Genomic DNA, 51,856 nt, shown 5'->3' on the forward strand with positions numbered 1-51,856 from the left:
ACCCCACACCCTACCCCCACGAAAAACTTTTTGCCGCAAACCCTAATTACCCGGACTAGGAATAACGACTGGACTAGGAGAGGGAGAAGACTGGGCGACTGGTTGCGGTTTGGCTGCGGGTTGAGTTTGATACCATTTAAAGTGTTGGTAGGCCGTGCGCGATATTTGTTGAATCAGAGTCCTAGCGTTACTATCATTGTGGGGACGTTTGACCATCACTGCTCCTAGATAGCGTTTCCCGTTGGGCATATCAATAATCCCCGCATCCGCTAACATTGAGCCAATATCACCGGTTTTATGGGCAATATCGGCGGATTTCTCGATACCTTGGGGCAGCAGGGTGCGAGTGCGCGTTTCCTGCATAATATTCAATAGACGATCTCGGGAACGTAAACTAAGTAATTCCCCTTGATTAACTTTTCCTAAGATTGTCACCAAATCTCTCGGACTTGTGGTATTAGTTCCTTCCAAGTCTGGTAAAGGGTTATTAATTACCGTACTGGTCAAACCCCAAGCTTGAAAACGCTGATTAAGAGCCTTTTTGCCGCCCATGCGCTTAATTAACATATTAGTAGCGGTATTATCGCTAATTACGTTCATTTTAGTGGCGGTTTCTAGGGCAGTATAGGTTTTATTCAATCCTAGATACTGCATATCCCCAGACCCACTGGCCAGGACATCCTTAGTGGCCACAAGGGTTTCATCGAGACGAATTTTCCCCGCGTCCACATCCTCAAAAAAGGCCACCAGAATCGGGATTTTAATCGTACTAGCGGCAGCAAAAATAGTATCTCCGCGAAAATTAGCGTAAGCACCGTTATCAAGGTCAATAAATAATGCTCCCGTCTGTAATTTCGGATATTTGACCGCTAAAGCCTGTAATTTCTGGTTAAGGCTGCTGAGATTTTCGTTTAAGACTAAGGTGGTCGGTTTTGGGGTGACGAGTTTGAGAGTCGGGGAATTAGTAGCGGTGGGTTTTGGGTGTAGGGGTAATTTGCTCGGATCCACCACCGTTAAAACCGTACCAGCGATCGCACCTAAACCGACACCAAGGATAGAGAAGCGAAGAACCTGAAGGAGAAAAGAAGCGATTAGGTTGGGTTTACGCTGTTTTTTTGTCCTTTTAACCGGTACAGGCTTTTTGTTATTGTTTAAGTCCATGGGCCTAGGGGACTCCGGGCCAGATTGAACTTTACTAGGACGACGAGTTACTTGACGAGTCACGGTTTTCCTCAAGGGTATCCAGATTTATTATCGGTCGCTAGGAGAATTTTTTTTCTTGCCCTTGAGACTATCAAGACCGAGAAAAAGTTGCCCGATACTTTCAATATGACCGATAATACCCCGCAGCAGGGCTAATTCCTCCACCGTGGGCCGGGCCCGATGATAAAATTGCCGGAATTTCTCCATCCTAGCGGCGGCGGTGTGGGGGTAAAGATAGCCAATTTTGAGCAAAAAGCTCTCTAAGTGCTGATAATAGCCTTCTAGAGCCTCAAAAGTGGCATTAGGGAGCATTTCTAACGGGGGTTCGAGCCTATTTTCCGTCGCCATTTGGTACAGTTCGTAGGAGCAAACCGCCACCGCTTGGGCCAGATTAAGGGAGGAATATTGAGGATTAGCGGGAATACCGACAAAACGCTGGGCGTGGTTCAGTTCGCTGTTACTTAAACCCCGGTCTTCTGGCCCGAAAATTAGGGCCGATTCTAGGTTAGGGGTGAGTAACCAGGGTAAGGCGGTCCGGGGTGTTTCGAGGGGAGTATTCAGGTGACGGGGTTTCGAGGTGGTGGCAATGATGCGATGACAACCCTGCAAAGCTTCCAGAAGGGTGGCTACCTGTGAACAGTTTTCTAGGACTTCAATTCCGTGTACTGCCATGCGTCGCGCTTCTTCTGCAAGGATATCACAGGCGGGATTGACGATAATTAAGCGACTTAAGCCCATATTCCGCATAATTCTGGCAGTGGAACCCACATTTAAGGCTCCTGCAGGTTCAACTAAAATAATTCTCAGGCGATCGAGTGGGGAACTCGGATTATTTTCATCTACACTCATAGATAAGGCGCAGTTTTTGACTTTTTAATTTTAATCATGGCACGTCAGCTCTCGAAGTCCGATCTTCCCAGTAAAATTTGTCCCGTTTGCGGTTTATCCTTTACTTGGCGCAAAAAGTGGCAAAACTGTTGGCATGAGGTCAAATACTGTTCAGAACGCTGTCGTCGTCGCAAGTCCTCGGTGAATCAGTAAAAAGCCGAGAATTTTAACTATCAAATAGGCACTCTTGCAAAAGGCAATTTTTAGCTGAGGACTTAGATGGGTAATTAATTTTGCTTAGGTACTCTATTCGCTTTTAATTTTACGGTTAATTTAGTAAGCTGATATTTGGCTAAATTAACTTTTTCTTAAGAGAATCTCAATGCACATTGCCTGGTTAGGAAAAAAATCTCCTTTTTGCGGTAACGTTACCTATGGGCGAGAAGTGACTAATTCCCTGCTCGATCGAGATTATCAAGTCAGTTTTCTGCATTTTTCTTCCGAAAAACCCACCGTAAGCGATTGGCCCGACTTTTACGACGAAATCACCCTGCCACGTCTCTATAGTTCCCAAGTCTATACTATTCCCACCCTGAAATCGAGTCGGGTTCTACAGGATAAACTCAGGGAACTGAAACCCGATCTAGTTCATGCGTCCTTACCCCTGTCTCCCCTCGATTTTCTGCTACCGGAAATTTGTGAGTCTTTAGATTTGCCTCTGGTGGCGACTTTTCACCCGGCTTTTGATAGTAAAATTCGCAATCTCATCTCTAGTACCCAATTATTAACCTACCAACTACACGCCCCTTTTTTAGCTAATTACGATAAGGTAATTATTTTTTCCACCTCTCAACGGGATTTTTTAGTTAAATTGGGAGTTCCCGAAGAAAAATTAGCAATTATTCCCAATGGGGTTGATATTAATAAGTATTGTCCAGGACCATCGAATATTAAAGCGCAATATAATGCCGATTGTTTATTTATTTATCTCGGTCGGATCATGCCGGAGAAAAATGTAGAATCTTTATTGAAAGCTTGGAAAAAAACCAATTTAGGGGGTAGATGCAAACTGCTCATTGTTGGCGATGGTCCGTTGACTCCTTCCCTTAAACCTTTTTATGGGGAAGAAGATGGTATTATCTGGTTAGGTTTTATCGGCGATGAAAATAAACGAATTGAAATTCTGCGCGGGGTTGACGGCTTTATTTTACCCTCTTTAGTGGAAGGTTTATCGATTTCCCTTTTGGAAGCGATGGCCTGCGGTGTTGCTTGTCTGGCTACGGATGTGGGTGCCGATGGGGAAGTGTTAAAAGGTGCGGGAATAGTTCTAGATACTAGAGGACTAATTACCCAATTAAAAACTCTCTTGCCTGTATTACGAGATCATCCCGAATTAACCACAATTTTAGGTCAAAAAGCCCGTCAAAGAGTTTTAGACTCTTACACTCTTAGCAAAAATATCGATCGCTTACAGTTAGTTTATCAAGAAGTGTTAGCCCAAAAACATTCTTCTCTTAGCTACTTTCACTAAGGAATTTATATGACGATTGCCCGGACAATTTGCTTGGGATTTATGGCGGTAATTTTAGCGGGAACTTCCCTGTTAATGTTGCCTGTTTCTACCACTAGCGGCACTTGGAATGATCCAATTGTTGCCCTCTTTACCTCCACTTCTGCTGTCTGTGTCACGGGTTTAGCAGTGGTAGATACGGGTACTTATTTTTCTTTTTGGGGTCAATTATTTATCGCTTTATTAATTCAAGTGGGTGGACTGGGATATATGACCACTACCACTTTTTTAATGTTATTAATTGGGCGAAAATTTGACCTGAGACAGAAGTTAGCAATTCAAGAATCTTTTGATCGACCTTTCCTACAAGGTAGTCAAAGTTTAATGAAATCAGTGATTGCTACTACTTTAGTTTTTGAGTTAACAGCAACTTTTGTTATGTTAACTGTCTTCGCCCAAAAGTATGATTTTAGATATGCAGTGTGGTTATCTTTATTTCATAGTATTAGTGCTTGGAATAATGCGGGTTTTGGCTTGTTTAAAGATAACTTGATGTCCTATCATTCTTCAATTATTATTAACTTATCTATCACAGGACTGATCATTTTTGGAGGTATCGGTTATCAGGTAATTATCGAGTTTTACACTTGGTTTATTTACCGCTTTCAATATAAACGAAAAGGCTTTGTTTTTTCTCTTAACTATAAAGTTGCTATCAGCACAACTATATTTTTATTAGTGATAGGAACATTGGCTTTCCTATTTACTGAACAGGGAAATGGTGACACTTTGGCTAATTTATCACTGAAAGATAAATTGCTGGGTGCTTGGTTCCAATCGGTAACATCGAGAACAGCAGGATTTAATACCATTGATATTGGTAAAATTTCCGTAGAAGGTTTATTAATTACCATGGCTTTGATGTTTATAGGAGCCAGTCCTAGCGGTACAGGGGGAGGTATTAAAACCACAACTTTTAGGATTTTATATAACTGTACCCGCTCGGTTTTACGGGGACGTGAAGAAGTGACTCTTTATCAAAGACGCATTCCTATGCCGTTAATTTTAAAGTCAATGGCGGTGGTTTTTGGTTCAGTTATAGCGATTATTATCTCCACCCTAGCTATCTCATTTGTGGAGACAGATTTTAAAATGATTCAACTATTTTTCGAGGTAGTTTCTGCCTTTGGAACTGTCGGCTTATCTATGGGAATAACCGCCGCTTTATCACCGATTTCTAAGTTAATTATCGTTTTTATGATGTATCTTGGACGGGTAGGAGTTATACTTTTAATAGCGGCCATTATCGGCGATCCGAAACCAACAGTTATTAATTACCCCGAAGAAAACCTTTTAGTGGGATAATTAATATCAGTTATCAGTTATCAGTTTCTCTTGTCTCCTCACTCATTGACACTAGCATTTTAAATGCGTAACAGTTTAACTTCTTATGCAATCAATTAAATTTTTTAGTAGTATGCGTCCCCAAAATCGCCAATTTGCCGTCATCGGATTAGGCAGATTTGGGCGAGCCGTTTGTGAAACCCTACGCAAACAAGGTTATCAAGTGGTAGGGACAGATATTGACGAAGGATTAGTAGCACAAGCGTTATCTGATCGAATAGTAGATAATGCGATCGAACTTGATTCTACCAAACCTAACGCTCTGCGAGAAGCGGGAATTTTTGAAACCGATACGGTGATTGTCGCTATTGGTAAATACGTGGAAGAAAGTATCATTACTACTCTCAATTGTAAGGAAGCAGGGGTTAATTTTGTCGCCGCTAAAGCCTCCACAGAAATCCATGGAAAATTACTCAAAAAAGTTGGCGCAGATTTAGTAGTGTTTCCCGAATACGATGCCGGTTGTGAGTTAGCGCACCGTTTAACTAGACCATCAATTTTAGAACGATTTGATCTCGATCCCGAACATAGTATTGTCGAGTTAAAAGTCCCGGAGGCTTTTCACGGTAAAACCCTAGCAGAGTTAGAAATTCGTAATCGTTATGGTTTAAATATTGTCGCTGTCGGTAATGCGGAAAAATTCAAGATTAACCCCAATCCCCAAGAAAGATTACACAAGGATTTAGCCATGGTGGTAATTGGTTCTAACCGAGATATTCAGCGTTTACCGATGTAAATTTTAGTCAAATATTTGCTCTACTTAGTTTCTAATCATCTTTTTAGGTAGGAGAATTGTCAGAGCCTTTCTCTTGCCTTTTGCCTCTTGCCTTCAGAAACTGATAACTGATAACTGATAACTGATTAATTTCCTCGCCAAAAGATAATCGAATTATTGAGAGGTTGGATGGTGGTACCGGGATAATAGAAAGCGAGAATTTGTTCAGGAGACCAACCCAAACGGGCTAAATTATAGGAACCAAATTGACTTAATCCTACCCCGTGGCCGAAACCGCCACCAATAAAGTTATAACCCTGGATCTGTCGATTGGTATCGTAGATAGGATCGATGTAGAATAGGGTACTGCGAGGCGGTCCTAAGGCACTACGCACCTCATTTTTATGCAGTTCCAAAATCCCCTTATCGGTTTGAATAGTCATAGTCAGAATCCGACCGGAAGGAGAGCGTTTAGTCACTTCCATCCATTGGATTTTCTGGAAGTCGGCCAGGGGATGTTTTCGCCGTGTTAGATAGGTTTCTAGGTCTTGACTCAAATCAGCTAAAGAAGCTTGTTTTTGCCAGCGAAAAACCCGTCGGCCTGTCTCATTAAAACCATCTTTAAGATTAATAAACTGGCGAAAAGTTGTCTCATTAGCGAGGGATTGTTTCGACAGATCCCAGACTCGATTAGGGGAGTCCACCACTGCCCGGAGATAAGGTCTTTCTTCCCCATCCCACACATCACTAAAGAGGGCAGTTACCCCGCCGGTGGTGGAGGAATAAAGGGCATCCACTAACTCATTTTGGTAGGTTAAAACCAGGCCTTGGGTAGCTGCGATCGCTTGATCAGCCCGGGGATTAGTTCCCGTCAATCCATAATAAACTTGACAATGGGTATCGGCACAGAGTTCGTAATTATCGGCTTGAAAACGGCGGAGATTGCGGAGGGCGTAGGTACGGGCGATAATAGTTTGCGCTTGGGTGGCACTTTCTGGGGCATCATGACCGATTTCGTGGGGGACAACCCCACGCAGGTAGGTTTCAAGGGGAACGTTATTAACTAGGGTAAAAGTGCCGTAGGCGTTGGGCTGTAGGCGCATAGTCCCACCGTACAAACGTACCTGATCGGGGCTATGGCTGACTTGAATCAGGTTTTTTTGGCTCTCGATTTCCAATTCTTTGGGAAAATAGCGCACCCCGTTGATTTGGAAAGAAACTTGCGGCTTTTCTTTGAGTAAAACACTATTAATATAGGGTTGATTGTAGCCTTTGGCTTGCAAACTGGTCAGCAACCAATGTCGCACTAGGGGATTTTCATAAACTTCTCGCTTTGCCCAAACCTGCCAGCGTCCGGGTTGGGTGATTTCCACTTTAATGCCCATTTTTGCCCAATTTTTGGCGCTATTTTCGGCGGTTTCAAAGGTGGCGTGGTCGCTTAAAATGACTTTTTCTTGGAGGATGGGAGAAGCAAGGGGACGGGGAATAACTTCTAATTGTAGGCGATTGGTTTGCAGGGTTTGGGATTGGCCATCTTCTCCTACCACGCGCAGGGTGAGATTATCACCACTGGTACTGCTCAGGGTTAATTTTTCCTTGGCTTCATCGCCAAAACGTTGGACAATGCCCACTCTCAGAAGTACATCCTTGGCCATAGCGGCAGGAATTAGGGTTAAACTGAGCAAGATCGCCGCAGTTATGGAACCGATGCTAATTATTGGTTTTTTTTCCTTGATTTTTAGCATAAAGTCAAGTATCTGTTAATAAGTTTTCATAAAATTTGAGGATATTCAGAGATTATAGCAGCAAGCCGTTGGGGAAATGGGGAAATGGGGAAATGGGGAATTTCAGCTAAAACCCTAAAACCCCAATACTCAACAAAGCATCTAACTTCCCCCATCGCTGATAATGCGTAAACGTACCGTTTTTTGCCCACCCTCATCCAGTTCTACTTCGATCACTTCACTGGTTAAACTTTCTAAACAGGTTAACATCGATCGCAGATGGGGATTACTTGCTCCTGTATCCACATAGAGGCGATCGGACAAACTACCCAAACGTTTCCAAGTAGTATAAAGTTTAGCCACAGCCTGCTCTAATTGTGTGGCTTGTTTAACCAGATCCGCCGCCGTATTTAGACAATCGACGCGCAAAGCTTCTTCTAGAGCCATTTCAATATCTAAATTACCCCGTCGGAGAGTTTGTACTTGGGCCGCCGCGTCGAGATATTTAGCTAAACTGCGTGCTTCCGAGGTGATTAATTTTACCGTGTCCACATCGGGATTAGCGGCGATTTCTTGACGGAGAGTGTCGATATGAGTATCGGGTAACTTTTCTAATTCTTTCACTAGGGGAGCGAGATGACGCGCCGGTAAACTGCCATCGCTGGCTTTTTCCTTCACTTCATCGGGTAGTAAGTCTGAACTCATCGCCGTCCATTCATCGGCCAATTGTTTCACCTCCCGACGAGTAATTCTCTCCCCTTGTCGGGCTGCATCACTGACTAATTTTTGAATTTCGGGGGCGGATTTGGCCGTTTCTACGAAGGCCCGTTTACTAAAATTATTGATACTATCGGGATCCAGTTGTCCTTCTGCGAGGAGAGTATCGGCACTATTAGCCAATTGAATCAGAGCATAAGCTTGACTTTTAGTGATTTCTCGCTGTTTTAACCAGTTTAAAAAGCCTGTACCGCGACTATCACCGCCTTGCTTCTCCCGGTCGCGAATAGCTCGCAAAATTCGCCCCCGCCAGATTTCTGTTTGCAAATCAAAGCGATCGCAAACTTTCCAAAAAGAATCCAGTTGCTGCTGAAAGTCATGATCTTGGATAGTTTCATCTTCGGGATCCGGCAGTTGAAAGTTAAACTCTAGAGGCGTTTCAAAGGCATCAATGATCGCGGAGGTGTCGGAGGAGAACGTCGCAGCATCAACCATAGGATAGACTCGGCAGTTAATCAGGCATTTTATCTTAACTCGCTCAGGCAACCCCCGACAAGCCGATTAATCTTCAGGTAAAACCCCACACCCTGTTCCCACGAACAACTTTTTGCCGCAAACCCTAGTTAGGGGAAGCATTGGGGGGACTCGGACTGGTGACGGGTGCGGGAGGTGTCGTCCCGGTCGTGGGACTCGGACTGGTGACGGGTGCGGAAGGTGTCGTCCCTGGATTGGTATCGGTGACGGGTGCGGAAGGTGTCGTCCCGGTCGTGGGACTGGTGACGGGTGGGGGAGAAATCGATGGATTGGGAGCGGGATGACGACCCAAGAATTGCCAAGCGATCGCAGCCAGCAAACCGAGAACACCGATAGCGATCGCTGCCATCGGGGGTGAAACGCTAGTGAGCGCGGGGGGAAAAGTACGACTAGAAACCGAAGAAGATGCAGGGGAGGGAGTGGGTATTGCCGTTACCACTTCTTCTCCGGGGTCGGTGTCCCCGTTGTGATCAAAATCTTGGTCATTAAGATGGGGAATAATTCGTTCTTTGGCCTCAGCATAAACTAAAGGCCTGACAGTTTCAGCCGCAGGAACTACCCGACAATAAACTAGGGCGATGGTGGAGTTATCGTGACCGTTTTTCTGGTTAGCTAGTTGTAATAAACTTTCCCCCACGGCCGTCACGGTTTTCTCTCCTCGCAAAAGAGGCAGAATTTCACTGTCCCAGTATTGTTCTACCCGATCATAATCACTTAAACCATCGGAACAGAGGAGAAAAACACAATCTTGATCAACAATCAACCTCTGAACAGTGGGATGGAGATTAGTGGCGCTACTCATGCCCAAAGCTTGCACCAAAGCCCCGGCGTTGGGATACTGTATGGCATCACGATAGAGGAGATAGCCTAATTTCACTTCCCGAGAAGCGAGATCATCATCTACCGTCACTTGATGACAACCCTGGGGGGTAATCCAATAGATACGGGAATCCCCCACATGGGCAACGTACATTTCCTGAGCATGGCCAAAGGCCATAACTAGAGTCGTACCCATGCGCCGGCGGTCTTGTCTTGACTCCTGATCGTTGCGTTGACTGATCAGATCATTGGTGACACGAATCGCCTGTTCGAGGACAAGACTGTAACTATCGGGATAGACTTCCATATCAGTGGTGGGACTGGGATTAATTTCCCTAGGCAGGGTTTCGATCGCCAATTGAGAAGCGATTTCGCCCCCTTCCTGACCGCCGATGCCATCACAGACAATCGCCAGGGGATTTTGACCATTAGACAGGGTTATGGCCTGATTAGCTGGGGGATAACAGCCATCCTCGTTGTGTTCCCGCATCGGACCGGTATCGGTGCAGGTGAAAATCTCATAGCTGCGCTCTTGACCTGCACCGTAGTGCTGTAGGGCATAATCGAGAATAGCGATCAGGGATTCTGGGCGATCGAGATCACCGGATTCTAGTTCTTGGGTTAGGGATGCGAGAAAATCTTGAATATTAGCGGCTGCCGTCGGGATCAGACTGGACCAGAAGGCCCCTAAATCTTTGAAATTGGGAGCGGTAGCCTCGTCTTTGCTTAATTCTAGCAATTGCAGCAGCTGATTATTCACTCTCGTCAGAAAAGGGTTAAGCAGACTAGAAACCACAGCTTTTTTCTGGAGGGGATGCCAGAGTTTAGCCATTTGCCATAACCAGTGAATTTGCCTTAAATCGGAAGCTTGCGACCAAACCTCGGCCAGAGTGGGCAATAGTTGTGGATAAATTAATTCTCCGGTTTCATCGAGGGGAATAGTGCCGTATTCTAACAGCCAGATGTCCATTTCTAAGCGTTCGTCGGGACTGGGAATATAGCCATAGACTTGGGGAATATGGAGATGGAATGGTAACAATTTTAGGTAGAGGGAGAGCCAGCTAGGAGGTTCTTCCGGTGCTTGGGGTGCTTGCGCGGGTTTAGTATCAAGAACAATTTGTGGTTGTTTGACCAAATAACGATTATCAATTAGCTCACCAACACGATAATAGGTTCTCACCCAATCACCCATCATCCATAAATAGCGCTTAACTAAAGGAGTACCGCATTTTTCACAGAATCTATTAGTGAGAGCGTTCGAGGATAGACAAGTTAGGTTTTGACATTGGAGGGTTGTCAGGGAGTCCATGAAAACTGCTTACTCCTAAAGCGCGATTAGTATAGGTTACTAAAATAGCGTGTTTTTACCACGTTGACTGCCAGTGTATTGCAGTGTTTCCCAAATTTTAACCTTTGTCGCTTGATCGACAATAATTAGGGTTTGCGGCAAAAAGTTTTTCCTAGGGCCAGGGTGTGGGGTGTGGGGAGAATAAATAAAATAATCTCCTGTCTCCTGTCTCCTGAATCCTGTCTCCTGACGACCAGCTCCTAAAAGTTTCTAAATATTTTTCCACATCAGCAAAGAGCGAGTTTGAAAGCCGAGATTTTGGTAGAGATTGAGAGCATTGTCGTTATTGATGAAGACCTGTAAACCGATGCGGGTTTGTCCGCGACTTTTTGCCCAATCCTTAGCTCGATCGATTAGTGCGCTGGCGATACCTTGGCGACGATGCTGGGGATCGACGTAAATTAGGAAAATATGACCATAGCGATCGCCTGTCACCTGATCGACGGCGCTCCCCATCCAGAGACAAGCGATCGCCGTTTGTTGTCCTTCGACGATCCACAGAGGAGTATCAAGGCAAAAAAACTGTCTGACTGTATCAGCTAGATGGGAGAGGTTTTTTTGTTCGGGAAAAAATTCTTGATAGCTGCGGGTGAGAAAATTAATGAGTAGATAGCGATCGCCCATTTTGCCCAGTCGCAGCCGATAATCTTCGGGAAGGTTAGCCATGCCAAGGATAAGAGAAAATTATGCCCAGGGATGGCTCGATCGGAGCGGGTGCCGCTAAATCTGCCGGCAAAAAAATCCGGATGCCAGTGGCAACCAGAGCCACTAAAAACACTAAGATAGTCAGGAGCGGGGCGATATATTGTCGGAAAAAAGCCATAATTATTTGATCTCTAAACTGCTGTTTCTTCTATTTTAGGGATTGCCAGTTAGGATATCAGCAATTAAAAAAAATTCGCCCAAAAAAAGTGATCGGCATACCGATCACTACAAACCGACAACTAGACTATGACTAAACACCGATTAAATCTAACGAAGGTGCAAATAGGCCGCCTCTGCTTCTAATTGACGCACTAAAGCTTCATTTCCCTGCGCTCTAGCTACTTCCAGTCGGTGTTGCAAATTTCTGCGGAGTGTTTCTCTATGAGCGACGGTGGCCTGTGTTAGGACTTGCTGACGATTTTTGTTCATGATGGACAGACTTTTGAGCGACTTAACTTACCTTATATCTAAATCATAACATTCTCCTTGGAGAACTGTATCTTTAGCTACTGAATTTCCCATTAAGATTTATTAACGCTGTTGGCCAACCTAGGGACAAGTCAATGAAGGAACAGGCACTAATAACCCTTACTAGCGATTTTGGACTACAGGACGGTTATGTGGGCATTATCAAGGGAGTAATCGCAGGAATTGCCCCCCATGCTCGCACGATCGATCTGAATCATCAAATTTCGCCCCAAGACCTTTACGCTGGTCGTTTTATCCTCCTGAATGCCTATCAATATTTTCCCCAAGGCACTATTCATCTGGCAGTTATAGATCCGGGGGTGGGAAGCAAAAGACGCGGGGTAGGGATTCGTTTTGCTGGTGGTTATTTAGTCGGGCCAGATAATGGTTTATTTAGTGGCATTTTAAGCCAATCTCCCGCTATATCTGCCGTTAATCTCAATAATTCTTCCTATTGGCGCACCCCTAACCCTAGCACTACTTTTCACGGTCGTGATATTTTTGCTGCTGTGGCCGCTTATTTGGCCCAGGGAGTACCCCTAGAAATATTAGGTGAGATTATTGATCCCGATAGCTTGCAACAGTTAGCGATCGCTGTTCCGCAAATCGAGGAAGATAAAATGAGGGGACAAATCCAATATATTGACATTTTCGGCAATTTAATCAGTAATATTCCCGATTATCTCCTAGAAGGAAAAAATTGGTCAGTGCAGTTGGGTCCAAAAATTATCCCCACAAAAAACACCTACAGTGATGTTCCTTCGGGGGAAATAGTCGCTTTTATCGGTAGTCACGGGGGGTTAGAAATTGCCGTCAATAGTGGCAGCGCCCAAAAGCAATTACACTTAAATATTGGCGATGCGATCGAGGTTAGAATAGATAGAAGTCAGTGATCAAAACTGATAACTGACAACTGATAACTGATAACTGATATAGCCTTTTAATCAATTTTCATACTAATATCTAACCAAGTAGAACGGGTAACTGGGGCGCTAGTGGAAATATAATCTACTCCTGTTTCGGCCACGTTGCGAATGCGATCGAGGGTAATATTTCCCGATGCTTCTATTTTGGTTTTACTATTAAAATTGCGGATCATCTCCACAGCAGTTTGCATCATCTCTAAATCCATATTATCTAACATAATGATCTCTACCTGCTGCTGTAGGGCTTGATTCACTTCTTCTAATTGACTGGTTTCCACCTCAATTGTGAGAGGATAGGGCATATTTTGCCGTACACGAAGCACTGCTTCCTCAATGCTGCCGGCTGCTTGAATATGATTATCTTTAATCATAATTGCATCATCTAACCCCAAACGATGGTTAATAGCGCCACCGATACCGGAGGCATATTTTTCTAAAATTCGCAATCCGGGGGTAGTTTTGCGAGTATCCACCAATCTTGTCGATAAATCGGCAATTTTCTCCACATATTTGCGAGTTTCACTAGCAATCCCACTCAAGCGCATGGCAAGATTTAAAGCGACTCTTTCCCCGATTAACAGCGCATCGAAGGAACCCTCTATCTCGGCAATAACTTTAGATTTGGGGCAGAATTCCCCCTCGGCAACGGTGGGGGTAAAGTGAATAGTGGGGTTAAGCAGTTGAAAAACTCTTTCAGCTACGGGTAAACCGGCAATAACTCCCGCTTCCTTGGCAATCCAAGTGGCTTGACCGATTTTAGCATGACCGAAGAAAATTGCTTGGGTGGTGCGATCGCCTCTACCGAGATCTTCTCGTAACCAGTTTTCTAACAAGGGATCAAGAACTAATAGGGGCGGTAACATAGAATTTATCGAAACAATCGGGACGTATTTATTTTAATTCTAGGAAGGTTTGACCTGTTTGTAAACTTTCTTTAATCGAAACTTATCCCTTCATAGATTAACTCGATCGCACAGTGAAAATCGAGACTAGATAGAATAATTTCTTCCCCTTGACTATAAGCGCAGTAAAACCAAATTTTATCTTCACCGCGACGATAAACCTCAACACTGATCGATTCAGGATCGACTAAAACGTATTCTTGTAAACTAGGAATCTGACGATAATATTGTAACTTTTTAGTGCGATCATAGTTTCCTGTGCTAGGGGAAAGCACTTCAATAATCACTTGTGGATGTTGAATAAAATTACGAGATTGTCTATCCCTAAAATCGCAACTAATCACCAAATCGGGATAAAAATAACGACTATTATTAGCTTGGACTTTCGCATCAGATACATTGACTCGACAGCCTCGCGGACGGAGATGAAGTCTTAAAGCAGTGTAAAAATTCAAGGTAATATCATTATGGGGCAGACTACCCCCAGTCATGGCGATAATTTTCCCATCAATATATTCATGGCGCAATTCCTGTGTAGCTTCCCATTCTAGATACTCTTCCGGGGTCATTCTTTCTGGGTATTGAGGTTGAGCGATCATTTTTCTTTTTCCTTGTCAACTAACTAAATTAATATCCCATTTCCTTTTTATGTTATACCATTTTCTCAGCCGAAGATTGAAGAATAGTCATAATTAAGCGGCGACTGATTACCCTAATGATAAGATAGAGAGAGAAAGCATTATTATCGCGAGTCCCTAAGATGACGAAAACAGTTGCCGATATCATGACTCCCAATCCCATCACTGTCACCGCTAACACTTCTCTGTCTGAAGCAGTGAAGATTTTGGCCGAAAAGCGGTTTAGTGGTTTACCCGTGGTGGATGACAATATACGACTGATTGGGGTTATCTCCGAAACTGACCTTATGTGGCAGGAAACGGGAGTAGAAGCTCCTCCTTACATTATGCTCCTCGATAGCGTCATCTATCTACAAAATCCTAGCCGTCACGAGAAATTACTCCATAAAGCTCTCGGTCAAACCGTGGGGGAAGTAATGACCGATAAACCTATTAGTATCACGGCTGATCGCCCTTTGAAAGAAGCGGCCTCGTTAATGTATGATCGTCATGTGCGTCGTTTACCGGTGATTGAGGAAGAAACCCACAAAGTAATTGGTATTGTCACTCGCGGCGATATCATTCGCGATATGGCAAAATCGGAAGCATAATGGCTTTTCTAGGGCAACAATTAACTAAAAAGTCTTGAACAAATGAATCAATCTCAGGAAACGGTTACTTATTCCCTAGAAACTATCTTGATGCGGATTGAGGGAAAAATCGATTCGTTACAAAAAGATGTGAGGGATTTAAAGGTAGGACAAGCGGTGTTAACGGGAAAAGTTGAGGGAATAGAAAATCGACTAAACTCATTAGAAGGAAACCAAAAATATCAGGTTTGGACATTAATTGTCCTCTTAGCTGGGGTAATTGTGAAAAAATTTTTTTTCCCTCGATCCCCCCTTAATCCCCCCTTAATAAGGGGGGCTTCTGATAATTTTTAACGCCTACCTACTTAAATTCTTATTTCCCTGGCAATTTCTCGGCTCTTCTAGGTTCTGTGTGATAAGTTTAACTTACATAGTAGGATAGATCGATCTTTGTGTCCTTTGTGTCTTTGTGGTTCGTTTCACCCCCTTGCTAGGAGCAATGTATCTTAGAATACATTTTACCCACCAAATCCAAGAGAGCCATTTCTCTAACAACTATCAGGATGAAGCGCCGTCAATTTCTCACTACTACTGCCCTAACTGCTCTTAGTTTTTCCCTAATTCCTAGAAAAGTTTTTAGCAGTAATTTTCCTCTAATTAAACCGCCACATCTACAACCGGGGGACGGAGTGGGTATTATTAGTCCGGCGGGGGCAACTTTCAAAGAAGATGATTTGAACATAGTTATCGAGGCAGTTAAAGCCCTAAAATTAGTCCCAAAAGTTGGTCAACACGCTTTAAATCGTTATGGTTATTTAGCTGGTAAAGATAGGGAGCGAGCGTCGGATATAAATCAATTTTTTGCTGATGATAATATTGCCCTAATTTTACCAATTCGCGGCGGTTGGGGCAGCGCTCGTTTATTACCTTATCTCGACTACGATTTAATTCGTCGTCATCCGAAAATCATCTGTGGTTTTAGTGATATAACTTCCTTATTATTGGCTATTTATGCCAAAACTGGTTTAGTTACTTTCCATGCTCCCAATGGCTTTTCTAGTTGGCGCACCGCTCAAACTGAAAGCTTTCGACAGGTTTTATTTTCTGGGGAAAAGTTAACTTTTAGAAATCTTCCCGATCCCGATGATGCTAATCGTTTAATGCAGGTAAAAAACCGCATTCAAACTATTACTAAAGGTCAAGCAAAAGGTCAATTAATCGGTGGTAATTTAACCACTTTAGCCTCAATAGTTGGCTCTCCCTATCTACCAGATTTTACTGGTGCTATCCTATTTTTAGAAGATATTGGTGAAGATGTTTATGAAGTTGATCGACTATTCAATCAATTAAAATTAGCGGGAATTTTCGATAATTTAGCTGGATTTATCTTCGGTCAATGTAGCAATTGTAGTGCCAATAGTGAGTATGGTTCCTTAACTTTAGAAGAAGTAATCAGAGAATATATCCAACCCTTAAAAATTCCCGCTTGTCTAGGATTAACTATCGGACATTTAGAAATTATTGAAACTATCCCCATCGGTATTGCAGTAGAATTTGATGCTAATCGGGGAACAATCACTATGTTAGAATCGGCGGTTAGTAAACCCTAAAATAGGTGACTGTTGCTATTCGCTTTTTTAACTGATAAAGGAATATTTAGACCGGCGAATTCGGCTCCATCTTATTATTAGACTAAATCCTTGGCTCTTCTCGACTTTGTGTGATAAGTTTAACTTATATAGTAGCGATCGATCTTTGTGTCCTCTGTGTCTGGAGTGGTTCCTTCCACTCCCTCGCCCGCAAGACTGTATCTTAGAATACATTTTACCCACCAAACCTGGGAGAGCCCCTTTGAGTATAGGCTAGTTATCAGGAGAGGCACTCATGCAAGAGGCAAAAGCTTCAGAAGCTGATTACTGATTACTGAAAAAAGCTGATCACTGTCGTGGTTGTACGGGGAAACCTTGACGCTGCAACACTTCCGCCGCATCTTGGCCCGGTTGATAGTTGATACCGAGGGTAGAGGTGGCCGTATCTTCGATGATTTTGGGAGTGAGGAGAATAATCACCTCACTGCGACTATTAGTATTCTTCCGACTGCGGAATAAAGCCCCTAAAATGGGAATATCGCCTAAAATCGGCACTTTTGTCTCAGAACTTTGTTGTGTTTCTTGGATAATCCCAGAAAGAATTAAACTCTGTCCATCCCGGAGACGAATTAAACCCGATAATAAATCCCGGCTAATCAAAGGAGTCAATTGGTTCCTTGTATTCCCACCGCTATCAAATGGAATCGGGGGACCTGGTTGGGCAATTGTAGGCGCAACATTTAAACTGATGTAACCATTATCATCAATTTGATTCACATCGACGGTTAAGGTCAGTCCAGCATCACCAAACACAGGAGTTGTAGTTCTCTCATTGCCATTGCCATTGGTATCAATTGTTGTTGTAACACTGACCAACACTTTCTGAGTTAGCTTCACGGTGGCCTGTTGACCTTCCTGCACCACCAGCGAGGGATCGGTGAGAATCTTGGCATTTCCTGTCTGAATTGAGGCTTGCAGGGTCATCAGAAATTTTTGGGGATATTGAAATAGGGTCGGGGGTTTGTATTCATACTCTATTATTCCCGTCTCTGGGTCAATATTAACATCACTCAAACCGGGTTGGAAGGGGTTAACAGTGCGACCAAAACTGGGACGAGCATAGGGTGTTGTGCGACCTACAAAGTCATTCGGTCCCTGGTTAACACGGCCAAAGGAAGCGCCATTCTGAACATCAAAAAAAGGTGCTATTTCCAGATCCGCGTTTGTACTCCCCGATATGATATCTAAAATCGGCACAACAGGCTGTGCAAAAGCCCCCGGTCTGCCTACAGTCGAGCTAGTGGGTGGGTTCATATTACCAAAGTTCAGCACTGCCGCCCCTCCATCTTGAACGAAGAAACCATCGTTAAACCCGAAGGAAAAACTACTGCGAAATTCGTCCGTATTGAGCAGATTGACATCGATAACTTTGACGTTAACCACCACCTGACGGCGACGGGCATCCAGTTGGGTTAATAAGGAGGTGGCGATCTGGACTTGTCGGGGTTCCCCGATTAAATTGATAGAATTAAGGCGCTCGTCGGCGGCAATTCTTAAACCGGTTAAAAGTAGGGCGGCTTTTGAGCCTTCTGTGTTTTGGGGTTTCAGTGGCTCTAGGGTGGGAGGAACATCCCGGCGACCGACGACCCGTTGGGTGAGGGGATCGACGATATCCTCGGTTTGGGTAACTAAACGCTGGTATTCTGCCCCTTGGGTGGCGAGGAAAGTGGCGGCGGCGACGGCTTTAACTTGGTTGAGGCGCAGGGTGCGGCTAATCAGATTACGAGCGCCCTGGGGTAATTGCGCCCCGACAAAGATGGTCTTACCCTGACGGTTGGCCTGAAGTCCGGAAACTAACAACACGGCGTTAAAAATGTTTTCCACCGATTCGTTAGTAAATTCCAAGGAAACTGTCTGAGAAGTGGCGTTAGCTTCCCCCTGGGCGCTGGTGAAAACGACGTTATAACCGGCAATGTTAGCAAGGGTCATTAACACTTCTCTAGCGGAAGCTTCCCGCAGTAAAACACGAGGTACGGTGATATTGCGATCAAATTTGATCTTTTCGGCACTAGCATCGATATTAGAGATGGCAATATCTCCCACTGGTGGGGCGACGGCCCGGGGTAGGGTGGGAGCGCCGGGGGCTTGAGGTATGCCTTGAATGATAATTTCCGGATTGGGGACAAGGGGCGCACTTTGGGCAAGTAGTTTTTCACTGTCTAAAATGCGATCGCTGATTTCCTTTTCTACGGCCGCGCTGGAAGGGACAAGCTGATTTAGCGATTTTTGTAAAGTTTCTTGACTAAACTCTTGCGAAAATTCAATTTTTGATGTAGCAGATTTTAACTCTGAACCATGGAAGGAAATGGCGGTTTCGGCCAAGACGCTCAGGGGAGCCATCAATAAAAACGAGGCAATTGGGGGGATAAACAGAGCATAACGGGACGGATTCACTTTAACTTCACTCCTCAACGATTACGGGATTCAACGGACAAAAAACGCAATACTCACACCGGATTGAAGACTATTATTGGCGCGGACTGGCGGAGGGTTGACCTTCGGCGGGGGTTTGACCTTCAGGAGGTGGGGGTGGTGCTAACTTGGCTAATTCGGCGGCACTGAGAGGAATAATTACATTGAGAAGAAAAGTCGTGGTCACGGGTCGATCGCCTTGGGGAACGATAGTGGCCTTATTGTTGCCAGTACTAACTACTTTAAACGTCGATCCTTGCTTTTCCATCTGGGTATTGAGACTGTTGAGCAAAATGAGCGGCTGTAATCTTTCTAAATCCCGAATAACCTCTTGAGTGTTAACATAGTTTCCTTGAATCTTGACGTTAAAAGTTTGACGTTTGAGCTTATTATTAACCTCACTACCGAGGGAACCATCGGAGACTACCACCGGTTCTAGTCCTTGGGGTTGAAAACTAACCAGCTTAACATCGCCAGACTTAAAGATATTACTAACATCTAAGAGAATAGTGCTTAAGTCCCTTTCTCTAGCAAAAAGCGAGAGTATTTGCTGTTTCATAGCTTTTTGTTGTTGTAACTGACTCTCGATTTTTTGGAATTCTGAAAATTCGAGACGGCTTTTTTGTTGCTCTAGCAGTTGTTGTTTGTCGGCGGCATCGGTTTGCAGTTGCTGCAAGGTATCATAAGCGGGCATCACCCAGTTAAAAAGCAGATAGAGGGAGCCAAGTAAACCTAGCATAGCGGCAGCGATGCCACTATTACGGGGAGTAAAATTTATCCCGAAAGCGATAGGATACTCCTGAAATTCCTCTAATTTCAGCTTCTCAAATTCTTCGTTAAAGGTCATGGTTGAATGGCTCCTTGGCTTTTGAGAGTATTAATCCTAGTGATAACTCCGATCGCTCCATTCCTGACCAGATTGGGCAGTTGTTGAGTGGTGGGAGTATCACTTAATTGGGCGGTGATCACAAATTGAACCACTTGGGGGAAAGTAATATTAATATTTTTATACTGATTGTCCACCTCTACGGGTAAATCGGCCAGGGCAGCACTTTCGATCACCGTTTGCTTACCCTGCAAAAAAGGAGAAGCTTGTAGAGTTAAGAGATAATCATTGACTGCTTCGTAATTACTGGCAAAACCACTGATTTTTAAGCGCGTAGCCGAATTGGGTTGCCCTTGATTGGGGTTCGCGGGAACCTCCACCTGTTGCACACTATTTAACTGCACCCTAGGAGGAGTTTGTTGGCGAATTTCTTGGAGAATGGCTGACCAAGAACTAATCTGATTGAATACACCCACCAGAGCTTGATTTTCTGCTTCTACCGCCTTTAGTTCCCCTCTGATATCTTCTAGTTTTTTACTTTGGACTTGTACTTGACCTAATTCCCCGTCCAATTGCTGAATTTTGGCCTGAGCTTCGCCAGTTTTCCAACCGACGGCTAAACCGAGTAATCCCGTCAGTGCCAATAATCCGGCCCCAACTCCCACACCGATGAACAGGGGTATTTGTTTACTTCGGTCAATAACGGTGGAAACCTCGAAGTTAGAGGCTGTTTGGCTAAGATGGCGATCTTTAAGAAAATTAACGTCAAGACTATACATAATTTCTGTTTATACCGATACTTTTTTGCTAACATTGATTAAGCTAAGACGTATTTTAATCGCTTATTCTTGGATTAGCCGAATTTCCCCCAATCCCTTTACTGTTGCCTCTTGCCTCGTTTCAACAAGCAATTTGAATTAGGAACAGCTTAACATTTCTGTTAATGGGTTAACAATGCACGCTCAAAGAGTCTTTGAACGAGGGTGTATCTACCAGAGCAAGAAGGAAGAACCCCCGTACTCCCTTAGGATACCTGTCCATTTGTCGCCCATCAATTTCTGATTTAATTACTTTTTTTCCACCCAAATTATCGATTAATTCACCAGTCCGGCTACCTGTCTTTGACCTATAAGCTTCACAACAATTTATAACGGTTTTTTCGTACTCAAATGCCTTAGATCTTAAGAATATTTTAAACTGATACTGTGACCAAGTTAACATCTGTCTAACAGACTTTGATTGGATTTTTCTTCCAGACCTTAAGACCATTTCTGATACTTCAAATGTCGGCAATAAAATCCCATCGAAGTTTTCTACTAAGAATCTAGCTACTTTGTGATGTAGTTCATCAACTAGGTTTCTAATTCTTAATCTTAGTCGGTTACAGGTGTTATGATGGCATTTACAGGTTTTGGCTTTAACTTTAGTGGAACGAAAAATTAAGTCATCTAAATGATAGCACAAACGAAGACTTCTAATCACTTTAAAATGAGCGGTAATGTCTTCACTCATTGACAGTCTTGCCCCTTTAAGAGCCAGTTTCAGATCAGACCTATCCATAATATTATCTTAATACTAAAAGTTTTTCTAGTTAAGGAATCTAACCAAGTAAAAATGATTTTAATTGTCTCATATTTTTTCAGTGCAATTGAATTAGCAACGATAGATATACATTTCAGCCATATAAATAGTCAGTTAGTACACAAGCTAAAAGCAAGCTGTGATTGGGTTATAATTTTTGAAGATATCTATTGTCGATAATATCATCGGGTAATTTTGAGAGGGTGTTCGGTGAGCTCAGTCGAGCCGTTGGCCAGGGTTCTTTTTTTGACTTGATCTCCTTCTTGATAGGAATCTGGTCGAAGAACAGCGAGAGGGTAATTACGGTTAGGAACTTTTTCTATATACATGACCTCTATTCTAGCAAATGGAGAGAATTCTTGTCCATTAATAAATGTTACAAATTACATGGCTCCATCAAGAAAAGTTAATGGGTGTATCCATTGATGGATAAAGGTTTTCGGCTATTGTAGTAGATATGTATGGGGGAAGTTCAGTAATAAGTTTATGACCAATTGATCTCTAATAACCCCGGTGGTGGCGCAATCTCGATGCGTGCCGCTTTCAGATCCACCAGTGGAACAATTTCTTTGACAAAGGGAACCAGGGCCGTGGCTTTTGAGTCGGAGGAAGGGCTTTTTTTCTTAACAGAGGCGAGATTGGCTTCTAGTTGCACTGCTAAAATGTCATTACCCGCCCACAAAATATCTACTACAACCCCGATTTTTTCTCCTGTCAGGTGATGATAAACCTCCAAGTTTACTAGCTCACTAACATGATATTCATCCGCTTTTAGGCGAGGTTTTTCCAGTTTATTCGCCCATAATTTATATCCGCGCAAAGCTTGGGCCTGTTCCCGATTTTCAACCCCCTCTAACTTGATAACATAAACATTTTTGCCCGGTAGCTCACGTCCCCTGAGCAGCGTAATTTCTCGGATTTCTCCCCCTTGGGTCCCTTGTATTCCCCTAATACCTCGCTTCTGAAAACGTTCGGGAAAATCTGATACCGATAAAACTCGCAATTCTCCCTCCAGTCCCTGGGGTGCTACTATTGTCCCAATTTCTAGCCAATTTTCTTCCATTGTCTCGATATGTTTTGCTATAGCTTTCCCTAGTATATAGCCTTTTTTGTCTCGCTCCTAGATTTTTAAAGTCTTGGTAAGGTAAAATTTTTAGTTGACCTCTACTCCTGACCATTTTTTGACTTTTTACTGGTGGCTTTTGACTGAATTATGACTATTTGGCAAGCGGATTTTTATAAATCTTCATCTTCTTCCCCTCTTGAGACAGTCTGGCAATTGCTAATTTTCGATCCTCTCGGTCATCTTATTTATGAAAATTCCTGTCCCCAATCCCAAGCTAATAGCGACTGGTTAACCCAACAGTTAGAGCAAGCTTGTCAAGTCTCCCCCCCGGAAATTATCCAAGTTTTTCGCCCCCAATGCGCCAATTTATTTCTCCTCGCTGGTCAAAATTTACAGATCAAAATCGAGTTAACCCGTCACGTTAACGCTCTGAAAAAACAGCTAGAATTACGGCAAATCCCCATCAATATCGACTCTCCTCCACCGCAACCCCTACCAGACCAATTTTTAGGTCGAGAGTGGCGTTTTGCTCGTTTTCCCGCCGTTGATTTAGTTAACTTTTTTGGCGATCGCAGAATACCGATTCTTTCCCTACCAGAGGCCTTTTCTCCCTTAAAATTAGGTTTAGCCTCCACTCTCATGATCCCCGGTGTGGTTATTACCGGTGGTAAAAAATCTCTGGCGATCGCTCGTTGGTTAGAGGAAATTAACCCAGTATTTATCGATCATATTCCCACAGAAAGGGGGCGATCGGGCGGTTTAGTCTTGGAATCGGGTCTAAATGAGCGTTGGATTTTTCTGACCTACGAAGATGAAGAAGTGGCCCTGGCAGCCAATATTTATCAAGCAACCAAAGAGGAAAGCCAAGGTTTGCACTTTCTTCTCATACAACCGGATGATTCTGGTCGCACTTTTACCGGCTTTTGGTTACTGAAGCAGGTTTAACCCCCAAGCTGTCCCCAAGAGGCAAAGAATGCCGGCTAAACCCGCTAAAGGTTGGTTATAGATACCTTTAACCCAAGCTAACCCAGAATCGCTGTAAGACATCAATTCGGCACTGTCTAGCAACGCTAATCCCCACACCCAACCGCTATGAAGTCCCCAAGCTAATCCTAAACTACCATGATCGATCGCCCGCGCCCAGACCAGAACCATCCCCATCAGAAATAAACCGGGTAGTTGCGGCAGCGTTTGCTGACGTTCCCAAAGCAGATGCAGCAGGGCAAAAATTAGGCTAGAAATGGCTCCAGCCACCCAAAAACCGTATTCTTGGCTTAATTGGCTCAAAAAGATGCCCCTAAAGATTAATTCCTCGGTAATACCCACCCAGAGAGCCACTATCAACAGGGGTAAACTCAAGGCAAAAGCACGAGTGAGGTTTTTGGGCTGCCAATGTACCCAGGCCAAAATCCCCTCCAGAAAAAAAATTATCCCTAATCCCACCACTGCCAAGATTAATCCTTTGGTTAGGGAGATAAATAGGGAAAATGACCAAATTAATCCGTAATTATGGAGGCTGCTCCCCTCTATCTTGAATAATCCCCAGATAACTAAGGGAGCCAAGGCGTAAAGAGAGGCCACCAGGGGCAATTTCTGGTCAGGTTTTGTCCCTTGCAGCGGTTGCCATCCCAAACGACTCCCTAAACTAATGGCAATCGGCAGCCAGAGAATTAACCAGGCTAACAGGAAAATAATAATTTTTATTAAGGCAGCCATGTCCATTGTCAATTAGGGGTGTGGGGTGTGGGAAGAATAAACAAAAATAATCTCCTGAATACTAACTCGGAGTCTCCTGTCTCCTAACACCCATAAAACAAACCCTCCAGGGACAGAATAACTGTGGAACTTTGCCCTGGTAAAGCCTAGCTCCAACAAAAATCTATCTCTAGGGGGTTGCGAAAAAGAAGAAAAAGTGCTTAGGGAAACCCCCTCAAGTTGATGAAAGAGGCGGTCAGGGGTTAGAATTAGGGATAAGAATCTATATTGTCTTTTTGGTCGGTCTTGTCAAAACTAGCCCTTTTGACTGCCGATTTTTTTTGTCCTTATCCCTACTCCGTAACCTATTTAAGCTTCTACCGATTCTTCTGATTCCGTTTGTTTGAGGTGGATGTGCTTGTAGCCAAGTTTGATTTCAAACTCATCGCCGGGCTGCAAGTTCATTTGTTCGGTATAGGTGGAACCGATGACGATTTGACCATTTTTATGGACACTAACCCGGAAAGTGGGTTCGCGGCCGCGGCCATCTTTAGTGCCTTCCGGATCCAGAGGAACCCCTTTTGCACCTAAAACAGCATCGTAAAAGTCGGTTAAATTGACCCGAACCTGGCCATCTTTACTTTGAGAGTAGTAACCACAACGTTTTGCCGTTTCGCGACGGGGTAAGTGGGATAACTCTTTGACTTTTTGTAGTAGAGCTTTCCCGGTTAGGGGAGTAGGAGAGATGTCACTCATGGTACTTTTTAATGTTCCTTGATTTTTGACTGACTGTCAATTAAGTTTACACTGACAAATTGATCATACCAAAAATCTTGCCAAAAATGTCTAGAGGGGAATAATAAATTTTTTAAAACTGATGGTTCGGTGATGACAATCGTGCTAAGAAGACCCCAGACTAGGTAGTAAGTATAAACCTTGTGGGGGAGAGGAAATTTTTGGCCAAGACTCTGGCAATTTTTGGTCGGGTGCGGGGAAAACAGGGGGGAGAAAGTGAGGACATAAAACCGTTTAAGCTATACTTAGCAAGGAATTGAGAAACTATACTTGTGGTTGGAGTTGGCAAAAAACTAATGACCCAGAGCAGTAAATCCGGGGGGATTAAACTGTTTTCGAGCGACTTCCCCATCTATCATTAGGCCTAGATACCCACCCCTTGGCTCAACCGACCCGGGAAAATCTTAAGGATTAATTACCATTACTAGCTCCCCCTTGGCCCGTTAACATCGATTATCCTGAGTATTAGGAGTCCCTCATCCCCGTGCCGAGTATGGAAGTTTCTTTTAAAATTCTGCGTCAACGACCCAACGACACCCCCTACCTAGAAAATTTTACCCTAGAGGTGGAGGCGGGAAATACAATTCTCGACTGCCTTAATCGCATCAAATGGGAACTTGATGGAACTTTGGCCTTTCGTAAAAATTGCCGCAATACAATTTGTGGCAGCTGTGCGATGAAAATTAACGGTCGTTCGGCCTTGGCTTGTCAAAAAAATATCGCCAGTGAATTAAACCATTGTAGCCAAAAAGATGCCGGAGAAATTCCCGAAATCACGATCGCACCCCTGGGTAATTTACCAATTATCCGGGATTTAATCGTCAATATGCAACCGTTTTGGGACGATTTAGAAAAGGTTGAACCTTATATTAGTAGTCAAGCGCGCACCATTCCCGAACGAGAATTTCTGCAAACTCCAGAAGAAAGAGCCAATCTCAATCAGATGGGTAACTGCATTATGTGCGGGGCCTGTTATTCGGAATGTAATGCCAAGCAAGTCAATCCCGATTTTGTCGGTCCCCATGCTTTAGCAAAAGCGCAGCGCACCCTAGCAGATTCCCGCGATGGTAATCAGGAAAGTCGCCTAGAACTTTATAACCAAGGTACCGCAGGGGTTTGGGGGTGTACGCGTTGCTATTTCTGTAATGCGGTTTGTCCCATGGAAGTGGCCCCCATGGATCAGATTAGTAAAATTAAACAGGAAATACTCGCTCGCAAGTCGGCCGATAGTAGTCGTCCCATTCGTCACCGAAAAGTTTTAGTGGAATTAGTCAAAGCAGGGGGATGGGTGGATGAACGCCAATTCGGCCTCTATGTGCTGGGCAATTATTGGCGCGATTTACAGGGTTTATTAAGTATTGCCCCCCTGGGATTGCGGATGATTGCTAAGGGTAAATTTCCCACTTCCTTTGAAGCTTCCGAGGGAACCGAGGAAGTGAGAGGTTTAATTACTGCCATTCAAAATTCTCGCTCTTGATAGTTAGAGTAATTCTGAGATAATTATGATCTATATTCTATTTGACTGGAGAACCCCTTATCATGTTCGATCGAGATAGTATCCGTGGTTTTTCTGCCCTAATCACCCTTGTGGGAGTCGCTTCTAGTTTGGGTTTTAGCTTCAACGCACCAGCTTTCTCCCAAGCTACCTCTAACAATTTACCATTACTCTTAGCCCAAAAAAGCGAAAAGGTGCGAGTAGCGGTTTTAGACTTCGATTATAGCGGTCTCAGTAATCCCCAGTGGTTAACATTTCTCAGTGGTGGGGCCAGTGGTGTCAGTGATATTCTCGTCAATAAATTGGTAGAAAGTGGTCGCTATACAGTCATCGAGCGTAGTCGCATTGATGCTGTCCTCAGAGAACAAAATTTTGGGGCTTCGGGACGGGTAGATGCCGCTACCGCTGCTCAAATCGGGCAAATTTTAGGGGTAGATGTGGTGATTATCGGTTCGATTACCCAATTCGATTTACAAAAAAAACAATCCGGTGGCTCGTTTATTATTTTTAGCACTGCCAAGACAGAAACCGATGCTTTTGTCAAGTTAAATGTCCGAGCAATTAATACTACCACGGCCGAAATTATTACCACCGCTCAGGGAGATGGTACTGCCAATCAATCCGATGGTTCAACCGTGGTTTTAGGGGTTGGGGGTGGTTCCCAAACCTCCAACGAAGGGAAATTACTCAGTATTGCCACCGATAAGGCAGTGGCGCAGGTGGTGGATAATCTCAATGATAAAGCCGACCAAATCGCCGCTACACCTCGCTCGCTCCCGACTGTCACCGCTTTAGTGGCTGCCGTGGCGGGAAATCAGGTAATTCTCAATAAAGGTACGGGAGAAGGCTATCGTGTCGGTTTACGCATTTCCATCGAACGGACTACCCAAACGGTCAAGGATCCGCAAACGGGTAAGGTTATCCGTCAGATTACTCAACCGATTGGCACTCTCGAAATTGTCGAAGCTGATGGTCAATCTAGCGTCGGTCGTATCATTACCGGTAATGGTTTTAAAATCGGTGATTTAGCTAAACCGATTCGTTAATTATGAATTATGAATTATGAATTATGAATTGGGGAAGTGGGGAGATCGGTAAACTTAAATCTGATAACTGATCACTGATAACTGATCACTGATCACTGATAAGTGAACACTCAGGAAAATTTGAAGTTATGTAAAGCGAACCTGGGGGTCAGGTAAGACAACCGATAAAATTTATGATTGGAATCCCTTGGATATTCCCTAGACCAGAGCGATTAACGAAAACTATCAAAAAATGGTACAAGATCAAAAACCCACGGTGATCATTACTGGGACAACTTCTGGAGTCGGTCTCTACGCCGCTAAATCCCTTGCTCAAAGAGGTTGGTTTGTGGTTATGGCCTGTCGGGATATCCCGAAAATGGAACAGGCTGCCAAGGAATTGAACATTCCCCGGGATAACTACTCTATTGAATTTATCGACCTCGGTTCCCTCGATAGCGTCCGGCGCTTCGTTAAAAATTTCCGGGCCTTGGGCCGCTCTCTAACCGCTTTAGTCTGCAATGCCGCTATCTATCTGCCTTTGCTCAAAGAACCCTTAAGAAGTCCCGACGGTTATGAATTGAGCATGGCCACCAATCATTTAGGTCATTTCCTGCTCTCGAATTTGCTCTTGGAAGATCTAAAAAATTCCCCTTCTCCCGACCGCCGTTTAGTCATTCTCGGCACTGTCACCCATAATCCCGATGAATTAGGCGGTAAAATTCCTCCTCGTCCCGATTTGGGCGATTTGGAAGGGTTTGCCAAGGGTTTCAAAGAGCCGATTACTATGGCCGACGGCAAAAAATTTGAATCGGTCAAAGCCTACAAAGATAGTAAGGTGTGTAATGTTCTCACCATGCGGGAACTGCACAAACGCTATCACGAATCCACCGGAATCACTTTTACTTCCCTCTATCCGGGTTGTGTGGCCGATACACCCCTTTTCCGCAATCATTACCCCTTTTTCCAGCAGTTTTTCCCCTGGTTCCAGAAAAATATCACTGGTGGCTATGTTTCCCAAGAATTAGCTGGGGAAAGAGTGGCCATGGTGGTGGCTGACCCCCAATACCGTCAATCTGGTGCTTACTGGAGTTGGGGCAACCGTCAGAAAAAAGAGGGTAAATCTTTTGTACAAAGGGTTTCTCCTCAAGCTCGCGACGAGGAAAGAGGCGAAAAAATGTGGGAATACAGCGCTAAATTAGTCGGATTAGCTTAAATTCCGATTTTGAACCTAAAAAAGGACACAAGTTAACTTGTGTCCTTGTGGAAACGGGGAGCGCTGGGACAGGGAGAAACAGTCCATAACTGGGTTTTTAAAGTTTGATTGGCAGTTAATGATATTATCAAAAACCGATTTGGTATTAGGCTCTCTTGGATTTGGTGGGTAAAATGTATTCTAAGATACATTCCTCCTAGCGAGGGGCTAGACTAACCACAAAGACACAAAGAACACAAAGATTGATCGATCATATTGTAAGTTAAACTTATCACACAGAACCTAGAAGAGCCATTGTCCAATTGACGAAACGCTCGGCAACCCCGAAGATAGCATGATCTCTATGCTGTTGCCAGATTTTGTTTAGCTTTCCCGTTTTTTGACTAGAATAACAACGCAACCGATCACCAGCAATCCTGCTAGGGTTGAGGGTTCGGGTACAGTTTCGACGCTAAAGGCGAGAAATTGAGTAAATTGGAACTGGGTAAAGTTATTGTCGCTGACGAGAATTATTGAGCGCTTGCCGTTCGGTAAATAGGGGCCGAAGGTAATCCCCTCCACGTTATCGATGGGGATATTTAACAAGGTCAAATCGAATAATAGGGTTTTCTGGGCGGCCACGATACCCGAAACCCCATTAATACTGGGAAAGGCACTAATATCGGTGGCCCCCTCCAGGGAAACCTCGTAGATTTTCACAGTATAGCCCGTATTCCCTGGTGTTCCCGTCGTTATGGAGAAAGAACGTTCTAGGGAGAGAAAGCGTTTGCCACTATTATCAAGTGCCAGTAAATCGACGAGTCCGTTGACATCGACTGGGCTTGGAATAGTCGGGGGAAGGGCGATTGGATCGGTATTGTAGAGGAATTGAGCGATCGGCTGTCCATTAGCGAGATCGTACTGCAATATCCGTGAGGGAGAACCGTTCGTTGGCGTCGCAGCCGGCCCATCCTGCACAAGCGCGTTCTCGGAGGCCGTGAACAGGAATCGCTGATCTGGGGTGGTGGTCAGACTTTCTAGAGCCAGATTATTGCGAACCCCGCTCGTGGTGGGAATCGAGTTCGGCGCGGGGATAAACTGGTTTGGAATCGGTAAAGTATCGTTCTGTTGACCGTTGGCCAGCGCGAATCGATTGACAAAGGGATTGAGAATCTGATTGTTAGAGACCTCCCCTTCGGAGGAAATATACAGATTAGAACCCACGAGCGCGATCCCTTCTGGATCGAGACTCAGCGCGGGGAAAGTTTGCCCGTTAGTCTGTAAAAGTGGCGTAACACCGGTAAAGGTAACGCCGCTATTCGTCCCATTAACATTAAATAGCGTCGGATTGATCGTTGCGGTGTAGAAACGCGCCGGGCCGTTCTGAGAGCGATCGTCCGAGATGATGTAAAAGTTATTAGCCGCCGGATCGTAGGTAATGCCCGATAATCCCCCGACCGGAACGGAGACACCGTTCACGGTTCCCGCTGGGCCTGAGGGAATAAACCCCGTGGGAACAATCGATTGACCGAGAAATTGTAAATTTAAAGGCGAAGCTTGAACCGACGAGGTAGCGAGGAAACCGACCGTTATGGTTCCGGCGATCCCGATGAAAAAACGAGAGGGGGATTTCATGATTTCTATCCAAAAAAACATTAGAACTCTTGCAAATTAATTATATGTTACAATCATGTGTTAACTAATTTTTTTGGGAAAATTAGTCGCTTAGTAAACTCGTACTAAATAGGAGCCTGAAGTTTAACTTTTAACCCAAAAATATTTAGATATGCTTTAATCTCTTCGGGTCTAATTCCCCGCCGCTCGCAGGGTATAATAGAAAAATGAGTGAATACATCCATAAGAGCCATAATGTAAGTGTTTTGGGTTCTTCGTTACTTGGTATGATTCGATAGGGGGGCATAAATCGACTAAATCCTTATCTTGCAAGAGACTTAATTGATTAGTTTGCTCTAGAGCAAAAACAATTGACAAAAATCGCTAAATGCCTTTCTATATAGGGGTTCCATCCCTTATAACCCCCGTCCATTGCATAACACAAACCGAAGAGCCATAATTACTTGATCGATAAAAATTTTTAAGTCAGAAAATTCAAAAATTGCTGGATGATAAAAGCATTAAACAAATCAATAAAAAATGCCCCCACCAAAGGAACAATAATAAATGCCTGGGGAGAAGCCCCAAAATGTTCCGTCACCGCTGTCATATTGGCAATCGCTGTGGGAGTTGCCCCTAGAGTTAAACCCAAATAACCGGCGCAAACTACTGAAGCATGATAGTTTTTTCCCATTAAGGGAAAGACCAGTAAAACAGTATAAATAATACTGAGTGAGAACTGCACTAATAACAGGATAGCAATCGGTCCTGCCAAATCGATCAATGTCCATAATTGTAAACTCATCAAGGACATAGATAGGAATAAACCGAGACTAACATCAGAAATTAAGGCTAAAGAGGGCGTATTAGCGGGCCAAGGAAAGCGTTTCAATACCAAAGGTACGGTATTAGTCAGGATAATTCCTGCCAATAAACAGGTGACAAAATCCGGTAATTTTAAACCAAGGGGAGTCACCCAGTAGTTAATCTGATTACCTAAACCGATAGTTAAACCAATCACTAAGATTGAATGGAGCATTGTATTGTAATCGATATTAACATTCCTCTGGCTTTGTTTAATTCCCACCGTTAAATCTTGATCTTGATTATTGGCTCGCAGTCGATTTCTAGTAATTAACCATTTAGCCACCGGTCCGCCAATAATTCCCCCTAAAACTAGCCCAAAAGTAGCACTAGCTACACCGATTTCTGATGCTTTGGCGATGCCATAATTATCACGAAAAATAGAAGCCCAAGCAATGGCAGTCCCGTGACCCCCACTCAAAGAAACGGAACCAGCAATCAAACCGATGGGTAAATCTAATCCCATCACTTTTGCCACTCCTAACCCAGCTAAATTTTGTAGAATGAGATAAACCACGGCGGTTATTAATAAAATTAGCAAGGGTTTCCCCCCTTGCAGCAGGGTTTTTAGTTTTGAGGACAGCCCGATAGTAGTAAAAAAAACGATTAACAGGGCATCCCGAACATTAAGGGTAAATTCAATTTGCCATTTAAAAACAGCAAAAAATAGACCGAAAAACAAGGAAGCCAAGACACCACCAGCAACGGCATCAGGAATGTTATAATCTTGCAGAAATTTGATATTTTTGGTTAAATACTTACCGAGATAGAGGACTAGAATAGCCATAATAATTGTCTGGCGTTGGCTAAATTGGTAAATTTCCATTTTCTTAATCTTAGTCCTCCAAGATGGTTCACTTAAGTTTAGTCCTAATTTTCGGTGACAGCCTTATCTTTAAGAAAGCCGCAAGGAAAAAAGGACACAAGTTAACTTGTGTCCTTCCCGAAGCTAAGAACTTAATTTTTATTTAGCGTCGGAGAATTCCGCATCGATGACATCATCGCCACCACCAGCACCACCAGAGGGGCCATTGTCATTATTGCCACCGGGGGGATTGCTAGGGGCTCCTTGCTGATACATACTACTACCGATCGCGTAGAGGGCTTGTTGTAATTCCGGTAGGATGGTTTTGATCTTACCATCATCGTCTTGAGCGATCGCTTCTTTCAGGTCTTTAATCAACCCTTGGGCTTTATTTTTCTCAGATGGAGGAACCTTATCGCCTAACTCTTCCAACTGCTTCTCAGCTTGATAAACCAAGGAATCAGCTTGATTTTTGCGTTCAATGCGTTCACGACGTTCCTTATCCACCGAGGCGTTCGATTCTGCCTCATTAACCATGCGTTCCACTTCATTTTGGGGCAAGGTAGAAGCGCCGGTGATGCTGATCGATTGTTCTTTTCCTGTACCTTTATCCTTAGCGGTGACATTGAGAATACCGTTAGCATCGATGTCGAAAACCACTTCGATTTGAGGCACACCACGAGGAGCGGGAGGGATACCATCGAGTCGGAAAGTTCCCAAACTCTTGTTATCTTTAGCCATTTCCCGTTCCCCTTGCAGGACGTGGATTTCCACGTTAGTTTGTCCATCTACTGCCGTGGAGAAAACTTCCGATTTTTTGGTGGGAATAGTGGTGTTGCGGGTAATAATCCGCGTCATCACACCGCCGAGGGTTTCCACACCCAAAGACAGGGGCGAAACATCAAGCAGAAGAATATCTTTGACTTCACCGGCGAGAACACCACCTTGAATAGCGGCGCCGACGGCTACCACCTCATCGGGGTTAACGCTTTGGTTAGGATCTTTGCCCAGAACTTTTTTAACTAATTCCTGGACGGCGGGAATCCGGGTTGAACCACCGACGAGAACCACTTCATCGAGGGCAGATTTATCGATTTTGGCATCACGGATGGCATTTTCGACGGGAATCCGACAGCGATCAATTAAATCGGCGCAAATTTCCTCAAATTTAGCTCTAGTTAAAGTAGTATCTAGGTGTTTTGGCCCTTCGGCGGTAGCGGTGATGAAGGGCAGGTTAATTTCCGCTTGGGTAACGCTAGAAAGCTCAATTTTGGCTTTTTCTGCCGCTTCTGTGAGACGTTGCAGGGCCTGTTTATCTTGACGGAGATCTATTCCTTCAACTTTTTTGAATTCTCCGGCTAGATAATCAACGATTTTTTTATCGAAGTCATCACCACCGAGATGAGTATCTCCAGAGGTAGCGAGAACTTCAAAGACACCATCACCCACTTCTAGAACCGATACGTCAAAGGTTCCCCCACCCAAGTCAAAAACGAGAATGGTTTCGTTAGCTTTTTTGTCTAATCCGTAGGCAAGAGAGGCGGCGGTGGGTTCGTTGATAATGCGGAGAACTTCAACCCCAGCAATTCTCCCGGCATCTTTGGTGGCTTGACGTTGGGAGTCGTTAAAATAAGCGGGTACGGTGATGACTGCTTGGGTAACGGTTTCGCCGAGGTATTTACTGGCATCTTCCACCAGTTTCCGCAGTACCTGGGCGGAAATTTCTTCGGGGGCGAATTGTTTGCCCTGGGCGGGACAGTCTAATTTAACGTTGCCGTTGCCGTCCTGGAGAGTTTTGTAGGATACTTCTGTGGCTTCGTTAGTAACTTCGTTGAATTTCCGGCCGATGAAGCGTTTGACGGAATAAAAAGTATTTTGCGGGTTCATTACCGCTTGACGTTTGGCGATTTGTCCTACTAGGCGATCGCCACTTTTGGCGTAGGCGACGACTGAGGGCGTGGTTCTAAACCCTTCGGCGTTGGCGATAACGGTGGGTTTACCCCCTTCCATAACCGCGACGCAGGAGTTAGTCGTCCCTAAGTCAATTCCAACTACTTTTCCCATAATCTTTGTGCTGCTCCGATACAAATTATAGTGACTTCTAGAATCGGAACTGTACTCGGTTTTTAGGCGATACCCACCCCTATCAGTTCCTTTGTTATCTCTATAGTGCAAAATAACCCCGCTTTCTCGATAGTGTAGGTATCCGAACCTTTTTGGTAGTATTGCAGTAGTCGGTAAACCTGCGGTGAAAGTCAAAAGTTTTCCCAGGGGGCAGTCTGAGCGGGTAATTTAGATAGTCAACAGCTTATCCTCTGTGTTAAAACACGATCGCCGATCACAATTTATCTAATTCATCGCAGAATCTCAATTGCCTTATTGTCTTAGTTGCATCCGCCTTTTATCTGATTATTTCATAAAAACTATGGCTTACGAAACTCTGGAACTTTCCACCCCGACACCGATTTTATCTTGGGCGGGCCATGAATTGGGATCCCAAGAAACCCAAATGGCCAAAAATGTCGCTTCCCTCCCTTTTGTTTATAAACACATTTCTTTAATGCCCGATGTTCACTTGGGTAAAGGTGCTTTAGTCGGTTCGGTGATTGCCACCAAAGATGCCGTAATTCCCGCCGCCGTCGGAGTCGATATCGGTTGCGGCATGGCTGCCCTAAAAATGCCTTTTACTGGTGAACAATTGCAGGGAAAACTTAAAAAAATTCGCCTCGATGTAGAGGCGAATATTCCCGTCGGTTTTGCTGAAAATAAGGAAGTGGATAGGGATGTAACTAAATGGCCAAAATGGGCGGAATTTAAACAGATTCATCGAGGTGTACAAAACCTAGAGAAAAAAGCCCTTAAACAAATGGGTTCTCTGGGGGGTGGTAATCACTTTATCGAAATTTGTTTAGATACAGATAATCAAGTTTGGTTAATGCTCCATTCCGGTTCTAGAGGTATTGGTAATCAACTGGCCCAATGTCATATTGATACTGCCAAAGAGTTAGCCAAACTAGCAGAATGTAAATTACCCGACCTCGATTTGGCCTACTTTGTCGCCGGTACAGAAGAATTTACCGCCTACTGGCATGACCTACAATGGACCCAGGAATATGCCCGTTATAATCGGGAAATTATGATGGCTAGATTTAAACGGATTGTTGAAAAACATCTAGCGGGAGGCAAACCAACTAAACCCCTCTTAGTAGTTAATTGTCATCACAATTATGCCGAAAAAGAAATTCATTTTGGGGAGGAGGTTTATGTCACCCGCAAAGGAGCCGTCCGCGCTAGAGAAACCGATTATGGCATTATCCCCGGTTCCATGGGAGCGCAATCTTATATTGTTAAAGGTAAAGGAGAACATAATAGCTTCTGTTCCTGTTCCCACGGGGCCGGGCGCTTGATGTCGAGAAATCTGGCTAAAAAAACCTTTACTCTTGATGATTTAATCGCCCAAACCCAAGGGGTTGAATGCCGCAAGGATGAGGGGGTTATTGATGAGATTCCAGGGGCCTATAAACCGATCCAACAGGTGATGAATCAACAAGCTGATCTAGTGGAAATTGTCGCCACTCTCAAGCAGGTGCTGTGTGTCAAAGGTTAAAAATCATGGCCAGGGCGATCGATTTTTACGGAACCCGAATTTTTACGCGATTTTGGGGACAGATTATCTCTTGATCAGGCCCAGAATCAGTGAGCAGTCTAGGAATTTAGGATCACAGATCCCCTAACATCAATTCCTCAACTAAATCAAAATTAGCCGTCACCGATTGCACATCATCGAGGGATTCTAGGGTGTCGATTAACTTGAATAAAAAACGGGCCTGCTCTCGATCGCTCACTTCTAGGGTATTAGTGGGAATCCAGCGTAATTCTGCTTCTTTGACCTTAAATCCCGCTGCTTGCAGAACCTTATTCAATCTCTCCAGGTTAGACACCTCAGTAAAAACTTCTGCTCCTTGACCTTCCTCCTCACTGTCAAAAAACTCGTAGGATTGGGCCTGGCCCTCTAGGGAAGCTTCTAAAAGCTTATCCTCATCAATAGTTCCCTCAAGGCGAATTACCCCCTTATGGTCAAACATCCAGCCCACACAGCCCGTTTCACCTAAATTACCGCCATTTTTGCTAAAAGCCGCCCGCAGATCCGCAGCCGTGCGATTGCGATTATCGGTCAGTGCTTCGATCAGGATCGCCACACCCCCGGGACCATAACCCTCGTAGCGAATTTCCTCAAAAGCTGAGTCATTTTCCCAAGTTCCCGCCCCTTTAGCGATCGCTCTTTCGATATTGTCATTGGGAATACCGGCCGCCTTGGCTTTTTCGATCGCCGTGCGTAGCTGAAAATTGCCCGCCGGATCGGGAACACCGTTACGCGTAGCCACGATAATGGCCCGGGATAACTGGGTGAAAGTTTGCCCTTTTTTGGCATCAACCCGGGCTTTTTGTCGTTTAATATTTGCCCATTTACTATGACCAGCCATATCTATCTAAGATATCCAACATCAAAAATCTAGCAGATCGATCGCCCTTGGTAAATCTGGGGATAATTGTCAACGAGTGCCGGGTAATGATAATAAATCGTGTTGAGAAACTATAGAGGGGCGGCCAGTTCGAGCATTTGTACTACAATTCCCGATAGGCGGTTTAAATCCAGTACAGCTTATTATAGAAAAGGTTGATTGATCAGGTGGCAATATGGCGCAATTTTCTCGCAAAACTCTACTAATCTTGTTTGCTAGTATATTAGTATTATTATTCTCCTTAGCTCCGGCCCAAGCGCTAAGTTATAATAACCGTAATTTGACTGATAATGACTTTGGGGGGCAGGATTTGCGCGATTCCACCTTCGATCACTCCAATCTGCGCGGTAGTAACTTCAGTCATGCCAATCTGGAAGGAGTACGCTTTTTTTCTGCCAACTTGGAGGGGGCCGACTTTAGCGATGCCAATATGAGAAATGTGGATTTAGAATCGGCCCGTTTAACCAGAGCCAACTTTACCAATGCCGTTCTCGAAGGAGCTTTTGCCACTAACATTTTAATCAAAGGTGCAATTATCGACGGAGCCGATTTTACCGATGCAATTATTCGCTCCGATGTGGAAAAGTATCTTTGTGAGATAGCCACAGGAACTAACCCCATAACTGGCAGAAATACCCGCGATACCCTGTTTTGTCCCTGATATCTAACTATGCTGCTCCTAATCCCCCTGCCATGGCCGATCGAATCTAGAGCCAGATCGGCCATAATTGCTGTAAGCTAGTATTCGATTTTTTAACAAAACCTATAGAATAGACTTTCAAGCCAGTTCGATCGATCAGTCCCCTCTTGGAAAAAGGAAATTGTAACCATCGTGTCCACCAGTACCCTCGGCAATCAAGACAAAGAGCAGCAGTCCAGTAGTTCCCCCGATAGCTTTCTTCAGGGAGTCTCTAGAGTCGCAGGGGGAACCGCTCTCGGCCTGTTGATGGTATCCACGGCCGTGGTGACGGGGGCTGTGGTAGGATTAGCGATCAGTTACCGCAATCTACCCGATGTGAGGATTTTACAGGGCTATGTCCCCACGGAAACCAGTTATATCTATGATGTTAAAGGCAGACCCCTGACCAGCTTACACGGGGAAGCACATCGGGAAGTGGTGGAACTTGATCAAATTTCTCCCAATCTGAAACGCGCCGTGATGGCGATCGAAGATAGCCATTTTTATCACCATCGTGGTATTAATCCTAATAGTATCGGCCGGGCAGTAGTCGCTAACTGGAAAAGTGGCGGTGTGGTGGAAGGTGCATCTACCATCACCATGCAGTTAGTCAAAAATATCTTTCTTTCCCATGCTCGCACCGTTAGCCGTAAATTAGCTGAAGCAGTCCTAGCAATACGAGTAGAACAGGTTTTTAGCAAAAATGACATTCTGGAAATGTACCTCAATAATATCTATTGGGGTCATAATAATTACGGAGTTCAAACCGCCGCTAAAAGTTATTTTAATAAACCCGCCTCCGAGTTAAATTTAGCAGAATCGGCGATGATGGCCGGATTAATCCAAGCGCCAGAAGTTTATAGTCCTTTTAATAATTATAAAACCGCCAAGGAAAGACAGGCACTGGTTCTCAGTCGGATGCGTAGCTTAGGTTGGATTACCCCCGCACAGGAAGAGGCCGCTTTCAAGGAACCTCTGAAACTGGGTAAACCCACCGCTTGGCAAGAAAGTAAATTACCCTACGTTACCGATGCAGTGGTGGCAGAATTGCGGCAAAAATTTGGCAAAGAAACCCTAACTAAAGGGGGAATGCGGATTCAAACCACGATCGATCTCGACTTTCAAAACATGGCCGAGTCCACCATTCAACGGGCCTATAATGGCTTGCGTGGTCGCGGTATTCGCACCAAAGACCTACAAATTTCTCTAGTTGCGGTGGATCCCCGCACCCATTTCGTCAAGGCGCTCGTCGGTGGCGTTGATTACAATAAAAGTCAATTAAACCGAGCTATTCAATCCCGTCGTCAACCGGGGTCAGCTTTTAAACCTTTCGTCTATTATACTGCCTTCGCTAGTGGTCGTTTTACCCCCGAAACCGTGGTTAATGATGCTCCCGTCCGTTTTCGCGAGGGCGGCGGCTTCTATAGCCCAAAAAACTACGGTGGCGGCTTTTCTGGTCCGGTTTCCCTGCGTAGCGCTCTGATGCAGTCTCTGAATATTCCCGCGGTTGTTCTCGGTCGTCGTGTCGGGATAAATAAAGTCATTGAAGTCTGTCGTCTGCTGGGTTTCGAGAGTCCTTTAATTGCCGTCACTTCTTTACCTTTGGGTTCCGTGGATGTGACTCCTCTGGAAATGGCGGGAGCTTACGCTACTTTTGCCAGTAATGGCTGGCATTCCGAGCCGACCTTTATCATGCGTGTTACCGATAGCCGGGGTAACGTCATGCTCGATAATACACCCAAACCGAAGCTAGTTTTAGACCCCTGGGCCACCGCTTCTCTCAATTCTGTCCTACAGGGAGTTATTCAGGGAGGAACAGCAACCTCGGCTCAAATCGGTCGTCCGGCAGCGGGAAAAACCGGTACTACCGATAACGAGAAAAATGTCTGGTTTGTCGGTTATGTTCCCCAATTAGCCACCGCAGTGTGGATTGGAGATGACCGAAACCGCACTTTAGGTAAAGGTATCACCGGCGGTGGTTTTGCCGCTCCCATTTGGCGCGATTTCATGGCACAAGCGCTTAAAAATGAACGGGTAGAATATTTTCCTTCTCCTTCCAAATTTCGCAAACCAACAGTTAAGTAGATAGTTAATCTAATTGGTTTGATCGTAATTTATTGATCGAGTAAAGGTGGCTAGGTTTTTGTAAGAGCGCCAATTCAAAAATGAAACCCACGCTATTTTTGTTCTGTGATGATAAAGTTAAGATGTAACTGTACCAATAATCATCGTTGCCCAGTTGCGAATGTCGTTACCTCAGATTGTTATTGATACCAATGTCATTATTGCTGGATTAAGATCTAGGCGTGGAAGTTCGTTTCAACTTCTTAGCCTTATAGGTACAGGAAAATTTGATATGCACTTATCTGTTCCTCTCGTCTTGGAATATACAGATGTCCTATTGCGGGAGTTGCCCAATCTCTATTTAAGTCGAGAAGAAGTAGATGACTTAATTGATTTCTATTGCTCGGTGGGGATACCTCATAAAATTTTCTTCCTGTGGCGACCATTTCTGCGTGATCCCAAAGACGATATGGTATTGGAGCTTGCAGTTAAAGCAGGATGTCAGAGTATAATCACATATAACACCCGTGACTTTGCTGGTGTTGAGCAATTTGGTTTATGTCTGCTTGAGCCTTCAGGTTTCCTACGATTAATAGGTAAGTTACCATGAGTACCATCCAAGTTCAAATTCCCGACTCATTACAGAAAAGTTTAGATGATCTAGCGGCTCGTGATGGAATTTCGATCGATCAATTTATCTCTACTGCGATCGCTGAGAAACTTTCAGCGTTGATGACAGAAAATTACCTAATAGAAAGGTCCAAAAAGGGAAGTCGAGAAAAGTATCAGGCAATCTTAACAAAAGTTCCCGATGTTGAGCCAGAAGCCTATGACCGGCTGCCGACTGTCTGACATATCACTGCACCCGACTTTCTGCTAGACTTTGACAAGGCGGGTGAGTTCAACCGTTTGACTAGCTGAGAGACTGTATGTCTGGGAAAAAGTTAGGTATTCATACTACTATCGAAATTGTAGCTTTTCTATCAGCTTTGGCTACAATTATGGGTTTTGTCTATTTTTTCTATGATCGCCACTTTGTAACTTGTAAACCTATGGAGGGATTTTCGTCAAACAGAGATGCTTATTATTCATGTCTTCGTAAACTGCTTAAAGAAAATAGGTGGGAGGACGCTAATAGAGAGACTCTAAGACTAATGTTGCAAACGGTCAATAGAGAAGGAGAAGGATTTATAGATACAAAAACTATGAAAGAATTTCCTTGCAAAGATTTGTTGATTATTGAAGATTTGTGGTCAAAAGCAAGTCAAGGCAGATTTGGCTTTGATACTCAGCAAAAAATATGGAAAAGTGAAGGCGGTGAACCCTATTTAACTGATGAGAATTCAGAGGCTTACCATAGGTTTCGCAGTGCAGTGGGATGGAAAAAAGGAAAAGATCCTAACTTTTCTCTGAATGCTCCATATGGCCATTTACCAATATTAGGATCTCATGGAAAAATAGGAGGAATTGCAAACACATATCGAATTGCAGAGTGTCTAGAAAAGAAAGAGTGGGAAGCGCCATAACCAAGGTGAGAGCATCTCAAATGCTATTGACAATTGGCCAATTTTGTGATCTTTGTGGGCATTTCCAGTGATACTGGTCAGTTAGAATAGTTAAGAAATCGACCCATTTGATTGAGAGGGCAAATTCTCCTCAAATATACCTGAATCGTCGGTAAGCAACCCAGATAAAGTTCATTTATAATAAAGTCACAAAAAAACCTTTGCTTGAAACGATGACGACTTCCTTGACTGAGAGTCTCACCCTTGAAGATTTCCTCAAATTGCCATATTTGGAGGATTCTCCAGCATGGGAATACTTGCATGGAGTCGCAATTCAGAAACCCATGCCTAAGACTCGACACTCTATCCTACAAAAACGTCTTTTAGCTGAGGTTGACAGCCACACTGTTGATTATACAGCCTTACCTGAGTTGCGATGTACCTTCGGCGAGCGTTCGATCGTTCCTGATGTTGCCGTAATTGCATGGAATCGAATTAACCTCAATCAAGCAGGTGAACCAGAGGACGACTTTAGGGAAGCACCTGATTGGACTATCGAAATTCTTTCACCGGATCAAAAGGTAAACCGTGTAATTGACAACATTTTACATTGTTTAAAACATGGCAGTAAATTAGGATGGATGCTTGATCCAGATGATTATTCTGTTTTAATGTTTACTCCCCAACAAGAGCCGGAAGTTTGCAGAGGGGATCACCAACTTAAGGTAATTGCAGGGGTTGAGTTGACACTGACTCCACAACAAATCTTTGCCTGGCTAAAAGTTGGTCAAGCTAGACAAAGTAAGTAAAAGTCTGGGGAGAATCACGGCTCTTCTTGACCTTGTGTGATAAGTTTAAATTATATAAGAGCGATCGATCTTTGTGTCCTTTGTGTCTTTGTGGTTCGTTTCACTCGCTCGCCCGCAGGACTGTATCTTAGAATACATTTTACCCACCAAACCCAAGAGAGCCGAATCACGAGGACTAACTTGGTCGTTAGACGGAATTCAATAATAAACGGATTTAGTATAAAATGTCAAAAATTAAAAGTCCCTTGCGTTATCCCGGGGGGAAATCCCGGGCAATTAAGCAAATTATGCCGCAAATTCCTGTGAATATTAGGGAATATCGAGAACCTTTTTTTGGTGGTGGTTCTGTGTTTTTTGCTGTTAAACAACTCTTTGGACAGCAAATAAAAACCTATTGGATTAATGACTTAAATTATGATTTATATTGTTTCTGGCAATGCGCTCAAGAAAATATTGAGTTATTGGTAGCAAAAATAACAGAAATTAAACAGAAATATGATACTGGACGAGAATTATTTCAAGATTTGACAAGGGAAGATTTAAAGTTAACCGATTTTGAGAAAGCAGTGCGTTTTTTTATCTTAAATCGGATTACTTTTTCGGGAACAGTGGATTCGGGAGGTTATTCTCAAGCAGCTTTTACCAGTAGATTTACTGATTCATCAATGGCCAGATTAACTCAAATTGCGCCGTTATTAGCATCAGTAAAAATTACTAACCAAGACTACGAAGAATTATTATTTGCTGAGGGAAAAGAAGTTTTTATCTTTCTCGATCCCCCCTACTATAGTGCCACAAAATCCCGTTTGTACGGCGTAAGAGGTAATTTACATACTAGCTTCGATCATCAACGTTTTGCCGATAATATGCGTCAATGTCAGGCTAAATGGTTAATTACCTACGATGATTGTCCAGAGATACGAAAACTCTTTAATTTTGCCCATATTATCGAGTGGAATCTTCAGTATGGCATGAATAATTATAAACAAGGAGCGGCGGCATCTGGTAGGGAATTAATGATCAAAAATTATTAGTGCGATGCCGAAGGCACTGCGTAGCAGTACGCTAATCTTATAGCGATTGTCCCCAAGACGATAGGAGAGAATTTCCCATCCCTAGTTAGGGTTTGCGGCAAAAAGTTTTTCCTGGTGGCAGGGTGTGGGGTTTGGGGTTTGGGGTTTTACCCATTTTCAGGTGGTCAATTACCTAATTTTCAGGGAAAAAGTACCTAAATTTTCCCCCCAATCACTCCAAAGGTCGGCACTTTTTGAGGGAAAAAAAGTCCAAAAGTCTTATCCAACAAGGTTTTTAGATTTATTCAGCAGACCCTAATTAAACATTCATATTAGTGTTTTATGTTAAATCTAATGTGTATCGCATAACATCTTCCAATTGCTGTAAATAACTAGAAGAAAGTGTCCCCAACTGTCGTTGAAGTCGTTGTCTATCAATAACAACAATTTGATAACATAAGGCTACTGATTCCTGATTTAAGCCTCCTTGTCCTGCGGGAATAACCATTGTTCCGGGGATTTGTGCGCGACGTAAATTACTGGTTAATGGAATTACAACAACAGTGCTAGTGAAGCGATCAATATTGTTATGTTGGACAATAATAACAGGTCGAATACCAGCTTGTTCTGAACCACGACTCGGATTCAAATCAGCTAGATAAATATCGCATCGCATTTATTCCTTATCCTCTTGTTCAAGGTGAGATAAATAATCGGGTAAAATACTTTCTGAAAAGCTAATATTCTCTTGAGCAAATTCATTTTGTAACGATTGTGCTTCTGCATCTGAAATATTGTCCCATTTCTGAAAACGTGAATTTTTTTGTAAGGATTTGACAAATTCAAGGACTTGTTGCTGTTTTTCTAGCGGTAAAGTCTTAATACTTTGCAAAATCTGGTCTTGAAGATTATTAATATGGGTGATAGACATTTCAACTTTTACTATATTTACACTAGACCAACCATTTTACCATAAAAAAACGCTCTTGTTGTCAATTAGTTAGCAGCAATTAAATAAGAAGATTTTGAAGGCTTTAGTTATGGGTTTTCATCAATTTCTTGCGCTGTTTTTAATATGTCTAAATACAATATTTGATTAACACGGAAACCTGCTTTAAAAATCAAATCATCCATTAACGGCTGAATATTAGGAATTAATCTTCTTCTTTTGGCAATTAATAAAATACCTAAAATTCCAATAACATTCAATCCTAAACTAATTGCTTTCTTTCTGCCAGGGTTCTCGTCTATAATTACTCTATCAGCATTTGAAGAAATCGCTAAAGCTATCGTTTCTGATTCTCCTCGGTGTAATTCCTTCTGTAATTCTTCTAATAATAACCGATTCTCTAACTCTCGCTTTTCTATCCAGGATAGGGTTTGAACTTCAATAGTGCCAGGAACTGAATAACCTAATCCTGTCATTTCTTCATAAACAGCCACTGGAATAATAATTGTTCCATAGATATCATGGAGCAAGTTAAGATAGCCGATAGCAGCTAAACTGGTAATCGGAGAGGTGTTACTAACAACAATCACAGATCACCTAAGGTTTTTAAGGTTTGTAATTCTTGTTGCCAATCTACACTATCATAATTTACACAAATATTCCTCTTGGCGACTTCTTGACGAAATTCAATTAAAGATAAGTTGGCAAAATCAGCCGCTTTTGCGCTACTGATATGATAGTCTCTAAACATAATGATTGCCAGTTCTAGTTGCAACAGTTGCTCGTTTTTTCCTGTTGCTTGTATAATTTCGTTGGGAATCACAATAGTCATTAAAAATTAAAATATTTGTATAAACCGCCCCATTATATCACAAAAAAATACTTGTGATCGATTAATTAATAAAAATTAATGAATAGAAACATGGACAAAAAATAACCCCTCTACTGACTGAATGAAGGGGCATTTATGGTATTTTTAGAAGCAATTTAGCCAACTTTTGTGGTTTCTTTTTCAGTGGATTGGGATGATTTTAGTTTGCGCTTCAGGGTTGAAGCTGCGCCGATAGTGCCGAGAGCGAGGAAGCCTAAAGTAGAAGTGGGTTCGGGAACTGGTTGGACACCCAAAAGTTCGCCATCAAAAGTAACTTCGCTGGCAAAGACCCACGCAGTGCGTCGATTTAGAGTAAGTTGTAGGGAACTACCACTAAAATTTAATCCTGAAAAAGTATAGGATGTTGCCTCTGAACCAGGCGGATCAGTAAGAGTTCCCGAATCGTAATTAGAGCTGCCCATACTTAATAATATACTTTGCGGTACGGAAATAGCAGCATCACCATTTAAGTCAGCCACATGGACAGTAACTGAGTTTATCCTGACTGTGCCAGCAAAGTTAAAAGTAATGACAGGATTCCGGTCTAGCCAACCAACATAAGGTCCTGTACCGTCTGGAACTTCTACATCAATCCACCTTTGTGTAGGAATTATGCCATCAGTTAGATCTCCAACTCCTCCGCTGAGAAGAGCATAATCTAGCGACGTGTTTCCAGTGCCATTATATTTCTTGTCCCAGTATCTAGAGCCGCCTCCATTTTCCATATCATAACTGATAGGTGTAATTTGAAGAGCATTAGCAGTACCTATTGTTGCCAAACTGATAAGTACGGCTCCCCCAATAGAATTTTTGACAAGTTTAATGAATACCATGATAGATGCCTCAAGACATTGAAGTTGTTAGTGGGATTTAACTGTTTTTTGGCAAAGTTGGCAAAGAGTAAATTGATGCGATCGCTTTTCTAGCAGCCAAGTTAACTAGCAGTTTTACCTAACCCTAAAGGGTCAGCAAAGACAACAATACACATTTCCCCCCCCCCAAATTGTAGTAAAAGCTACAATTTAACAAATCTTTATATTCCTTTCTTAATCCCGATAAAGAAACCGCAGAACCAAGTCGGTTGTGAACAGCCCACCGCTTTTACCATTTTTGGTTAGTATCTGGATGTGGTATTATTTGAGGTGTGTTCGGATTATCTGATACGATCAAGGTCTATGACAACTTACTATGAAATCCTCAGCCAAATAGAGAATCTTCCCCTTACGGATAAGTTGCGACTTTTAGAGGATTTAAAAACTATCATCAAGCCGACCGTAGCGCCAAAAGATGACGATGAGATCATTCCAGCCGAAGAACTTGCTGAAAGCCAAGCAGCATGGCAAGATTATTTATCCGGTCGAGATACTGGAATCACTTCAACAGAATTAAAATACAAATTATTTGGAGATAAACTTGGCTGATTATATTCTACTTAGACAAGCAGAACGCTACTTAGAAAGGATGCCTAAAAATGATCAAATTCGTCTTCTTGAAGCTTTGGATACTTTGATTTCGGATTCTACAAAATTAGATATTAAACCCCTTTACGGAAGAGATGAACTAAGATTGCGAGTAGGTAAGTATCGAGTGTTGTTTTTTGAAGATAGAAATAACAATCTATACGTCATTACAACTATTAAACCTCGCGGCGATGTCTATAAATAATACCAGAACTCTTTTCTAGACTGCTGTTTCTCCTTTCGCCATAAGACAGTGATTCACAGAAGAAGGAGTTTCAGGTGTTTTCCCCTGTTTTACCCCTTCTCAGGCGACCTATCCTCATTCCGTGAGATATTGTGACGCAGTATGTCTGATTCGCCTTTGCCTTCTCCCTTGACTGCGCTTCAACTCGATCGCCAACTAAATTAAACACAATTAATATCAACCGACGGGATTCAACTGACCTAATTCCACGCTCACCGCATCAAAGCGATTGTCCCCGGGACAAGAGGAGAGAATTTCCAATCCCTAGTTAACAATAACGGGTACGGTAGGGATCGAACCTACAACCGTCCGCTTAGAAGGCGGATGCTCTATCCATTGAGCTACGTACCCAGGAAAGCACAATTATAGATTATACTTCCAAAAGTGACAAGTGGTAGGACTGATTTTCAATGATGATGGTGATGTCCGTGGTGATGATGGTGATCGGAATGAATGTGAGGAATTGTTACAGAACTATTGACAGATAAAGCCTCTTGTGATAGTAAAGCTTCGATATGTTCCTCGGCCCAATCGGCAGCCATCCGGCAAAATTCGGGGTTATCGTTGACACAGGCCATCTGCACATAATTAACTTGGTCGTGTTTGCGGCGTAAAGCTTCGATAATATGCTCCACATCCAGTAAAGTTTCGTGATTTTCCGTAGCAAAGCCAATCGGCATGAAAATTAAAGCTTTGGCCCCTAATTCAATCAAATTCTTCGCCGCTAACTCTGCATTCGGTTGCGTCCATTTAATTAAGGGGGTTTGGTGATTTAACCAACCCACAGAAATCAAGGGATAACGATAGATTAATTTTTCCCGGACTAACTCGTATAAAGCTTGACTTTCATCGATTCCCGACGTAAATCCCTTAGCTTCGTGGGGACAACCGTGATTCATTAAAATAATGCCAATTTGCGAGGGAAGACAGCTACTAGCTACCTCGGCAGCGATTTTTTTCTCCACTAACCGCGCCATTAGATCTATATAAGCGGGTTGGTTATAAAACGAGGGAATATAGCGCAATCCTTTAACCCAATGTTCCCCCGTTTGTCCTTGAGCTAAAGCTTTATTAACCTGTTCGATCGCAATGCCACTGGTAAAGATAGAATCAACAACGAGGAGAGGATAGATCAAAATTTTCTCGAATCCCCGCTCGCGGATTTCCGTTAATATCTGTGCCGGTAAAAAAGGCGCACAGAAGTTAAACGCTTTGAATACCTCCACCCGATTACCCCATTTTGCCTGTAAATTGCGCTCAATTTCCTGTCTTTGATGCTCGAAAATGTGGTTATGGGGGGAAATAAAGTGATTATGCTGGTGCTGCCATTCGTGTAGGTCAAATAGGGCCAATAATTTCGCTAGGGGAGGATAAACCCAAGTCGGTACAGGAGCGAACTTAGCCGTCAGCAAATTTAAGGCCTGTTCATTATAGTTGGCGAAGTCCTCATAACTCTCCACTTCCCCGTATCCCATCAATAATACCGCCACTCGATCGCTGTGGTTGTGGGTAGCGGCTAACGGTTGTTGATCTGAAATGGCAACCACGTTTTTAACCCCGATTTTCTAAGTGAAAAACGCTATATCACTGGGATAGTAGCGTTTTTCCATCCTATCCCCTCCCACGCGATAGACCGCTAAAAATTTATAACCTCTACAGAATCATACAGATTGCTTATCATCTTCATTAATAAAACGATATGTAAAGAAACTTTAAATAATGTTAAGATCGTTGCAGTCCCACCTATGAGAGATATGACAGCAGGCGTGTTTGGTAGCTTACCTTTTCCCAATCAGAGCGGCGATCAACTCATCAGTAAAGTGGTGAGTGCTGCGATCGCTGCATTATTCAAACGCACAGGCAAGCTGACAGCGACTGTCCGCGCCGAACCCGTAGCCAAATTACTGCAAGGCAGTATCGACGGTTTTGACTTTATCGGTCAGTCGATGCTCATGTACAATGGCCTACGCATCGAAGCCATGGAATTGTATGTGCAGGCAGTGGCGATCGATTTTAGTGCCATTTTTACCGGACAGGTGAAACTCCGTCAACCGACGCGGGCCACTTTGCGGGTAGTTTTAACGGAAGAAGACTTAACCACCTCTTTTAATACACCTTTTATTGTCGAAAAACTGCAAAGATTAGAGTACGAAGGTAAATCAATTCACTGTCAGAACACAGAATTAATTCTCAATGACGATAAAACTTTAACTCTCAAAAGTCTAATTAAATTGGCAGAAGAAGAACCAATTCTGCTAGAAATGACCACGGCTGTGGTTGTGGAAGAACGGCGAAAAATTCAATTTGTTGATGTGGTTTACCAAGGGGACGAAAGATCGAAAGCTTTAGGAGAAGCTTTAATCAGCCATGTTAACAACCTTATGGATTTAGATAAGTTTGCTCTCGATGGTACTCAATTAAGGGTCGATCGACTACGTTTAAAAGATAAACAGATTATCTTTTATGGTATCGCCGATATCGAGCGTTTTCCCAAAAGAAAATAGGCAATCATCAACGGGTCTAAAAATATCAAGAGTTTTACAGACTTTACCCTAAAGATGAAGTATAACCTAGTTTGCTATTGACTCCTGAATCCTGACTCCTGAATCCCCAAAACGAAAACTTCTTATCTCACCATTGAGATAACTGCTGTGGCTTTTAATCGTGCTTGTGGCTACAGGGAGGCACAGGATCGTAACCTCCGGGGTGAAAGGGATGACAACGGAGAATACGCTTAATTGCTAACCAAGAACCCCGTAGCACACCAAAGCGATCGATCGCTTCTATGGCATACTGGGAACAGGTGGGTTGAAAACGACAGGAAGGGGGAAATAGCGGCGAAATAAACCGTCTATATCCCTCAATTAAGCCAATAAAAATTCCTTTCATCAATGTCACCTCGATCGCCTAAACTAAATAGATAGTCAATTTTCGCTTTTGCCACGTGGAACTATCCCACTCTCTCCTATTTTCGATCAGTTTAGTCGCCTGTTACCTAGCTGTTCTGATTCTGATCGCTGAAAAATTAAAAAGTGTTTTCAGTACCGATGGCGAAATTACCCGCAAAGTTGTCCACATTGGCACAGGAAACGTCATCCTTTTTGCCTGGTGGTTAAATATCCCCGCTTGGGTGGGAATAAGTGCGGCCATCCTAGCGGCAATTATTGCTATCCTATCCTATTTTTTCCCCATTTTGCCCAGTCTTAATAGTGTTGGTCGCCGCAGTTGGGGAACTTTTTTTTATGCTGTTAGTATCGGTGTTCTTGTGGCTTATTTTTGGCCAATTTCTCACCCCGAATACGCAGCAATGGGTATTTTAATTATGGCTTTAGGAGACGGATTAGCAGCCCTAGTGGGACAAAATTTCGGTCAACATCCCTACAAAATTTTCGGCAGTGGCAAAAGTCTGGAAGGTTCCCTGACTATGTTAGGAGTCAGCTTTCTAGTCAGCTTGATTATTTTATCTTTTATTAATGGCATTAATCCGCCAATTATTCTAGTATCTTTATTGACAGCGATCGGAGCTACTATTCTAGAAACTTTCTCGAAACTGGGTATAGATAATCTCACTGTACCCGTTGGTAGTGCCGCCATTGCCTATTTTCTTACTCAAATTTTCATCTCAAGCTAGTCTATCTCAGCTTTCAAACTACCGAAGAACGATGATATTCACTGGTAACTGATCACTGGTAACTGATAACTGATAACTGATAACTGATATGACTTTTACGATCACTCAAAACCAAAATCAATACCTTACCTATTGTCTCAAGGATGAAGAGGCTGACGCTTATCTGGAAGTGGTTCCCGCTAGGGGAGGAATCATCACCCGTTGGCAAATTTGCGGAGAAGATATTTTCTATCTGGACAGAGAAAGATTCAAAGATACTAACCTCAGCGTCCGCGGAGGAGTCCCGATTTTATTTCCTATCTGCGGCAACTTACCCGATAATACCTATCAATACCAAGGCCGAAACTATAGCCTCAAACAACACGGATTTGCTCGTGATTTACCTTGGCAAGTCAGCAAACAAAGCAGCGAAACCGCCGCTAGTTTAACCCTAGAATTAAACAGTAATGAAGCCACTCGTCAAGTCTATCCCTTTGATTTTCAATTAATCTTTACCTATCAACTGCAAGGAAACAGCCTCAGAATTCACCAAAAAGTAATCAATCTTTCCCCCGAAAAAATGCCCTTTTCTATCGGATTTCATCCCTATTTTCAAGTCACCGATAAAACCCGATTGTCCTTTGATATTCCCTCCTCCCAATACTTCGACCAACGCACGAAAACCTTCCATTACTACTCTGGTAACTTTGACTTTAATCTCGAAGAAATTGATGCCGCTTTTCCGCAAATTACGCGCCATCAAAGTGGTTTTAGTGATTCTTATCATCAGCGCCAAATTGTCCTCAGTTACGACGATCTCTATACAACTATAGTTTTTTGGACCCTGAAAGATAAAAATTATATCTGTCTCGAACCTTGGAGCGCTCCCCGCAACGCCCTTAACACAGGCGAACATTTGACCTACCTAGAACCCCAGAGCAGCCGCGAGGCGATCGTGGAAATGCGAGTCAATCAAATTTAAATTACCCCTTGACTTAGCCTCGATAAGATGTTATATTGATGAATCGTGTGCAGAACACGAAACGGGTCGCTAGCTCAGCGGTAGAGCACTCGGCTTTTAACCGATTGGTCTTGGGTTCGAATCCCAGGCGACCCATAAAAATTTACTGATACAGAAAGATCGACTTGTCTTCCCCTGTCTATGGATTAGCTTTGCATACCAGCAGTCCCCAACTAGGACTGGCCCTCTCTAATTTCAGTGATGATAGTCGTCAACAAACTTGGGACTTAGACAGGGATTTATCAAACCTATTCCACCCCTATCTAAAAAAGTTCCTAGCCCCGCAAAAATGGGCAGATTTAGCCTTTCTCGCCACTGCTAGGGGTCCGGGGAGCTTTACCAGTACCCGCATCGGTATAGTCACCGCTAGAACCCTAGCACAACAATTACAGCTACCGATTTTTACCGTCTCCAGTTTAGCGGCCTTTGCTTGGTCACAACGGGATTTTTACCCCCTTGATACCTATCTAGCCCTAGAAATGCCCGCCACTAGGGGACAATTGTATGTGGGCATCTATCGGGGTAATCGGGTTTATTTAGCTGATAGCCTGATGACTTTGGAACAATGGCAGCAGACCTTAGAAAACTTAACTATTTCCTATCAAAGATTAGCCACACCCAGCTATTTAGGCATAAATGCCCCCGCTATCCTCGATTTAGCCCATTTGGATTGGCAAACGGGAAAACGCCCCCATTGGTCGGAGGCGCTACCATTTTACGCGATGTGATTGGGGTTTGCGGCAAAAAGTTTCTCGTGGGGTGTGGGGTGTAGGGTTTTACCCATTTTCAGGGGGTCAATTACCTAATTTTCGGGGAAAAAGTACCTGAATTTTCCCCCTGATCACTCCCACGCCTGGCACTTTTGGATTTCAAAAAGGTCTAAAAGTCTTACCCAACAACCCACATTCCGCACCCTAAGTGTCACAACGTCTCAAAAGAGGAAGGAGCGTGAGTCAAAATACTTATCTAGAGGAGTGAGTTGGCGGCAAGCTGCCGGCAACTAAGCCGAAAATTTCAGGGTTCCCCCAGTAATTCTCAATAAACAGTGCTTGTTGAGAATGGCTGGGCAATCAGAC

At 43.5% G+C, this 51,856-nt stretch carries 54 protein-coding genes and 2 tRNA genes; 27 read left to right on the forward strand and 29 right to left on the reverse strand.

The genetic code is table 11. The features are described from left to right. Nucleotides 1–42: 42 nt before the first annotated feature. Entirely contained in the window at nucleotides 43–1,224 is a 1,182-nt protein-coding gene (locus PN470_RS06410) for a serine hydrolase (protein ID WP_103111265.1), read from the reverse strand. 27 nt (nucleotides 1,225–1,251) lie between these two features. Beyond that, complete coding sequence (locus tag PN470_RS06415) at nucleotides 1,252–2,052, reverse strand: RNA methyltransferase (protein WP_130756792.1); 801 nt, start codon at nucleotides 2,050–2,052, stop codon at nucleotides 1,252–1,254. Nucleotides 2,053–2,088: 36 nt separating this feature from the next. On the opposite strand from PN470_RS06415, the gene PN470_RS06420 reads away from it, so the two are divergent. The 4 genes from PN470_RS06420 to PN470_RS06435 all read left to right on the forward strand — a co-directional run bounded on the left by PN470_RS06420 (nucleotide 2,089) and on the right by PN470_RS06435 (nucleotide 5,681). Beyond that, complete coding sequence (locus PN470_RS06420; protein ID WP_002777610.1) at nucleotides 2,089–2,244, forward strand: DUF2256 domain-containing protein; 156 nt, start codon at nucleotides 2,089–2,091, stop codon at nucleotides 2,242–2,244. Nucleotides 2,245–2,413: 169 nt separating this feature from the next. Beyond that, nucleotides 2,414–3,562: a glycosyltransferase family 4 protein gene (locus PN470_RS06425; protein ID WP_271935187.1), complete on the forward strand. Its 1,149-nt coding sequence runs from the start codon at nucleotides 2,414–2,416 to the stop codon at nucleotides 3,560–3,562. A gap of 9 nt (nucleotides 3,563–3,571) precedes the next feature. Next, nucleotides 3,572–4,906 (forward strand): TrkH family potassium uptake protein, encoded by a 1,335-nt coding sequence (locus PN470_RS06430; RefSeq protein WP_103111267.1) that lies wholly within the window; start codon nucleotides 3,572–3,574, stop codon nucleotides 4,904–4,906. Between the two features lie 85 nt (nucleotides 4,907–4,991). Beyond that, nucleotides 4,992–5,681, forward strand: coding sequence for a potassium channel family protein (locus PN470_RS06435; RefSeq protein ID WP_002732601.1), 690 nt, complete (start codon nucleotides 4,992–4,994; stop codon nucleotides 5,679–5,681). A gap of 125 nt (nucleotides 5,682–5,806) precedes the next feature. Here the strand turns inward: PN470_RS06435 and PN470_RS06440 are convergent, their stop codons facing one another. From PN470_RS06440 to pirA, 6 genes are all read right to left on the reverse strand, one after another. After that, on the reverse strand, nucleotides 5,807–7,405 hold the full coding sequence (locus tag PN470_RS06440) for a SpoIID/LytB domain-containing protein (protein ID WP_272104102.1): 1,599 nt from the start codon (nucleotides 7,403–7,405) through the stop codon (nucleotides 5,807–5,809). 141 nt (nucleotides 7,406–7,546) lie between these two features. Then, nucleotides 7,547–8,596, reverse strand: a complete 1,050-nt coding sequence (locus tag PN470_RS06445) for a hypothetical protein (protein ID WP_002734161.1) — start codon at nucleotides 8,594–8,596, stop codon at nucleotides 7,547–7,549. Between the two features lie 124 nt (nucleotides 8,597–8,720). After that, nucleotides 8,721–10,763 (reverse strand): PP2C family protein-serine/threonine phosphatase, encoded by a 2,043-nt coding sequence (locus tag PN470_RS06450; RefSeq protein WP_272104105.1) that lies wholly within the window; start codon nucleotides 10,761–10,763, stop codon nucleotides 8,721–8,723. Nucleotides 10,764–11,012: 249 nt separating this feature from the next. Beyond that, nucleotides 11,013–11,468: a GNAT family N-acetyltransferase gene (locus tag PN470_RS06455; RefSeq protein ID WP_002732819.1), complete on the reverse strand. Its 456-nt coding sequence runs from the start codon at nucleotides 11,466–11,468 to the stop codon at nucleotides 11,013–11,015. Beyond that, entirely contained in the window at nucleotides 11,461–11,625 is a 165-nt protein-coding gene (locus PN470_RS06460) for a hypothetical protein (RefSeq protein ID WP_002732944.1), read from the reverse strand. The genes PN470_RS06455 and PN470_RS06460 overlap by 8 nt, the downstream gene beginning before the upstream one ends. A 149-nt stretch (nucleotides 11,626–11,774) precedes the next feature. Next, nucleotides 11,775–11,936: an arginine synthesis PII-interacting regulator PirA gene (gene pirA / locus PN470_RS06465; RefSeq protein ID WP_002733724.1), complete on the reverse strand. Its 162-nt coding sequence runs from the start codon at nucleotides 11,934–11,936 to the stop codon at nucleotides 11,775–11,777. A 134-nt stretch (nucleotides 11,937–12,070) separates the two neighbouring features. On the opposite strand from pirA, the gene PN470_RS06470 reads away from it, so the two are divergent. Further along, nucleotides 12,071–12,868, forward strand: a complete 798-nt coding sequence (locus PN470_RS06470; RefSeq protein WP_002750510.1) for an SAM hydrolase/SAM-dependent halogenase family protein — start codon at nucleotides 12,071–12,073, stop codon at nucleotides 12,866–12,868. A 47-nt stretch (nucleotides 12,869–12,915) separates the two neighbouring features. Here the strand turns inward: PN470_RS06470 and nadC are convergent, their stop codons facing one another. Next, nucleotides 12,916–13,764: a carboxylating nicotinate-nucleotide diphosphorylase gene (gene nadC, locus PN470_RS06475; protein ID WP_002731530.1), complete on the reverse strand. Its 849-nt coding sequence runs from the start codon at nucleotides 13,762–13,764 to the stop codon at nucleotides 12,916–12,918. Nucleotides 13,765–13,835: 71 nt separating this feature from the next. After that, entirely contained in the window at nucleotides 13,836–14,402 is a 567-nt protein-coding gene (locus PN470_RS06480) for a Uma2 family endonuclease (RefSeq protein ID WP_272104107.1), read from the reverse strand. A gap of 161 nt (nucleotides 14,403–14,563) precedes the next feature. Between PN470_RS06480 and PN470_RS06485 the strand changes: the two genes are divergently transcribed. The 3 genes from PN470_RS06485 (at nucleotide 14,564) to PN470_RS06495 (ending at nucleotide 16,620) form a co-directional block, all read left to right on the forward strand. Continuing rightward, nucleotides 14,564–15,031, forward strand: a complete 468-nt coding sequence (locus tag PN470_RS06485; RefSeq protein WP_002750505.1) for a CBS domain-containing protein — start codon at nucleotides 14,564–14,566, stop codon at nucleotides 15,029–15,031. A 42-nt stretch (nucleotides 15,032–15,073) separates the two neighbouring features. Continuing rightward, complete coding sequence (locus PN470_RS06490) at nucleotides 15,074–15,364, forward strand: hemolysin XhlA family protein (RefSeq protein ID WP_272104109.1); 291 nt, start codon at nucleotides 15,074–15,076, stop codon at nucleotides 15,362–15,364. Between the two features lie 209 nt (nucleotides 15,365–15,573). Next, nucleotides 15,574–16,620, forward strand: coding sequence for a S66 peptidase family protein (locus PN470_RS06495; RefSeq protein WP_272104111.1), 1,047 nt, complete (start codon nucleotides 15,574–15,576; stop codon nucleotides 16,618–16,620). 327 nt (nucleotides 16,621–16,947) lie between these two features. Here the strand turns inward: PN470_RS06495 and PN470_RS06505 are convergent, their stop codons facing one another. The 5 genes from PN470_RS06505 to rimM form a co-directional block, all read right to left on the reverse strand. Next, nucleotides 16,948–19,053: a secretin N-terminal domain-containing protein gene (locus PN470_RS06505; protein WP_103111272.1), complete on the reverse strand. Its 2,106-nt coding sequence runs from the start codon at nucleotides 19,051–19,053 to the stop codon at nucleotides 16,948–16,950. Nucleotides 19,054–19,126: 73 nt separating this feature from the next. Continuing rightward, nucleotides 19,127–19,918 (reverse strand): pilus assembly protein, encoded by a 792-nt coding sequence (locus tag PN470_RS06510; RefSeq protein ID WP_272104112.1) that lies wholly within the window; start codon nucleotides 19,916–19,918, stop codon nucleotides 19,127–19,129. Further along, complete coding sequence (locus tag PN470_RS06515; protein ID WP_272104113.1) at nucleotides 19,915–20,676, reverse strand: PilN domain-containing protein; 762 nt, start codon at nucleotides 20,674–20,676, stop codon at nucleotides 19,915–19,917. Before PN470_RS06515 ends, PN470_RS06510 begins: the two co-directional genes overlap by 4 nt. A gap of 169 nt (nucleotides 20,677–20,845) precedes the next feature. After that, nucleotides 20,846–21,409, reverse strand: coding sequence for a transposase (locus PN470_RS06520; RefSeq protein WP_235194899.1), 564 nt, complete (start codon nucleotides 21,407–21,409; stop codon nucleotides 20,846–20,848). Nucleotides 21,410–21,962: 553 nt separating this feature from the next. Then, nucleotides 21,963–22,541 (reverse strand): ribosome maturation factor RimM, encoded by a 579-nt coding sequence (rimM, locus tag PN470_RS06525; protein WP_002734345.1) that lies wholly within the window; start codon nucleotides 22,539–22,541, stop codon nucleotides 21,963–21,965. 150 nt (nucleotides 22,542–22,691) lie between these two features. Between rimM and PN470_RS06530 the strand changes: the two genes are divergently transcribed. Beyond that, on the forward strand, nucleotides 22,692–23,489 hold the full coding sequence (locus tag PN470_RS06530) for a Tab2/Atab2 family RNA-binding protein (protein ID WP_272104115.1): 798 nt from the start codon (nucleotides 22,692–22,694) through the stop codon (nucleotides 23,487–23,489). On the opposite strand, the gene PN470_RS06535 is transcribed toward PN470_RS06530, so the two are convergent. Together PN470_RS06535 and PN470_RS06540 are read right to left on the reverse strand one after the other, a co-directional pair. Continuing rightward, on the reverse strand, nucleotides 23,472–24,266 hold the full coding sequence (locus tag PN470_RS06535; RefSeq protein WP_272104117.1) for a CPBP family intramembrane glutamic endopeptidase: 795 nt from the start codon (nucleotides 24,264–24,266) through the stop codon (nucleotides 23,472–23,474). The two genes, PN470_RS06530 and PN470_RS06535, sit on opposite strands and share 18 nt — an antisense overlap. A 342-nt stretch (nucleotides 24,267–24,608) precedes the next feature. Beyond that, the gene (locus PN470_RS06540) at nucleotides 24,609–24,995 is read right to left on the reverse strand and encodes an AbrB family transcriptional regulator (protein WP_002765913.1); all 387 of its coding nucleotides are present in this window, start codon (nucleotides 24,993–24,995) and stop codon (nucleotides 24,609–24,611) included. Between the two features lie 532 nt (nucleotides 24,996–25,527). On the opposite strand from PN470_RS06540, the gene PN470_RS06545 reads away from it, so the two are divergent. From PN470_RS06545 to PN470_RS06555, 3 genes are all read left to right on the forward strand, one after another. Next, nucleotides 25,528–26,511, forward strand: coding sequence for a succinate dehydrogenase/fumarate reductase iron-sulfur subunit (locus PN470_RS06545; protein ID WP_271935202.1), 984 nt, complete (start codon nucleotides 25,528–25,530; stop codon nucleotides 26,509–26,511). 62 nt (nucleotides 26,512–26,573) lie between these two features. Then, on the forward strand, nucleotides 26,574–27,575 hold the full coding sequence (locus PN470_RS06550; protein ID WP_103111278.1) for a CsgG/HfaB family protein: 1,002 nt from the start codon (nucleotides 26,574–26,576) through the stop codon (nucleotides 27,573–27,575). Nucleotides 27,576–27,807: 232 nt separating this feature from the next. Continuing rightward, a complete protein-coding gene (locus tag PN470_RS06555; protein ID WP_002734294.1) occupies nucleotides 27,808–28,770 on the forward strand; it encodes a protochlorophyllide reductase in 963 nt (320 codons plus the stop codon). Between the two features lie 363 nt (nucleotides 28,771–29,133). On the opposite strand, the gene PN470_RS06560 is transcribed toward PN470_RS06555, so the two are convergent. From PN470_RS06560 to dnaK, 3 genes are all read right to left on the reverse strand, one after another. Then, complete coding sequence (locus PN470_RS06560; protein ID WP_103111279.1) at nucleotides 29,134–30,405, reverse strand: esterase-like activity of phytase family protein; 1,272 nt, start codon at nucleotides 30,403–30,405, stop codon at nucleotides 29,134–29,136. A gap of 439 nt (nucleotides 30,406–30,844) precedes the next feature. Then, complete coding sequence (gene gltS / locus PN470_RS06565; RefSeq protein ID WP_004162253.1) at nucleotides 30,845–32,053, reverse strand: sodium/glutamate symporter; 1,209 nt, start codon at nucleotides 32,051–32,053, stop codon at nucleotides 30,845–30,847. 138 nt (nucleotides 32,054–32,191) lie between these two features. Continuing rightward, the gene (gene dnaK / locus PN470_RS06570; RefSeq protein WP_002750478.1) at nucleotides 32,192–34,096 is read right to left on the reverse strand and encodes a molecular chaperone DnaK; all 1,905 of its coding nucleotides are present in this window, start codon (nucleotides 34,094–34,096) and stop codon (nucleotides 32,192–32,194) included. Nucleotides 34,097–34,457: 361 nt separating this feature from the next. Here dnaK and PN470_RS06575 point away from each other — a divergent pair, with 361 nt between their 5' ends. Next, nucleotides 34,458–35,639: an RtcB family protein gene (locus PN470_RS06575; protein ID WP_272104120.1), complete on the forward strand. Its 1,182-nt coding sequence runs from the start codon at nucleotides 34,458–34,460 to the stop codon at nucleotides 35,637–35,639. A 112-nt stretch (nucleotides 35,640–35,751) separates the two neighbouring features. Here the strand turns inward: PN470_RS06575 and PN470_RS06580 are convergent, their stop codons facing one another. After that, entirely contained in the window at nucleotides 35,752–36,516 is a 765-nt protein-coding gene (locus PN470_RS06580) for a YebC/PmpR family DNA-binding transcriptional regulator (protein ID WP_103111281.1), read from the reverse strand. 214 nt (nucleotides 36,517–36,730) lie between these two features. On the opposite strand from PN470_RS06580, the gene PN470_RS06585 reads away from it, so the two are divergent. The 7 genes from PN470_RS06585 to PN470_RS06615 all read left to right on the forward strand — a co-directional run bounded on the left by PN470_RS06585 (nucleotide 36,731) and on the right by PN470_RS06615 (nucleotide 42,646). After that, nucleotides 36,731–37,216 (forward strand): pentapeptide repeat-containing protein, encoded by a 486-nt coding sequence (locus PN470_RS06585; protein ID WP_002734112.1) that lies wholly within the window; start codon nucleotides 36,731–36,733, stop codon nucleotides 37,214–37,216. 171 nt (nucleotides 37,217–37,387) lie between these two features. Next, nucleotides 37,388–39,319, forward strand: a complete 1,932-nt coding sequence (locus PN470_RS06590) for a transglycosylase domain-containing protein (protein ID WP_271935206.1) — start codon at nucleotides 37,388–37,390, stop codon at nucleotides 39,317–39,319. Between the two features lie 160 nt (nucleotides 39,320–39,479). Further along, on the forward strand, nucleotides 39,480–39,908 hold the full coding sequence (locus PN470_RS06595) for a putative toxin-antitoxin system toxin component, PIN family (RefSeq protein WP_271935207.1): 429 nt from the start codon (nucleotides 39,480–39,482) through the stop codon (nucleotides 39,906–39,908). Next, entirely contained in the window at nucleotides 39,905–40,150 is a 246-nt protein-coding gene (locus PN470_RS06600) for a CopG family transcriptional regulator (RefSeq protein WP_004162257.1), read from the forward strand. The genes PN470_RS06595 and PN470_RS06600 overlap by 4 nt, the downstream gene beginning before the upstream one ends. 77 nt (nucleotides 40,151–40,227) lie before the next feature. Next, complete coding sequence (locus tag PN470_RS06605) at nucleotides 40,228–40,824, forward strand: GUN4 domain-containing protein (RefSeq protein ID WP_002746508.1); 597 nt, start codon at nucleotides 40,228–40,230, stop codon at nucleotides 40,822–40,824. Between the two features lie 212 nt (nucleotides 40,825–41,036). Then, nucleotides 41,037–41,612 carry a Uma2 family endonuclease gene (locus tag PN470_RS06610; protein WP_103111363.1) on the forward strand — a complete coding sequence of 192 codons (576 nt, stop codon included), beginning with the start codon at nucleotides 41,037–41,039 and terminating at the stop codon, nucleotides 41,610–41,612. A gap of 224 nt (nucleotides 41,613–41,836) precedes the next feature. Beyond that, nucleotides 41,837–42,646, forward strand: a complete 810-nt coding sequence (locus PN470_RS06615; protein WP_002777661.1) for a DNA adenine methylase — start codon at nucleotides 41,837–41,839, stop codon at nucleotides 42,644–42,646. 319 nt (nucleotides 42,647–42,965) lie between these two features. Here the strand turns inward: PN470_RS06615 and PN470_RS06620 are convergent, their stop codons facing one another. From PN470_RS06620 to PN470_RS06640, 5 genes are all read right to left on the reverse strand, one after another. After that, nucleotides 42,966–43,301: a type II toxin-antitoxin system PemK/MazF family toxin gene (locus tag PN470_RS06620; protein ID WP_016516890.1), complete on the reverse strand. Its 336-nt coding sequence runs from the start codon at nucleotides 43,299–43,301 to the stop codon at nucleotides 42,966–42,968. Beyond that, a complete protein-coding gene (locus PN470_RS06625; RefSeq protein ID WP_272104122.1) occupies nucleotides 43,302–43,556 on the reverse strand; it encodes a hypothetical protein in 255 nt (84 codons plus the stop codon). Between the two features lie 107 nt (nucleotides 43,557–43,663). Then, complete coding sequence (locus PN470_RS06630; protein ID WP_002731701.1) at nucleotides 43,664–44,164, reverse strand: DUF3368 domain-containing protein; 501 nt, start codon at nucleotides 44,162–44,164, stop codon at nucleotides 43,664–43,666. Continuing rightward, nucleotides 44,161–44,406: a UPF0175 family protein gene (locus tag PN470_RS06635; RefSeq protein ID WP_002770804.1), complete on the reverse strand. Its 246-nt coding sequence runs from the start codon at nucleotides 44,404–44,406 to the stop codon at nucleotides 44,161–44,163. The genes PN470_RS06630 and PN470_RS06635 overlap by 4 nt, the downstream gene beginning before the upstream one ends. A 155-nt stretch (nucleotides 44,407–44,561) precedes the next feature. After that, the gene (locus PN470_RS06640) at nucleotides 44,562–45,278 is read right to left on the reverse strand and encodes a PEP-CTERM sorting domain-containing protein (protein WP_103111284.1); all 717 of its coding nucleotides are present in this window, start codon (nucleotides 45,276–45,278) and stop codon (nucleotides 44,562–44,564) included. Nucleotides 45,279–45,620: 342 nt separating this feature from the next. Between PN470_RS06640 and PN470_RS06645 the strand changes: the two genes are divergently transcribed. Both PN470_RS06645 and PN470_RS06650 read left to right on the forward strand, forming a co-directional pair. Beyond that, nucleotides 45,621–45,866: a hypothetical protein gene (locus tag PN470_RS06645; RefSeq protein ID WP_002734321.1), complete on the forward strand. Its 246-nt coding sequence runs from the start codon at nucleotides 45,621–45,623 to the stop codon at nucleotides 45,864–45,866. 40 nt (nucleotides 45,867–45,906) lie between these two features. Then, on the forward strand, nucleotides 45,907–46,110 hold the full coding sequence (locus PN470_RS06650; protein WP_002731958.1) for a type II toxin-antitoxin system RelE family toxin: 204 nt from the start codon (nucleotides 45,907–45,909) through the stop codon (nucleotides 46,108–46,110). A gap of 317 nt (nucleotides 46,111–46,427) precedes the next feature. Here the strand turns inward: PN470_RS06650 and PN470_RS06655 are convergent. Further along, nucleotides 46,428–46,500 (reverse strand) — tRNA-Arg (locus PN470_RS06655). A gap of 56 nt (nucleotides 46,501–46,556) precedes the next feature. Next, nucleotides 46,557–47,696, reverse strand: a complete 1,140-nt coding sequence (locus PN470_RS06660; protein ID WP_271935211.1) for a ferrochelatase — start codon at nucleotides 47,694–47,696, stop codon at nucleotides 46,557–46,559. Between the two features lie 198 nt (nucleotides 47,697–47,894). Here PN470_RS06660 and PN470_RS06665 point away from each other — a divergent pair, with 198 nt between their 5' ends. Then, nucleotides 47,895–48,653 (forward strand): LmeA family phospholipid-binding protein, encoded by a 759-nt coding sequence (locus PN470_RS06665; protein WP_002750445.1) that lies wholly within the window; start codon nucleotides 47,895–47,897, stop codon nucleotides 48,651–48,653. A gap of 154 nt (nucleotides 48,654–48,807) precedes the next feature. Here the strand turns inward: PN470_RS06665 and yidD are convergent, their stop codons facing one another. Continuing rightward, nucleotides 48,808–49,038 carry a membrane protein insertion efficiency factor YidD gene (gene yidD, locus PN470_RS06670; RefSeq protein WP_002732315.1) on the reverse strand — a complete coding sequence of 77 codons (231 nt, stop codon included), beginning with the start codon at nucleotides 49,036–49,038 and terminating at the stop codon, nucleotides 48,808–48,810. A gap of 55 nt (nucleotides 49,039–49,093) precedes the next feature. Between yidD and PN470_RS06675 the strand changes: the two genes are divergently transcribed. The 4 genes from PN470_RS06675 to tsaB all read left to right on the forward strand — a co-directional run bounded on the left by PN470_RS06675 (nucleotide 49,094) and on the right by tsaB (nucleotide 51,508). Further along, nucleotides 49,094–49,780 carry a diacylglycerol/polyprenol kinase family protein gene (locus PN470_RS06675; protein WP_271935215.1) on the forward strand — a complete coding sequence of 229 codons (687 nt, stop codon included), beginning with the start codon at nucleotides 49,094–49,096 and terminating at the stop codon, nucleotides 49,778–49,780. Nucleotides 49,781–49,868: 88 nt separating this feature from the next. Continuing rightward, nucleotides 49,869–50,741 (forward strand): aldose epimerase family protein, encoded by an 873-nt coding sequence (locus PN470_RS06680; protein WP_271935217.1) that lies wholly within the window; start codon nucleotides 49,869–49,871, stop codon nucleotides 50,739–50,741. A 63-nt stretch (nucleotides 50,742–50,804) separates the two neighbouring features. Further along, a tRNA-Lys gene (locus PN470_RS06685) sits at nucleotides 50,805–50,876 on the forward strand. 29 nt (nucleotides 50,877–50,905) lie between these two features. After that, nucleotides 50,906–51,508, forward strand: a complete 603-nt coding sequence (gene tsaB, locus PN470_RS06690) for a tRNA (adenosine(37)-N6)-threonylcarbamoyltransferase complex dimerization subunit type 1 TsaB (RefSeq protein ID WP_272104124.1) — start codon at nucleotides 50,906–50,908, stop codon at nucleotides 51,506–51,508. The last annotated feature ends 348 nt before the right edge of the window (nucleotides 51,509–51,856 follow it).

The sequence above is a fragment of the Microcystis sp. CS-574 genome (genome assembly GCF_028329095.1).
Taxonomy (GTDB): domain Bacteria; phylum Cyanobacteriota; class Cyanobacteriia; order Cyanobacteriales; family Microcystaceae; genus Microcystis; species Microcystis ichthyoblabe_A.

What these genes read in the sequence shown, in the direction of transcription:
- PN470_RS06415 (WP_130756792.1), bottom strand. Translation starts at nt 2,052, where the DNA reads ATGAGTGTAGATGAAAATAATCCGAGTTCCCCACTCGATCGCCTGAGA.
- PN470_RS06420 (WP_002777610.1), top strand. Translation starts at nt 2,089, where the DNA reads ATGGCACGTCAGCTCTCGAAGTCCGATCTTCCCAGTAAAATTTGTCCC.
- PN470_RS06425 (WP_271935187.1), top strand. Translation starts at nt 2,414, where the DNA reads ATGCACATTGCCTGGTTAGGAAAAAAATCTCCTTTTTGCGGTAACGTT.
- PN470_RS06430 (WP_103111267.1), top strand. Translation starts at nt 3,572, where the DNA reads ATGACGATTGCCCGGACAATTTGCTTGGGATTTATGGCGGTAATTTTA.
- PN470_RS06435 (WP_002732601.1), top strand. Translation starts at nt 4,992, where the DNA reads ATGCAATCAATTAAATTTTTTAGTAGTATGCGTCCCCAAAATCGCCAA.
- PN470_RS06440 (WP_272104102.1), bottom strand. Translation starts at nt 7,405, where the DNA reads ATGCTAAAAATCAAGGAAAAAAAACCAATAATTAGCATCGGTTCCATA.
- PN470_RS06445 (WP_002734161.1), bottom strand. Translation starts at nt 8,596, where the DNA reads ATGGTTGATGCTGCGACGTTCTCCTCCGACACCTCCGCGATCATTGAT.
- PN470_RS06450 (WP_272104105.1), bottom strand. Translation starts at nt 10,763, where the DNA reads ATGGACTCCCTGACAACCCTCCAATGTCAAAACCTAACTTGTCTATCC.
- PN470_RS06455 (WP_002732819.1), bottom strand. Translation starts at nt 11,468, where the DNA reads ATGGCTAACCTTCCCGAAGATTATCGGCTGCGACTGGGCAAAATGGGC.
- PN470_RS06460 (WP_002732944.1), bottom strand. Translation starts at nt 11,625, where the DNA reads ATGGCTTTTTTCCGACAATATATCGCCCCGCTCCTGACTATCTTAGTG.
- pirA (WP_002733724.1), bottom strand. Translation starts at nt 11,936, where the DNA reads ATGAACAAAAATCGTCAGCAAGTCCTAACACAGGCCACCGTCGCTCAT.
- PN470_RS06470 (WP_002750510.1), top strand. Translation starts at nt 12,071, where the DNA reads ATGAAGGAACAGGCACTAATAACCCTTACTAGCGATTTTGGACTACAG.
- nadC (WP_002731530.1), bottom strand. Translation starts at nt 13,764, where the DNA reads ATGTTACCGCCCCTATTAGTTCTTGATCCCTTGTTAGAAAACTGGTTA.
- PN470_RS06480 (WP_272104107.1), bottom strand. Translation starts at nt 14,402, where the DNA reads ATGATCGCTCAACCTCAATACCCAGAAAGAATGACCCCGGAAGAGTAT.
- PN470_RS06485 (WP_002750505.1), top strand. Translation starts at nt 14,564, where the DNA reads ATGACGAAAACAGTTGCCGATATCATGACTCCCAATCCCATCACTGTC.
- PN470_RS06490 (WP_272104109.1), top strand. Translation starts at nt 15,074, where the DNA reads ATGAATCAATCTCAGGAAACGGTTACTTATTCCCTAGAAACTATCTTG.
- PN470_RS06495 (WP_272104111.1), top strand. Translation starts at nt 15,574, where the DNA reads ATGAAGCGCCGTCAATTTCTCACTACTACTGCCCTAACTGCTCTTAGT.
- PN470_RS06510 (WP_272104112.1), bottom strand. Translation starts at nt 19,918, where the DNA reads ATGACCTTTAACGAAGAATTTGAGAAGCTGAAATTAGAGGAATTTCAG.
- PN470_RS06515 (WP_272104113.1), bottom strand. Translation starts at nt 20,676, where the DNA reads ATGTATAGTCTTGACGTTAATTTTCTTAAAGATCGCCATCTTAGCCAA.
- PN470_RS06520 (WP_235194899.1), bottom strand. Translation starts at nt 21,409, where the DNA reads ATGAGTGAAGACATTACCGCTCATTTTAAAGTGATTAGAAGTCTTCGT.
- rimM (WP_002734345.1), bottom strand. Translation starts at nt 22,541, where the DNA reads ATGGAAGAAAATTGGCTAGAAATTGGGACAATAGTAGCACCCCAGGGA.
- PN470_RS06530 (WP_272104115.1), top strand. Translation starts at nt 22,692, where the DNA reads ATGACTATTTGGCAAGCGGATTTTTATAAATCTTCATCTTCTTCCCCT.
- PN470_RS06535 (WP_272104117.1), bottom strand. Translation starts at nt 24,266, where the DNA reads ATGGACATGGCTGCCTTAATAAAAATTATTATTTTCCTGTTAGCCTGG.
- PN470_RS06540 (WP_002765913.1), bottom strand. Translation starts at nt 24,995, where the DNA reads ATGAGTGACATCTCTCCTACTCCCCTAACCGGGAAAGCTCTACTACAA.
- PN470_RS06545 (WP_271935202.1), top strand. Translation starts at nt 25,528, where the DNA reads ATGGAAGTTTCTTTTAAAATTCTGCGTCAACGACCCAACGACACCCCC.
- PN470_RS06550 (WP_103111278.1), top strand. Translation starts at nt 26,574, where the DNA reads ATGTTCGATCGAGATAGTATCCGTGGTTTTTCTGCCCTAATCACCCTT.
- PN470_RS06555 (WP_002734294.1), top strand. Translation starts at nt 27,808, where the DNA reads ATGGTACAAGATCAAAAACCCACGGTGATCATTACTGGGACAACTTCT.
- PN470_RS06560 (WP_103111279.1), bottom strand. Translation starts at nt 30,405, where the DNA reads ATGTTTTTTTGGATAGAAATCATGAAATCCCCCTCTCGTTTTTTCATC.
- gltS (WP_004162253.1), bottom strand. Translation starts at nt 32,053, where the DNA reads ATGGAAATTTACCAATTTAGCCAACGCCAGACAATTATTATGGCTATT.
- dnaK (WP_002750478.1), bottom strand. Translation starts at nt 34,096, where the DNA reads ATGGGAAAAGTAGTTGGAATTGACTTAGGGACGACTAACTCCTGCGTC.
- PN470_RS06575 (WP_272104120.1), top strand. Translation starts at nt 34,458, where the DNA reads ATGGCTTACGAAACTCTGGAACTTTCCACCCCGACACCGATTTTATCT.
- PN470_RS06580 (WP_103111281.1), bottom strand. Translation starts at nt 36,516, where the DNA reads ATGGCTGGTCATAGTAAATGGGCAAATATTAAACGACAAAAAGCCCGG.
- PN470_RS06585 (WP_002734112.1), top strand. Translation starts at nt 36,731, where the DNA reads ATGGCGCAATTTTCTCGCAAAACTCTACTAATCTTGTTTGCTAGTATA.
- PN470_RS06595 (WP_271935207.1), top strand. Translation starts at nt 39,480, where the DNA reads ATGTCGTTACCTCAGATTGTTATTGATACCAATGTCATTATTGCTGGA.
- PN470_RS06600 (WP_004162257.1), top strand. Translation starts at nt 39,905, where the DNA reads ATGAGTACCATCCAAGTTCAAATTCCCGACTCATTACAGAAAAGTTTA.
- PN470_RS06605 (WP_002746508.1), top strand. Translation starts at nt 40,228, where the DNA reads ATGTCTGGGAAAAAGTTAGGTATTCATACTACTATCGAAATTGTAGCT.
- PN470_RS06610 (WP_103111363.1), top strand. Translation starts at nt 41,037, where the DNA reads ATGACGACTTCCTTGACTGAGAGTCTCACCCTTGAAGATTTCCTCAAA.
- PN470_RS06615 (WP_002777661.1), top strand. Translation starts at nt 41,837, where the DNA reads ATGTCAAAAATTAAAAGTCCCTTGCGTTATCCCGGGGGGAAATCCCGG.
- PN470_RS06620 (WP_016516890.1), bottom strand. Translation starts at nt 43,301, where the DNA reads ATGCGATGCGATATTTATCTAGCTGATTTGAATCCGAGTCGTGGTTCA.
- PN470_RS06625 (WP_272104122.1), bottom strand. Translation starts at nt 43,556, where the DNA reads ATGTCTATCACCCATATTAATAATCTTCAAGACCAGATTTTGCAAAGT.
- PN470_RS06635 (WP_002770804.1), bottom strand. Translation starts at nt 44,406, where the DNA reads ATGACTATTGTGATTCCCAACGAAATTATACAAGCAACAGGAAAAAAC.
- PN470_RS06640 (WP_103111284.1), bottom strand. Translation starts at nt 45,278, where the DNA reads ATGGTATTCATTAAACTTGTCAAAAATTCTATTGGGGGAGCCGTACTT.
- PN470_RS06645 (WP_002734321.1), top strand. Translation starts at nt 45,621, where the DNA reads ATGACAACTTACTATGAAATCCTCAGCCAAATAGAGAATCTTCCCCTT.
- PN470_RS06650 (WP_002731958.1), top strand. Translation starts at nt 45,907, where the DNA reads ATGCCTAAAAATGATCAAATTCGTCTTCTTGAAGCTTTGGATACTTTG.
- PN470_RS06665 (WP_002750445.1), top strand. Translation starts at nt 47,895, where the DNA reads ATGAGAGATATGACAGCAGGCGTGTTTGGTAGCTTACCTTTTCCCAAT.
- yidD (WP_002732315.1), bottom strand. Translation starts at nt 49,038, where the DNA reads ATGAAAGGAATTTTTATTGGCTTAATTGAGGGATATAGACGGTTTATT.
- PN470_RS06680 (WP_271935217.1), top strand. Translation starts at nt 49,869, where the DNA reads ATGACTTTTACGATCACTCAAAACCAAAATCAATACCTTACCTATTGT.